This window comes from Caballeronia sordidicola (assembly GCF_002220365.1).
GTDB classification, from domain to species: domain Bacteria; phylum Pseudomonadota; class Gammaproteobacteria; order Burkholderiales; family Burkholderiaceae; genus Caballeronia; species Caballeronia sordidicola_C.
Genome location: NZ_MTHB01000206.1, coordinates 57,672 through 115,342 on the forward strand (window position 1 = coordinate 57,672; position 57,671 = coordinate 115,342).

49 protein-coding genes (2 of these 49 cut by a window edge) are annotated in these 57,671 nt (G+C 61.4%); 10 read left to right on the top strand and 39 right to left on the bottom strand.

Features of this window, described 5'->3' with window-relative positions; translation table 11 throughout:
- The 8 genes from BSU04_RS29195 to BSU04_RS29230 form a co-directional block, all read right to left on the bottom strand.
- Positions 1-1,363 carry the 5' portion of a hybrid sensor histidine kinase/response regulator gene (locus BSU04_RS29195; protein ID WP_089163791.1) on the bottom strand. The gene continues 995 nt to the left of window position 1, outside the view, so only the first 1,363 of its 2,358 coding nucleotides appear in the window; the start codon lies at positions 1,361-1,363; its stop codon lies beyond the left edge, outside the window.
- The gene (locus BSU04_RS29200) at positions 1,360-2,241 is read right to left on the bottom strand and encodes a chemotaxis protein CheW (protein WP_373452886.1); all 882 of its coding nucleotides are present in this window, start codon (positions 2,239-2,241) and stop codon (positions 1,360-1,362) included. Before BSU04_RS29200 ends, BSU04_RS29195 begins: the two co-directional genes overlap by 4 nt.
- Positions 2,234-3,823, bottom strand: coding sequence for a CheR family methyltransferase (locus BSU04_RS29205; protein ID WP_256983383.1), 1,590 nt, complete (start codon positions 3,821-3,823; stop codon positions 2,234-2,236). Before BSU04_RS29205 ends, BSU04_RS29200 begins: the two co-directional genes overlap by 8 nt.
- The gene (locus tag BSU04_RS29210) at positions 3,820-4,287 is read right to left on the bottom strand and encodes a chemotaxis protein CheW (RefSeq protein ID WP_089163792.1); all 468 of its coding nucleotides are present in this window, start codon (positions 4,285-4,287) and stop codon (positions 3,820-3,822) included. The genes BSU04_RS29205 and BSU04_RS29210 overlap by 4 nt, the downstream gene beginning before the upstream one ends.
- 42 nt (positions 4,288-4,329) lie before the next feature.
- Positions 4,330-5,955, bottom strand: coding sequence for a methyl-accepting chemotaxis protein (locus BSU04_RS29215; protein ID WP_089163793.1), 1,626 nt, complete (start codon positions 5,953-5,955; stop codon positions 4,330-4,332).
- Positions 5,956-6,534: 579 nt separating this feature from the next.
- A complete protein-coding gene (locus BSU04_RS29220) occupies positions 6,535-7,812 on the bottom strand; it encodes a type II toxin-antitoxin system HipA family toxin (RefSeq protein ID WP_256983385.1) in 1,278 nt (425 codons plus the stop codon).
- Positions 7,809-8,099: a helix-turn-helix domain-containing protein gene (locus tag BSU04_RS29225; RefSeq protein WP_089163794.1), complete on the bottom strand. Its 291-nt coding sequence runs from the start codon at positions 8,097-8,099 to the stop codon at positions 7,809-7,811. The genes BSU04_RS29220 and BSU04_RS29225 overlap by 4 nt, the downstream gene beginning before the upstream one ends.
- A gap of 213 nt (positions 8,100-8,312) precedes the next feature.
- Positions 8,313-10,718 carry an AsmA family protein gene (locus BSU04_RS29230; RefSeq protein WP_089163795.1) on the bottom strand — a complete coding sequence of 802 codons (2,406 nt, stop codon included), beginning with the start codon at positions 10,716-10,718 and terminating at the stop codon, positions 8,313-8,315.
- Between the two features lie 249 nt (positions 10,719-10,967).
- Between BSU04_RS29230 and BSU04_RS29235 the strand changes: the two genes are divergently transcribed.
- Together BSU04_RS29235 and BSU04_RS29240 are read left to right on the top strand one after the other, a co-directional pair.
- A complete protein-coding gene (locus BSU04_RS29235; RefSeq protein ID WP_089163796.1) occupies positions 10,968-11,648 on the top strand; it encodes an ABC transporter ATP-binding protein in 681 nt (226 codons plus the stop codon).
- Entirely contained in the window at positions 11,645-12,457 is an 813-nt protein-coding gene (locus tag BSU04_RS29240; protein WP_089163797.1) for an ABC transporter permease, read from the top strand. The genes BSU04_RS29235 and BSU04_RS29240 overlap by 4 nt, the downstream gene beginning before the upstream one ends.
- Positions 12,458-12,510: 53 nt before the next feature.
- Here the strand turns inward: BSU04_RS29240 and BSU04_RS29245 are convergent, their stop codons facing one another.
- From BSU04_RS29245 to BSU04_RS29285, 9 genes are all read right to left on the bottom strand, one after another.
- Complete coding sequence (locus BSU04_RS29245) at positions 12,511-14,451, bottom strand: hybrid sensor histidine kinase/response regulator (protein ID WP_089163798.1); 1,941 nt, start codon at positions 14,449-14,451, stop codon at positions 12,511-12,513.
- Positions 14,452-14,587: 136 nt separating this feature from the next.
- Complete coding sequence (locus BSU04_RS29250; RefSeq protein WP_089163799.1) at positions 14,588-15,052, bottom strand: response regulator; 465 nt, start codon at positions 15,050-15,052, stop codon at positions 14,588-14,590.
- 80 nt (positions 15,053-15,132) lie between these two features.
- Positions 15,133-17,616 (bottom strand): ATP-binding protein, encoded by a 2,484-nt coding sequence (locus tag BSU04_RS29255; protein WP_256983388.1) that lies wholly within the window; start codon positions 17,614-17,616, stop codon positions 15,133-15,135.
- Entirely contained in the window at positions 17,613-18,212 is a 600-nt protein-coding gene (locus BSU04_RS29260; protein ID WP_089163800.1) for a biliverdin-producing heme oxygenase, read from the bottom strand. The genes BSU04_RS29255 and BSU04_RS29260 overlap by 4 nt, the downstream gene beginning before the upstream one ends.
- Before the next feature lie 376 nt (positions 18,213-18,588).
- Positions 18,589-18,903 (bottom strand): hypothetical protein, encoded by a 315-nt coding sequence (locus BSU04_RS29265; RefSeq protein ID WP_089163801.1) that lies wholly within the window; start codon positions 18,901-18,903, stop codon positions 18,589-18,591.
- A gap of 44 nt (positions 18,904-18,947) precedes the next feature.
- Entirely contained in the window at positions 18,948-21,875 is a 2,928-nt protein-coding gene (gene ligD, locus BSU04_RS29270) for a DNA ligase D (protein ID WP_089163802.1), read from the bottom strand.
- A gap of 107 nt (positions 21,876-21,982) precedes the next feature.
- Entirely contained in the window at positions 21,983-22,900 is a 918-nt protein-coding gene (gene ku, locus BSU04_RS29275) for a non-homologous end joining protein Ku (protein ID WP_089163803.1), read from the bottom strand.
- 202 nt (positions 22,901-23,102) lie between these two features.
- On the bottom strand, positions 23,103-23,687 hold the full coding sequence (locus BSU04_RS29280; RefSeq protein WP_089163804.1) for a DUF6013 family protein: 585 nt from the start codon (positions 23,685-23,687) through the stop codon (positions 23,103-23,105).
- A 175-nt stretch (positions 23,688-23,862) separates the two neighbouring features.
- Complete coding sequence (locus tag BSU04_RS29285) at positions 23,863-24,879, bottom strand: zinc-binding alcohol dehydrogenase family protein (RefSeq protein ID WP_089163805.1); 1,017 nt, start codon at positions 24,877-24,879, stop codon at positions 23,863-23,865.
- A 121-nt stretch (positions 24,880-25,000) separates the two neighbouring features.
- On the opposite strand from BSU04_RS29285, the gene BSU04_RS29290 reads away from it, so the two are divergent.
- From BSU04_RS29290 to BSU04_RS29300, 3 genes are all read left to right on the top strand, one after another.
- Positions 25,001-25,960 (top strand): LysR family transcriptional regulator, encoded by a 960-nt coding sequence (locus tag BSU04_RS29290; RefSeq protein WP_089163806.1) that lies wholly within the window; start codon positions 25,001-25,003, stop codon positions 25,958-25,960.
- A 228-nt stretch (positions 25,961-26,188) separates the two neighbouring features.
- The gene (locus BSU04_RS29295; protein ID WP_089163867.1) at positions 26,189-26,494 is read left to right on the top strand and encodes a BrnT family toxin; all 306 of its coding nucleotides are present in this window, start codon (positions 26,189-26,191) and stop codon (positions 26,492-26,494) included.
- Complete coding sequence (locus BSU04_RS29300; RefSeq protein ID WP_089163807.1) at positions 26,442-26,735, top strand: BrnA antitoxin family protein; 294 nt, start codon at positions 26,442-26,444, stop codon at positions 26,733-26,735. The genes BSU04_RS29295 and BSU04_RS29300 overlap by 53 nt, the downstream gene beginning before the upstream one ends.
- Before the next feature lie 48 nt (positions 26,736-26,783).
- Here BSU04_RS29300 and BSU04_RS29305 read toward each other — a convergent pair whose 3' ends face one another.
- Complete coding sequence (locus BSU04_RS29305; protein WP_089163868.1) at positions 26,784-28,001, bottom strand: cytochrome P450; 1,218 nt, start codon at positions 27,999-28,001, stop codon at positions 26,784-26,786.
- Positions 28,002-28,142: 141 nt separating this feature from the next.
- On the opposite strand from BSU04_RS29305, the gene serB reads away from it, so the two are divergent.
- On the top strand, positions 28,143-28,985 hold the full coding sequence (gene serB, locus BSU04_RS29310) for a phosphoserine phosphatase SerB (protein ID WP_089163808.1): 843 nt from the start codon (positions 28,143-28,145) through the stop codon (positions 28,983-28,985).
- 88 nt (positions 28,986-29,073) lie between these two features.
- Here serB and BSU04_RS29315 read toward each other — a convergent pair whose 3' ends face one another.
- From BSU04_RS29315 to BSU04_RS29365, 12 genes are all read right to left on the bottom strand, one after another.
- On the bottom strand, positions 29,074-30,270 hold the full coding sequence (locus tag BSU04_RS29315) for a cystathionine beta-lyase (RefSeq protein ID WP_089163809.1): 1,197 nt from the start codon (positions 30,268-30,270) through the stop codon (positions 29,074-29,076).
- Positions 30,271-30,359: 89 nt separating this feature from the next.
- Positions 30,360-31,016 (bottom strand): hypothetical protein, encoded by a 657-nt coding sequence (locus BSU04_RS29320; protein WP_256983394.1) that lies wholly within the window; start codon positions 31,014-31,016, stop codon positions 30,360-30,362.
- Positions 31,017-31,042: 26 nt separating this feature from the next.
- Positions 31,043-32,230 carry a beta-ketothiolase BktB gene (bktB, locus tag BSU04_RS29325; protein ID WP_089163810.1) on the bottom strand — a complete coding sequence of 396 codons (1,188 nt, stop codon included), beginning with the start codon at positions 32,228-32,230 and terminating at the stop codon, positions 31,043-31,045.
- A 74-nt stretch (positions 32,231-32,304) separates the two neighbouring features.
- Positions 32,305-33,696, bottom strand: coding sequence for a 30S ribosomal protein S12 methylthiotransferase RimO (gene rimO / locus BSU04_RS29330; RefSeq protein WP_089163811.1), 1,392 nt, complete (start codon positions 33,694-33,696; stop codon positions 32,305-32,307).
- 117 nt (positions 33,697-33,813) lie between these two features.
- Entirely contained in the window at positions 33,814-34,866 is a 1,053-nt protein-coding gene (locus tag BSU04_RS29335; protein WP_089163812.1) for a tRNA dihydrouridine synthase, read from the bottom strand.
- 425 nt (positions 34,867-35,291) lie between these two features.
- Positions 35,292-35,909 (bottom strand): polyhydroxyalkanoate synthesis repressor PhaR, encoded by a 618-nt coding sequence (gene phaR / locus BSU04_RS29340; RefSeq protein WP_089163813.1) that lies wholly within the window; start codon positions 35,907-35,909, stop codon positions 35,292-35,294.
- A 174-nt stretch (positions 35,910-36,083) separates the two neighbouring features.
- Positions 36,084-36,824 (bottom strand): 3-ketoacyl-ACP reductase, encoded by a 741-nt coding sequence (locus BSU04_RS29345; protein WP_089163814.1) that lies wholly within the window; start codon positions 36,822-36,824, stop codon positions 36,084-36,086.
- Positions 36,825-36,915: 91 nt separating this feature from the next.
- On the bottom strand, positions 36,916-38,097 hold the full coding sequence (locus tag BSU04_RS29350; protein ID WP_089163815.1) for an acetyl-CoA C-acetyltransferase: 1,182 nt from the start codon (positions 38,095-38,097) through the stop codon (positions 36,916-36,918).
- A 305-nt stretch (positions 38,098-38,402) separates the two neighbouring features.
- Positions 38,403-40,400 carry a class I poly(R)-hydroxyalkanoic acid synthase gene (gene phaC / locus BSU04_RS29355; RefSeq protein WP_089163816.1) on the bottom strand — a complete coding sequence of 666 codons (1,998 nt, stop codon included), beginning with the start codon at positions 40,398-40,400 and terminating at the stop codon, positions 38,403-38,405.
- Between the two features lie 121 nt (positions 40,401-40,521).
- The gene (locus tag BSU04_RS46690; protein ID WP_179258476.1) at positions 40,522-40,698 is read right to left on the bottom strand and encodes a hypothetical protein; all 177 of its coding nucleotides are present in this window, start codon (positions 40,696-40,698) and stop codon (positions 40,522-40,524) included.
- 92 nt (positions 40,699-40,790) lie between these two features.
- On the bottom strand, positions 40,791-41,684 hold the full coding sequence (gene pgeF / locus BSU04_RS29360) for a peptidoglycan editing factor PgeF (RefSeq protein ID WP_089163870.1): 894 nt from the start codon (positions 41,682-41,684) through the stop codon (positions 40,791-40,793).
- 5 nt (positions 41,685-41,689) lie between these two features.
- Positions 41,690-42,940 (bottom strand): RluA family pseudouridine synthase, encoded by a 1,251-nt coding sequence (locus BSU04_RS29365; protein ID WP_089163817.1) that lies wholly within the window; start codon positions 42,938-42,940, stop codon positions 41,690-41,692.
- 145 nt (positions 42,941-43,085) lie between these two features.
- Between BSU04_RS29365 and BSU04_RS29370 the strand changes: the two genes are divergently transcribed.
- The gene (locus BSU04_RS29370; protein ID WP_254073761.1) at positions 43,086-43,871 is read left to right on the top strand and encodes an outer membrane protein assembly factor BamD; all 786 of its coding nucleotides are present in this window, start codon (positions 43,086-43,088) and stop codon (positions 43,869-43,871) included.
- A gap of 394 nt (positions 43,872-44,265) precedes the next feature.
- Positions 44,266-44,727 (top strand): hypothetical protein, encoded by a 462-nt coding sequence (locus BSU04_RS29375; protein ID WP_089163872.1) that lies wholly within the window; start codon positions 44,266-44,268, stop codon positions 44,725-44,727.
- A 136-nt stretch (positions 44,728-44,863) separates the two neighbouring features.
- On the opposite strand, the gene BSU04_RS29380 is transcribed toward BSU04_RS29375, so the two are convergent.
- The 3 genes from BSU04_RS29380 to BSU04_RS29390 form a co-directional block, all read right to left on the bottom strand.
- On the bottom strand, positions 44,864-47,086 hold the full coding sequence (locus tag BSU04_RS29380; RefSeq protein ID WP_373452888.1) for an ATP-dependent DNA helicase: 2,223 nt from the start codon (positions 47,084-47,086) through the stop codon (positions 44,864-44,866).
- A gap of 185 nt (positions 47,087-47,271) precedes the next feature.
- Positions 47,272-47,499, bottom strand: coding sequence for a DUF465 domain-containing protein (locus tag BSU04_RS29385; protein ID WP_089163818.1), 228 nt, complete (start codon positions 47,497-47,499; stop codon positions 47,272-47,274).
- A 75-nt stretch (positions 47,500-47,574) separates the two neighbouring features.
- Positions 47,575-48,402, bottom strand: a complete 828-nt coding sequence (locus BSU04_RS29390) for a colicin transporter (protein ID WP_089163819.1) — start codon at positions 48,400-48,402, stop codon at positions 47,575-47,577.
- Here BSU04_RS29390 and BSU04_RS29395 point away from each other — a divergent pair.
- A complete protein-coding gene (locus tag BSU04_RS29395) occupies positions 48,401-48,790 on the top strand; it encodes a hypothetical protein (protein WP_089163820.1) in 390 nt (129 codons plus the stop codon). The genes BSU04_RS29390 and BSU04_RS29395 overlap by 2 nt on opposite strands.
- Before the next feature lie 11 nt (positions 48,791-48,801).
- A complete protein-coding gene (locus BSU04_RS29400; protein WP_089163821.1) occupies positions 48,802-51,162 on the top strand; it encodes a Tex family protein in 2,361 nt (786 codons plus the stop codon).
- 126 nt (positions 51,163-51,288) lie between these two features.
- Here the strand turns inward: BSU04_RS29400 and BSU04_RS29405 are convergent, their stop codons facing one another.
- The 6 genes from BSU04_RS29405 to hflC all read right to left on the bottom strand — a co-directional run.
- Positions 51,289-53,181, bottom strand: coding sequence for a potassium transporter Kup (locus tag BSU04_RS29405; RefSeq protein ID WP_089163822.1), 1,893 nt, complete (start codon positions 53,179-53,181; stop codon positions 51,289-51,291).
- A gap of 313 nt (positions 53,182-53,494) precedes the next feature.
- Positions 53,495-54,055, bottom strand: a complete 561-nt coding sequence (locus BSU04_RS29410) for a phosphoribosyltransferase (RefSeq protein ID WP_089163823.1) — start codon at positions 54,053-54,055, stop codon at positions 53,495-53,497.
- Positions 54,056-54,158: 103 nt separating this feature from the next.
- Positions 54,159-55,505 carry an adenylosuccinate synthase gene (locus tag BSU04_RS29415; protein WP_089163824.1) on the bottom strand — a complete coding sequence of 449 codons (1,347 nt, stop codon included), beginning with the start codon at positions 55,503-55,505 and terminating at the stop codon, positions 54,159-54,161.
- Between the two features lie 174 nt (positions 55,506-55,679).
- A complete protein-coding gene (locus BSU04_RS29420) occupies positions 55,680-56,831 on the bottom strand; it encodes an ATP phosphoribosyltransferase regulatory subunit (protein WP_089163825.1) in 1,152 nt (383 codons plus the stop codon).
- A gap of 139 nt (positions 56,832-56,970) precedes the next feature.
- Complete coding sequence (locus BSU04_RS29425; protein ID WP_031356417.1) at positions 56,971-57,162, bottom strand: DUF2065 domain-containing protein; 192 nt, start codon at positions 57,160-57,162, stop codon at positions 56,971-56,973.
- Between the two features lie 44 nt (positions 57,163-57,206).
- A protein-coding gene (gene hflC, locus BSU04_RS29430; RefSeq protein WP_089163826.1) for a protease modulator HflC crosses the window boundary here: on the bottom strand, positions 57,207-57,671 show its 3' portion. It continues 450 nt past the right edge of the window; the window shows 465 of its 915 coding nt (coding positions 451-915); its start codon lies off the right edge, out of view; the stop codon is at positions 57,207-57,209.

Sequence of the window (57,671 nt, forward strand, 5' to 3'; positions counted from 1 at the left end):
TGGAGAAACCGGGCAGGAACAGGAATTCAAGCAGTTCGGTATCCGAAAGACGTGCGGCCGTTGACTCGTTGGCCAGGCGTTTGTGCACGATGGCGCGGCGCAGCGCGTGGAGGTCCACGCCGCCGCCGTCGTCGCTGACGCTGATGAAAAGCGAACCCGCGCTATGGCGCGCGTCCAGCGTGATGGTGCCTTCCGGTGGTTTGCCAAGAGCCGAGCGCAGCGATGGCGCTTCAATGCCGTGATCGACCGCATTGCGCAACAAATGGCCCAGCGGCGCTTCGAGCAGGTCGAGGATGTCGCGATCCACTTCCGTCGCTTCTCCGGCAATCACGAAGCGCACTTGTTTATCGAGCGATCGCGCGACGTCGCGGACCATGCGCGCAAAACCGCCGGTGGCATCGACGAACGGCCGCATCCGGCATTCGAGTGCTTCGTCGTAGAGCTGCTGCGACAGATGCGTCGAGCGCCGGTCGTAGTTCTCCAGCTCGGCCAGGCGCTCGCCGAGCTGGCGATGCGCTTCCTTGTTCAGACGGCGGACCTCGTCTAGCGCATCGAGCGTACGCGCGTCGAGCGCGGCAGTCGGGGCGGCCGATGAGCTCGATGCCGAGCTAGCCGCCTCAGTCAGCGATTCGTGCAGGAAATCAAGCGCCCGGCTCGCGTCGCGCTGGATCCGCTTCACGCGCAGCATGGATTGCGCGAATGGCTTGAGCCAGCGTGACTCAACCAGCGATTCTCCCGAATGGCTGAGCAAGCGGTCGAGGGTGTCGGCACGAACGCGGAGCATGCGGGCCGGCTCGCGCAGTTCGGCGGAGCGGACCGGCTGATAAGGCGCAGCCTCCACGGTTTCCGCGACTTCTTCCACCGGCGCTGAAAGCGTCAGTTCATTCGATAAATCGAGGTAGGCGTCAGACTGAGGCGCTTCAAAAACAGATGGCGACGGCGCAGCGGTAGCGCCGTTCATCCGTGCATTCAAGGAGTCGACGAATGTGTCCACATCCTTCTGAGACAAGGTTTCGTCGCCTGCCCCCTGGCCGATCCGCAAGATCAGGTCGACACCGCTCAGCAGCGCGTCGATCATGCCGGCATCCACGCTCACGCGCCCTTGTTGTGCGCCGACGAAGCAGTCTTCCATCACATGCGCGAGGCTCACGCCGTCCGGCACGCCGACAATCCGCGCCGCGCCCTTCAGCGAGTGGGCCGCGCGCATGCAGGCTTCGAGCGTCACCGGGTCGCGCGGGGCGCGTTCCAGCGCGAGCAGGCCGTCGCTCAGGATCTGCGCCTGCGTCCGCGCCTCCTCGCGAAACAAGTCGATGAGCGACGGCTGGCCGCGGCTTGGCCCCTGGCCTGTTTCAGCGCCGCTCATGTGAGGCTCCGGTTCAAGGTCTCGAAAAGTTTGGCCGCGTCGAGCAGGCCCACCGTCACGCCCTTCCACGCCGTCACGGCCACCGCGTGGGACGCCGACATGCTGGCGATGGTCGCCGGCACCGCCTGGAAATCTGCGCGCGCAAAACGATGCACACCATCGACGGCATCGACGGGGAACACGATCGGGTTGCCGAGGTTGGCGGCCCCGTCGCGCTCGGCCGCCTCACCGCCCGGCTCGACGACCAGCAAGCGCGCAAGATCCCGGGCATCGACACCCTGCAGGCCGCTCTGCTGCTCCAGCCTGCGCCCGTCCTGACCCACCGCGGATGCGATCCCGAACAAGCGCGCCAGCGACGCGCACACGAGCAACCTTCCACGCACGTTCACCACGCCGAGCACCGCGCGATGACGCCGGTGCGGCAGCGAGTGAATCGGCCGTAACTGGGCAACCTGCTGGAAGATCGTGGTGGGCAAACCCAGCCATTCATCGCCGATACGAAACACGAGCCACGACGTGGCATCCGCCTCGCGGGCCGCGTATTCGCTCAGCGACTGCGCTGTCTGGCGATGCAGGATCTCTTGTCCGATCACGGCATCGGCGGATGATTCACGGTCCAGCACGCGCGCCGCGGCGGCATCGTGGACAGGACAATTGCGGCAATGAATGTACCCGGCCAGGCGCGGACACGAACCGTCGCCGCGAACGCCGATGCGGTTCCAGCAGTCGTCGATCGGGGTATCCATATTGGCAAGCAATGACGACAGCTCGTCCCCGGTTGAAGCAGAAGCAGAAGCAGAAGCCGAAGCCGCTTCGACACGCCCGGCAGTTTCATCTGCGTCAAACCTCCCGTCTCGCTGGTCGCGCGGATCAATCATGGCGGCCTCCCGATGCCCGTTCAGCCCGTTCAGCGCGCGCCAACAACAACTGCGAGCCCGCGCGGTCGCCTTCCAGGCCGAGCACCGCGGCAAGATGTGTCAGCGCCTCACCATGTCTGGGGTCTAGATAAAGCGCACGTTTGTAAAAACCTCTCGCCTCGCTTTGCTCACCTCGCGCATCCGCGATCACGCCGAGCAAGTAGTAAGCGTCGGCGCTGGCCGGATGCGCCTTGAGATAGGTCCGCGCGATGTCGGCGGCTTCGAGCAAGGCGCCGGCATCGGCAAGTGCCTGGGCTTGTTTGAGCGTACCCGGCTTGGCGGCAACCGGTGCGCTGGCCGCCGTGTCGGCCGCCTCGTCGGCCGCCTCGCGCGGCGCGCTGGGAGCAGGCGGGCCGAATGAAAATGAGCGTCGAGGTGCATCGTTCAGATGCGTAGCCGATACAGCCCGATGGCCGAACGTATTCACCGGGCTGGGCCGCGCAACGGGCGCCTTTGGCGTCCCTGCCCGCGCGGCAAATTCCATCGCTCGCTGTGCGCTGGCGATGGCGGCGAACAGCGCGTGCGGCCGGACTCCCGATCCATGCTCGTCCCAGCCCCGCTCACCGGTGAACGTCGGCCGAGCGCCGCCCGCCAATATCTCTCCTGGTCCGCCTTCCGGCCGCCTGAACGCGAACGCCAGCACCAGCTTCGCCGACGCCATGCCTTCGCGCATCATCAGCCCCGTTTCCGCCGGCCCGACAAACAGCGTCCCGCCTGGTGCGAGCAGGCCGTCCAGCACCCGCATGGCCGCGTGCTGCGTCTGCCGGCCAAAATAGATCAGCACGTTGCGGCAGAAAACGAAATCGAAGGGTTCGAACGCCTGCTGATCGAGCGTCAGCAGATTCGCTTGGCGAAACTGCACCCGCTCCGTCACCTCCGGCAAAAGCCGCCATTGATCGCCTGCCTGTGCGAAAAAACGCTCGCGAAATCCGAGCGCGCGGCTGCGAAACGCGTTGCCGCCATAGTGCGCGTGGCGGGCAACGTCGAGCGCGCGGCCGCTGATATCGATCGCATCGATGGAAAAACGCTCGGGCGCAATACCCGCATCGAGCATGGCCATGGCGGCGGTATAGGCCTCCTCGCCCGTCGAGCACGGCATGCTCAGGATCCGCACCGGCTTGAACGGCTGATCGTGAAGCCGCGCGCGCGCCAGCTTGACCAGTGCGTTGAACGCCTCGGCATCGCGGAAAAACCACGTCTCCGGCACGACCACAGCCTCGATCAACGCCTGCAACTGCGCCGGCACGCCGTTCACCTCAAGCCAGAACGCTTCGATACTGGCCCGCGATTCGTCCAGACCATCGGCACCTGCCGCGCGCCATGCGGCGAAGCGCTCCGAGACGGCTCGTTCGATCGCTTTCTCGCCGATAGACGCAGGGTCCAGACCGATCGTCCGTTGCAAAAGCCCGGCGAACTGCACGACCTGCGCATGTGGCAGTGCCTCGCGACGGCTTTCATGCATCTCGTGGATCTTGTGAAACGCCTGCGCCGCGCGACGGGCCTGATCGGAAATAGAGACGTGCTTCATAGAGACGTGCTTCATGCTTCGCTCGGCGTGAAGAGTTGTGCCTGCACGTGCCGGGGCAACAGATGCTCAATGCGCACCCATTGAACAAGGCCTTGAGCGTCGCGTGCAAGCGGCCCGAGATAGCGCGCGTCAGTCGCCTCGACACCGGCGTGCCTGAACGCGGCGGCGTCGAGCGTCAGTGTGCGCGTGGCGCGCTCGAGCAAGATGCCGAGGCGCTTATGCTCGACGCCCGTCGGGCTTTCGTGCGGGTAGTAGACCAGCGCAAGGCGCGTGGACAAACGTTCGTGCGAACGCCGGCCGAGCGCAAGCGCAGCCAGATCGATAACCGGCACCGGCAAATCTTCATAATCCAGCACGCCCGCGACCCAGTCCGGCACGCCGGGCATCGCCTTCAGGGGCACGAGCGACAGCATGCGCTCGACCTGCGAACTGTCGATCACATAGCGGTCGTTATCGAGCGTGAACTGGACGAAGAGCATGGTCTCAGCAGCCGGGTGAATGATCGGAAAGCGTACGGGTCATCACGTCGCCACCTTGAAGCGCGACACGCCGGTGCGCAGGCCATTGGCGGTGTGCGTGAGATCGTCGATAGCTTGCGTCGACTGGCGCAGCGACTCGGCCGTTTGCTGTGCGGCTTCGGACAATTGGGCGAGCGCCTGCGTGATCTGGTCAGCGCCGGTCGCCTGCGTCTGCATGCCTTCATTGACCATCACAAAACGTGGCGCGAGCGTCTGCACCTGCTGGATGATCTGCGACAACTGCCCGCCGACCTGCTGCACGTCCGTCATGCCGCGCCGGACTTCCTCGGAGAACTTGTCCATGCCCATCACGCCCGCCGCGACCGCCGACTGGATCTCCTTCACCATCTGTTCGATATCGAAAGTGGCAACCGCCGTCTGGTCTGCAAGACGACGGATTTCAGTCGCCACGACCGCAAAACCGCGCCCGTATTCGCCGGCCTTTTCCGCCTCGATCGCCGCGTTCAGAGAAAGCAGATTGGTCTGGTCAGCGACCTTCGTAATGGTGGCCACCACCTGATTGATATTGCTCGCGCGCTCGTTGAGGATCGCGAGCTTGCCGTTCACCGATCCCGCAGCCTCCATCACGAGCCGCATGGTGTCTTCCATCCGCGTCAGGCCCACCTGCCCTGTACCCGCCAGCAGCGCCGACTGTTCGGCCACGCCGGACACTTCGTTCATCGTGCGCACGAGGTCACGCGACGTGGCGAAGATCTCCCTCGACGTGGCGCCGATCTCCGTCGTCGTCGCGGCGGTTTCGCTTGCCGTGGCCTGCTGTTCACGGGCAGTCGCGGCAATTTCAGCCACCGATGTCGTGACTTGCACCGCCGACTTCTGCGCTTGACCGACCAAGCCGGTCAATTCATCGGTCATGCGGTTGAATCCCGCTCCCAGCGCGCCGAATTCGTCCCCGCGCTCCAGTTGCAGGCGCTGCGACAGGTCGCCGGTGCGCATCGCATCGACGACCTCTACCAGGCGCTGCATCGGCACGGCGATCGCCCTGAGCAGCAGGAACCCGGCCCATGCCGCCACCAGGAAGGTCACCAGCACTACCACGAACAACGTGATCTCAGCCTTGCTGACGGACTCGCGAATGCTCTTCGACGAGCTCATCTGCTGCTCGTTGTTGTGCTCAACGAGTGCCCGAACCACGGTCCGGCCGGTTTCCCAGACCGGAGTGAGCTGGGTGTTGAAGGCCGCTGCGGCAGCCGCCTTCGACGCCGGCAGATCAGCCAGGATCTGCTCCTGGATCGGCGCGTAGAGGGAACGTTGCTGCTTGAAATCGGTGAAGAGACGGCGGTCGGTGTCTTCAAAGACCGTGGCCGCGTACTGGTCGATCAGCTTGTCGAGTGAGTCGCGAGTTTCCGCAATGCGCTGGGTGTCGCGACGAACCTGGTCCGGCTCGCTATCGATAAAAATAAGCCGCTGGGTCACCGTGTAGTTTTCAAACCACGCCGCACGGATAGTCGTCGCGAGGTAGACACCCGGCGACGAATCTTCTTCCTGGCTGCGTGCATCCCGGTCGATTGTGCCAAGCAGGATGTATGAACAGACGGCCATGACCAACATCAGCGCGAGAATCACGCCAAAACTCACAAGAATCCGATTTCGAATGGTTAACTGCTTCACGCATGAACCTTTTCAGTGGGGTTTGCAGTAGGACGGCTGCTTCAGCGCCGGCAGTGGGCGCACGGCACCCGGATCAAAAAGGGTGCGGCGCAATTTTAAGACGGAAAACGAAACGCTTTGCGGATAAATACAGGCTTTTGTCCGACAGCGACTAGGACGGACACCGTCACCGGCCAAAGTTGTGCACAGAAATTGGGGACCACCCTGTTGACAACCTTCTGACAAACCCCGGAAAGCGTTGAACGAAAACGATTTTCGGGCGCCGCTTCAAAGTGCGCCGGGCGGCAGGATTTGATTGTTTCAGCCAGCGAAGTTGTGCACACAAACTGTTGAAGGACCTGTGGACAAGCGTGAGGTAATCTTTTTAAGTCTTTGATAAATAAGCGCAGTTTCGAATCGATCCGATTTGAACCACGCGTTGCGCGTATTTCGGCGCGTTGCCGAGCCGGCAGCGACTGGCGAGTTATCCCCAGTAATTGTGGGCAGGCTTGTTGATAAGCACGGGGCTCGACGCCTAAGTCACTGATCAGGCACGGTTTAAACTCCGTGACTCGAAAGCGTCTTGTGCGCGCGGACGTTTCAGGGGAGACGGAACGCCGGACGTTTCGCCCGAGCGACAGGAATTGCGCCGGTGCGGCGGATCACGTCTCGAATCCGCGCGAGCAGGTCATCGGCTTTGTAGCGGTCGTCCTGGCTGAGCCGCTCGGCCACGGTCTCGAATGCCTGGTCGATGCACAGCAGGATCGCTTGCGCCTCGGCGCGTTTCAGACCCAGGCGTTCGCCGTAGGCAACGAGTTGCCCGGGCACGGGGAAAACCTTCGATTTATTCAGGTTCAGCGCCATCCGGCCATCGAGCGACGGATAGATGCCCGTGCAGACGACATCGTAGATGGGGGAGAGCCGGCGCGGCCCAGTGGGATCGGCATAGACAATGCCGATGTTCTTCATGTGCGCGTCACCATCGCGAAGAAAACACGACAGCGCGACACGCTCGAACAGCCGCAGCGATTGCGCGCGGAAATCGGCGCCGGTATAGACCTCCACCGCCCGCCCGATCATCTCGTAACTGCCGCGGTATTTGTCGTTGCCGGTCAGCACGCTCATGTCCTCGAAGCCAAGCGGCGTGCCGTCCGGCGCACGATCGAAACGCGCCATGACGAACAGCAGGCCGTCGTTGGAGAGCCAGAAATCAGGCACGTCGAAACCCGCCTCGCGCGCTACCGACATGCACAGGAATTCGTTGCGGGCAATCCCCGCATAGTCGTCGCCTTCAGCCTTCACGATCACCGTGGCCAGTGGCAAGGTCGCGTGTGCGTCGAGTGTCGCCACGCTGGCTGGCACCTCAGGGGCAAGCGGCACCACCGTCTTCGGCTGCACGCCTGAAATGCCTGAGCCGAGCGCATATTTGCTCACCAGCCGCTCGAACAATTGTCCCGATGGCGACGACAGCAGCTCGTCAAGCCGCTCGCCCTCGCCCTCAGGCACCGTCTGGCCGTGCAGCGCGTAGGTGAGCCTGCCGATCTGGTTTCGCCCGGCGAGGAACAGCAGGAACATGTCGCTGGGGGTGCCGAAGCGCGCCAGCCGTTCTTCGATGATGTATCGCAGGTAACCTTCCGGGCGATTCATCGCGAACACGTTCATCAGCGCGCCGCTGCTGTAGCTCTTGCGACGCACAGGCATGGTCAGCGACACGGCCGCGTCCGGCTCGACTTCTCCGTAGTTGAAGACGAAAGTGCTCTCCTTCGCCAGCAGACCGGCCATGCCCTGGGGCGTGTGAACGTCGAGCCGGCGGATTTTGTCGAAGAGGTTTTCCAGGTCAAACGGCGCAGCAGGCATAAGCGACGACGGCGTGCTCATTCGTCCTCCCTGAAGAAGGAGTCCAGATCTTCGAAGACCACAGTGTCTTTCGGACGCAGGGTGAGGTCATAGCCAAGCGCGTTCGCGATCCGGCAAAGCTCATGAAGGCCGACGTTCTGTGCGCCTTCCGCATTCGTGATTGTGCGCCGGGCCACGCCCGCGCGATCGGCCAGCGTCTGTTGACTCAAACGTCGCTCACGCCGTAGCGAGCGGAGTTCCGCTGCCACACGCTCGAAATTGCTGATGGGGTCCGTGTATTTGCGAGGGTCCGTGTATTTGCGCGTCATGATGCGCAATTGTAGGCTTTTTTTATATTTTGCGCACTATGGTGCGCATTTTTATTGGTCGGTCGTTAGCTACTTGATTGCATTGAATTGCGCATTATGATGCGCAATTCATCAAAAATAAGCAAATTTGCGCGTTAAAACGCGCAAATTTGCATTCAGAATCGGGAGACAGGATCATCCATCGGACGAACTGGGCAATCCCGTCGCCAGCTATCAGCTTCCGCGATAAAGCGCCGCGCTGGCCGGTGTGGACACCGCCGGCCGAGCGGGACCGCCGTTTGCGCCCTTCACACTCTTCGCACCGGTGGACGACGAAGACGACGCAGCCGCCGGATTCGCCACCCCCGGTTCCATATACCCGGGTGCACCCTTCGCATTTTGCTTCTGCCCCGGCGGCGGAGCGGATGGGGCGGTGCGCATGTCAGCAAGCATTTGCGTACACGGCAGCGGCTTGTTGTTACTCGGCGCGATCAACGGGATCAGCGCGGCAAACGGGTTAAGCAGACCGAGCCCGACCGCCGCCGCGCCGCGCACCGCCAGCGCACCGGCATCCACGCCTACATGCGGATCCTTGAACGTCCCCTTCACATACAGGGGCGAGCGCAACGAGAACACCCGGAAACCCTTCGTGTGCGGATGAATGTTCAGGTCCATCTCCTCGGTCTTCAGATTGACGGTACCGTCCATGTTGATCACGGCGTCGTCGGTATCGAGGGCGAACACGCGCGACTCCAGCACCCCGTTAGTCGCGACAAAATCCGCCGCGGCGCAGTTGATCTTTACATCGTGTTTGCCGAAGAGTTTTTCATAGACCGCGTTCGCCACGTTCAGCCCCGCCGCTTCCATATACAGCCGGCTGACCGTGCCATCGGTGATCAGCGTCTTCAGTTCACCGTTCATGGTTCCAGCGAGTGCCGCCGGCGAATTGCCCGTCGCCGATAACGCCGCGTCACCGTTCACTTCACCCAGCGCTGACTGCATCGTCTTGACGGTCGGCAGCAACTGCTTGAGTTTCAGATGCCGCGCCGAGGTCGAGAAGCGGCCCTGGAGCGGCTCCTTGCTACCATCGAGGTGAATAGTCGACGATAGCGTGCCGCCCGCCACGCCGAATGACAGCGGTTCGAACGACAGCACGCCGTCCGTCATCACCACGTGCGTATAGAGGTTGCTGATCGGCAGCGCCGGGTCCTTGATGATCTTGCGGCCGGTGAACTTGACGTCGGCATCGATCGCCTTCCATCGATCCGTCTTGAACTCCTCGGTCGGCAGGGCCTTCGACGACGGTTGTTTCTCCGTGTCTCCGCGTTTCGCTTTGCTCGCGTTCGAATCGGCGCCGATGATGGGTGCGAGATCGGAGAACTGCAGCAGGTTCGATACAAGTTCGCCCGACAGCAACGGCCGCGGCTTGCGTCCGACGAACGTCAGCGAGCCGTTCAGGTCGCTGCCGCCCACGCGTCCGGTGAAATTTTCATACCTGAAGACATTGCCGTCAGCCTTGAACTGGCCGACGAGCCGCCCTTCCGTTGCATACGGCGGCGTCGCCGGCAGCGTCACGCCAACGATCGGATACAAATGCTCGAGGCTCACACCCTGCAGCCAAAGCCGCAAGTCGAGCGCAGCGAGATGGGCCGGATCCGTCACGGTCCCGACAAACGCAATATGCGTATCGCCGATACGAACATCAGCCTGCACGGGGAACGGACGCATGGCGTCCTGCAGCGCGAGCACGCCGCCGACCTTGCCGTCGCCGGACACCGCCACGCTGTTGTATTTACCCTTCACCGACCAGCCTATGCCATAAGGCGGCACGGGCGGTTTAGGCCCTTCCTTCGTGGTAATGCTGGTGTTTGCAGAAACGCTTGCCGGGTTCGGCGCGCTCGCGTTTTCGGCAGCAGCGGCCGACGCGGCGGATGCAGCGGCGGCTTCCGATGCTGCGGCCTTATCGACTTGCTGGTTCAGCTTGCTAGCACCGCTCTTGCCGACCATCTGGGCCGACGATTTCTGCGATGCCGCCTCCTGCTGCTTCATCACATCGCCGATGGGAACCATCTGGCCAAGCGTATTCACGACGGCCTGCATGTCCGCTTTCGTGATCTCGTCCGCGTAGGCAATAGTGCCCTTGTCCAGCGCGATGTCATGCAGTTGAAGGTTCCACGCCGACGGTTCGCTCGACTGCTTGAACTTGAACGTCCAGTTATCGCGGTTGTCCTTGAGGCGTTCCAGATCGACCGAGGGATTCACCAGGTTGATCGATGGAATCACGATGTCATGCGCGAGCAGCGGCAGGATCCCGACCTGGAAATCGATCTCGTCCAGGGTCGCGAAAAACTTCTGTTTGGTCCAGTCGGGATTCGCGACCGTGATTTTTTCCGCCGAGAATCGCGGCCACGGGACCCAGCGGCGCCAGCCCGTTTCTCCGGGCGGGCGTTGCCAGCCGACCTTCAGGTCGCCCGTAATCTCGAACTGCCGGCCGATGGCCTGCGAGACTTTATCGTCGACCCAGGGGCGGGCCCGGTTCCAGTCGAAGGTCAGGAAAACGATCACCAGCACAGCGATCAGGACAATCAGAACCGCGATGATCCAGGCGACTGTTTTTCCGATTTTCCGGCCAAGCGCCATAGTGGCTCCCTCTATTTTATTTGAAACACCGAGCAGCACGTCGCGTGCCCGGCGATGATACCGGCAAGCCATGCCGGGCAGGACCTTGCCCGATCAGGGCTCACACACGACGCACCCGCACGACGCACCCGCACGACGCACCCGCACGACGGACCCGCACAACGGACCCGCACAACGGATCTAAGGATCGCCTGAGCAGCGTTGATTTATGATTGCGCTCCGAGATCATTCCCCGAGCCTGTCTTCGCCATGTCCAAGCAAGCCGACACGCCTTTGATTGACGCGACAGCGCTCACCCGCCGCGATCCCGTGCGCGACGTCGTCTTGCTGCACCCCACTACGTTCAGCTTGTCCGCAGGCCAGCGCGCGGTCATCACCGGGCCGTCGGGCTCAGGCAAGAGCGTGTTCCTGCGTGCGCTTGCGCTGCTCGATCCTGTCGATGACGGTGTGATCCAGTGGCGCGGGAAGACCATCGCGCGCACGGATATTCCGGCGTACCGGCGGCGAGTGGCTTACATTGCACAACGCCCGGCCATGCTCGACGGCAGCGTGGAAGACAACCTGCGCTACCCGTTTTCGCTGAAGGTGTATCGCGACGTGCGCTTCGATCGTGAGCGAGTGATCAAGCTGACCCGCCGGGCAGGCCGTGAAGCCGATTTCCTCGATAAACGCGCGAGCGAGCTATCGGGTGGCGAAGCCCAGGTTGCCGCGCTGATACGCGTGTTGCAAGTTGACCCCGACGTGCTGCTGCTCGACGAACCGACGGCGTCACTCGATCCTGCATCCGCGCTGGAAATAGAAGCGCTCGTCGGTGCCTGGTTCGGCGATCGCCGGGGCGAACGCGCCAGCATCTGGGTGTCGCACGATCCGGCACAGGCGAAACGTGTGGGCGAGCGCCAGCTCGTCATGACCGCGGGTACTCTGTCATGAGCGGATATCAGAGCCTGAGCCTGCTCGACATTGCGATCGCTGCGGCGTTGATCGTGGTGAACGGGGCGTTATCGGTTGCGCTGAAGCTCGATCTGGAACGCAAGCTGGCGTGGGCGGCGGTGCGCAGTGTCGTGCAATTGCTGGCAATCGGGTACGTGCTCGGTTGGGTCTTCCAGTTTTCGCGCTGGTACGTCGTATTGCCGCTGATGGCATTGATGACACTGATAGCGGGACTGTCGGCGTCGAACCGCGGAAGGCGCACGTACCTGGGGCAGCGGGTGGATAGCGTCGTGTCGATCTGGGTGAGTTCGTGGCTCGTGGCCGCGGTGGGATTGTTCGTCGTGATCCGGATTCATCCGTGGTATGAGCCGCAATACGCCATACCGATCCTCGGCATGATCCTCGGCAATACGTTGACGGGCGTCTCGCTGGGCATCGAACGGATGACGGAGGAACTGACGGCGGGACGAGGGGCGGTGGAGATGTCGCTCGCGCTCGGTGCAACGCGGTGGGAGGCGGCGCAAGGGCCGGCGCGCCAGGCCGTGCGTGCGGGCATGATCCCGACGTTGAACCAGATGACGGTAGTAGGACTGGTGAGCCTGCCGGGCATGATGACGGGGCAGGTGCTGGCGGGGCAGTCGCCACTGCAGGCGGTTCGTTATCAGATCGTCATCATGTTTTTTATCGCGGCCTCATCGGCGCTGGGAACGGTGGGCGCAGTGTTATTGACCTACCGGCGGCTCTTCTCGCCGGAACACCGGTTCATGGCGTCAAAGCTCGTGGAGAGGGAGAAGCCGAAGCGCGGATGAAAGACGCGGACGAAGCGGACGACTGAGCACCTGCGAAGGCCCGCGAAATATGACTATGTCCCGCCCGGCCGCCTGGCCAAGGCGTGAATCAGCGACTCCAGCCGGGCAAAGTCGACAGGCTTTGTCAGGTGATCCAAAAAACCGGCATCGCGGCATCGGCGGATATCTTCGTCCATGCCATAACCGGTGATGGCTACCGACGGTTTACCAGGTTGCAAGTCGGTCCACGCGCGGGCGACCTCGAGCCCGCTGCCATCGGGCAGGCCGATATCGCTCACCAGCAGATCGAACGTTTCGCCCCGTGCCAAAGCAAGCGCTTCGGCGACCGTAGTGGCAACGCCGACCTGATGTCCGAGCACCTCCAGCACCTGAGCCATGGCGGACGACGTGTATTCGTTGTCCTCGACGAGCAGCACCTTCAACGACCGCACAATCTCATCCGGGTCCTGCGCGGCGCGCGGCGACGTTTCATCTTCCGCCCCGGCCTTCACGAGCGGCAAGGTCAGCGTGAACCGGGCTCCCTTGTCGCGCCCATCGCTCTGGGCCGTCAGCGTTCCGCCATGCTTCAACGCGAGTGTGCTGGCAATGGCCAAGCCCAGCCCCAACCCCCCGAACGCCCGGGTGATGGAGTCATCGGCTTGTTCGAACGCCGAAAAAATCCGCGGCAACGCTTCGGCGCTAATCCCGATACCGCTGTCGGCAACCGAAATCGCGATGGTCGACGCATCCGGATTCCACATCCGAACCGCGATGCGCCCGCCCGCCGGTGTGAACTTCACCGCGTTCTTCATCAGGTTCCAGACGATCTGCTGCAAGCGCGCGGCATCGCCGAAAACCAGCGTGGACGTAGCGCCCAATGTTGTTTCCAGCTTCAGGCCCTTGCCGCGCAGATCGGACTCCGACATATCGAGCGCGCTCGACATCAGCGTCTCCAGCACCACATTCGCAAAGTTCAGCGAAAGCTTGCCGCGCGCGATACTGGTCAAGTCGAGCAGATCGTCGATCAAGCGCGCCTCCAGCTCCACATTGCGCCGGATCAGTTCGAGCGTTGCCTGGGCGTCGGGCGGCAGTGCGTGACGTATCTCAAGTAATCGCACGGCGGCGACGATCGGTGTAAGCGGCGTACGCAATTCGTGCGACAACACCGCAAGAAAATGATCCTTCGCCCGATTCGCGGTCTCGGCCTGTTCCTTCGCCACCCGCAAGGCATCGGCGGCCATGTGCTCTTCGGTGACGTCGCGGATGATCTTCGAATAGCCGATCAGATCGCCGTTATCGGCACGAATCGCTGTCGTCACGCCCGACGCGAAGAACGAGCGCCCGTCCTTGCGCCAAAGCCAGCGGTCGTCGTTCGCACTGCCGTCGACTTGCGCCGTCTCCAGTTCCTGCGCGAATACATTGATGTCGCGATCTTCCTGGCCGTAGAACACTTCGGCGGACTGGCCGATCACATCCTGCGCCGCGAACCCGAGAATTCGCTCCGACGCCGCGTTCCACGTCCGGATCCTGCCCTCCTGATCGAGCGTGATGACCGCGTAATCCTTCAGCGCATCCACCAGCAAGCGGAAGTGCGTTTCCGTCTCCCGCAGCGCGCGTTCGACCGCAATACGCTGCTGGCGCTCGGTGCTTTCCGTCAAGGCGCGCCGCACGACGGCAGGCAGCCGTTGCAGGCGCTGCTTCAGGACATAGTCGGTGGCGCCGCGCTTGAGCATGTCGACGGCATGCTCCTCGCCGAGCACGCCGGAGACGAAGATGAACGGCGTATGCGGGACGCGCTCGCGAGCGATCGCCAACGCTTCGACGCCGGAGAACACCGGCATCACGAAGTCCGCGAGGATCACATCGAAGCTGGACATCTCGAGCGCCGCTATGAAACCCTGCTCCGTGTAGACGATTTGCACGTCGACCTTATAGTCGGCGCGCTCCAACTGGGTCAGGGTCAGTTCCGCGTCGAGCGCGTTGTCTTCTACGAGAAGCAGGTGCAAGGGCTGCATGGTCAGGGCACTCAGGCGAACCGGCACGCGCGATTCTGCCGGGCAGGTCGCATCGGGCAAAACAACGAAAGGATCAGCGGGTCCAGGCCGCTACGCCGGGCACCGTGCAGGAGGAATACGCCAGTGTGCACCAGAATCATTGCGGCGCGGACTGACGGCGAACGCGCATCGACCCGGGCGGCGGCTCGTTGAGCACGGCCCAAAACACGCCGAGATCAGCAATCGCCTGCACAAATTCGTTGAACTCGACCGGCTTCACCACATAAGCGTTCACGCCGAGCGCGTAGCTGCGCACGAGATCCTGCTCCTCGCGCGACGACGTCAGCATGACTACCGGAACCGCCTTCAGCGTTTCATTGGAACGGATGGTTTCAAGCACTTCCAGACCGTCGATTTTCGGCAGCTTCAAGTCGAGCAGGATGACTGCGGGGTTACCTGGAGTGCGTACGCTCCACTCGCCTTCGCAACGCAGGTAATCGATTGCTTCCTGGCCATCGCGCGCCACGATCACTTCGTTGGCAAGCTGGCTTTTGTCGAGCGCCACGAGTGTCAGTTCGAGATCGCTGGGATTATCTTCGACAAGCAAAATGGGTTTCAGCATAGTCCGATATGACGGGTTGAGATAGAAGGTGGCGGGATCAGTCGCTCGTAATAGCCCGGTAATCAGTCAAGCATGCACATTCAGTTCTGCGGTGCCGGCGGTGCCGGCGGTGTCGGCGGTGTCGGATTAAGCAGTTTGCCGGCGCCGGGTTCGGTTTCGGTGGCTTCGGCCCTGAACACCTTCGGCAGCGAAAAATGGAACGCGGCGCCCTCACCTTCTCGGCCCTCGGCCCAGGTTCTGCCGTCGTGCCTCTCGATGATCCGGCGCACGTTCGCGAGGCCAATGCCGGTGCCGTCGAACTCTTCAGCGCGATGCAGGCGCTGGAACACGCCGAACAGTTTGTTCACGTATTTCATATTGAAACCGACGCCATTGTCCCGCACGCTGACAATGTATTCATCGGCTGTCGATTGGGCCGACAACTCGATTCTCGCTGATTCCCGTGTACGCGTATATTTCACCGCGTTCGAGAACAGATTACGCAACGCGATCTGCAGGAACGCCGGATCGCCGGTCACCGTTGGCAGCTCCGGAATAATCCATTCCACCTTTCGGTTCGCTGTCTCGGCGCCAAATTCCTGCGCGACCGATCTCACCAACTGGTTCAGGTCGACGCTCACCGGACGCAGCGCGGCACGGCCCATTTGCGAAAACGTGAGCAGATCGTCGACAAGCACACCGGCGAAACGCGCCGACTCGAGCATGTTGTGGAGGAAGCGCTTGCTGCGCTCGGACAGTTTGTCGCCATCGCTTTCCCGCAGCAAATCCCCATAGCCAGCGATATGCCGCAGCGGTGCGCGCAAGTCGTGCGAAACGGAATACGAAAACGCCTCAAGCTCCTTGTTCGTGCGACGCAGTTCGTTCGCGAGCTCCGCCAGTCCTTCCGCGTGGCGCAGCACGATGTTGAGCATGCCCAGCCGAAATTCACCCGCAATCTCCAACTCCACCGCGTGCCAGCGAATCGAGCGGTTGCGCACAGTCTCGAGCCACGGCGCAAAATCCTTGCGTGGTGCCACGCTGCCGTTCTGGCTCGACACGCGTTTGACCGGCTCACCCGCCCATGTGATCGTGCGCGTGGTTTCGGGACGGAACCAGATGACGTAGTTGCGAAAAATCTGTGAGATTGGCACGGCCAGGATGCCGCTCGCGGTGTCCGTGTGACGCGACGCACGCGGCCACGCTTGCGACAGCGCGTCGGTTGCATAGACGCCCGACGTGCTGGACGACAGCCACTGCGAGAGCGCGAGCACAGTGTCCTGGTCCGGCGTGGAACCTATCAGCGTTGCTTTCCCGTCCACCACGATCGCGGCGCCCGTCGATCCGGCGAAACACAGCAAATCGTCAGGCGCCGATTTCAGAGCGGAAAGATAGTCGTCTTGCTCGGCCAGGGAGCCCATCAGACGCGACATCGTGCGTCGTAACCTTAGCAAATACGCCGTCTCGGCCCGCTCCTCCTTCGCCTCGATCTGCAACGAAACGATCTGCCCAAGATGCTCGATAGCGACGCGCACCTCGAACGGCACGAGACGCGCGTCATGGTCATGGCATGAAATCAGGCCCCACAGCTGTCCGCGCACGACCAGCGACACCGACATCGACGCATACGTGCCCATGTTGCGCATGTACTCGAGATGGATTGGCGAAAAGCTGCGCAGCGCGGCATAAGAGAGGTCGGTGGGGCGGCCGGTCGCGGGGTTCATGGCGGGTACGAGTCGCGCGGCCTTCGCCTGCGCGTTCGCGACCAGCCTCACGCGTTGCTTCACATACAAAGCGCGTGCCTGGCGGGGGATATCGGAAGCGGGGAACAACTGGTTCAGGAACGACGCGTACCCGTCTTCGATATGCTCTGACAGCACTTGGCTGCGGCCCTCGTCGTCGAATTTGTAGAGCAGCACGCGGCCGAAACCCGTCATCGCGCGCACTTCTCGCACAGCGAGGTCACCGAGTTCGGTCAAGGTCTCAACGTCCTGCAGGCTGCGCGTGAATGTGCGCACCAGGGGATACATTGATGCAAACACGTCTGCATTCGAATGCCGTGCAACTTCGAGTTCAACAATCAGGTTGCCGTCGTGCCGATGCATCGTGATGTCGAGTTCAGGACCGTCTACAGCCGCGGCCAAATGGTCCTGCACACCTTCGCGCGGGCTGAAGAACGGGTTCTCCATCACGCCGACATAGAGCGGCGTTTCGTCCAACATGGCCGTGGCCGCGGCATGTGCGACTCGCGCCGCAGCGGCCGCGCCGATCACCACGTCCACCGGCTCGCCCAGCAATTGCTCTACTGGACAGCCCACGAGCGTCCCGACATTTTCGCTGGCCTGGATAATGGTAAGCGTGCTGGAGAGGCACAGCAGATAACCGTGCGGCTGGATACCGCCGGGAATATGGATTGGTTCGGCGTCGCACTGCGCATTCGCCGCGCCCGCCGTAAATGCCCGGTGGGCCGGCTCTGCGCCGGGTGACGCAGGTGTAGTTCCGTCCACATCCGGATTCCACGCATCGCGATCATCCTGCGCGCGCATGGCGGCCGGATCCGGCGACACTGGCTCTGGCCCGCTGCTCATGCCGTTGCCCCCCATCCGGTGCGGACCTCGCCGAGCCAGCCGTGCAAGCCGTCGAACGTGGCGATCGCGGCATGCACCGCCTCGTCGTACTGCTCAGGCGGCACGTTCGCGCTCGCGGTCTCGCGAAACGCTTTCCACATGCTGCCCGTGCGCACTCCATAACCTTCGAAATAAGCGTTGCCGGAGCCGCTTTGCAGACCGAACAATGTCGCGACGTGCGGCGCGATGAAGCGCCCTCCAAGCGTGGAGCCCTCCATCACGTACATGGAACCGAACACGCGGCCGATGCTGTCCATTGCAGGCAGCTGTTCAATTTTTGTCACCCCGTTCGCGCGATTGGTGTCGCCGGTCAAGAGCGCCAGGTCCGACGCAAGCAGCGACGCCTTGCGACGCCCTTCGAAAAAGTCGCGCAGACGCGCAGGCATAAAGGCCGCCGCCGCTTCCTCCCACGGCGCGACGTATCCGTAAAAGCCCTCGAGCAAGGCCACATACTCCTCCCGCGGCCACTCAAGACGCATCAGGTCCAGTGCGTTTTCCAGCCGCGTATGACACTCGGCAGTTTCGTTTTTCAGACGGGACAGGAGGTCGTATTGCATGATCCATTCAATAGGTTTTCCGCGGGTTTGCCGCGTGAATGCCGCAATGTTGACCCGGGCGCCAGATACCGGACGCCGGTAACCATGCGGGGCCGGGTACGGCGTTGCTACTGGCCCCTGGTGGCTGCGGCGTGGTCCGGCACAGCTTTACGGCCGGAGGCATCAAACGCTCCTCGCTCGCCGCCCCAAGCGTCGGCATCGATTACCGATACACAGTCGTACGCACGCAAAAATGGTAGAAACAACTGCAGCCGGTAGGAGTGAACGCCTTTCTCAGCTTGGCTCGCACATGGCCGTGCAAGTTCTCCGATACCGCGCGCCCATTCTACGCAAGAGGCGCTTTGTTGACCACGGGCGACAATCGGCGCCTCCCTTGTCAACGCTTGCGCTTGCTGCCCTGGTCCGTGCGGCCGCCGGTTTGCGTGCGCTCCTGATACTCAGCGCCGCCGCGGCGGTCCGTGTCCTGCAGCCCACGTTCCAGGTCTTCGTGCGCCTGCTCGCCAACCTCACGCGGTTCATCTTCCTGCTGAGAGGAAGGACTTTGATCGGTCTCATGCGGCAGCGGCGCGAGCGCGCCGTCATCGTGTTTTTGCTGCGCCGGATGTTTGCTTTCCAGTTCACGTCCGTCCTGCGCCGGACCTTGGCGCGTGCCGTTGGCGGCGTCGGGTGATTGCTTGCTCTGCTGTGTCATTGCAACCTCGCTGTGATGCTCTATGCGGTGATCTTTACCTTCGCTCACTTGATATCGAGCCGCTTCTTCATGGACGCTGTGATGCGTTGCCGTGTGTTCGCGTACTGGCTCCACGGATCGGTTTTGAGCACGTCCAGGCGCTCATGCAGATTGCCGACATTCCATTGATCGCCGGCGGTGGTGGTATCGAGTTCGTCCCAGCCGATAGGAACCGACGCTCCCATCCCCGGCCGAGCGCGCAGCGAAAACGCGGCGACCGTGCTCGACCCCCGGTTGTTGCGCAAGTAGTCGACGAAGATCTTGTCCCGGCGATTCTGCTTGCCCATCTTCGCGGAGAAATACTTGGGCAGCGTGCTGGCCATATGCTGCGCGACCGCCTGTGAGAACCCTTTCACTTCGTCCCAGCCGGCCTGCGGCGTAAGCGGAACGACCACATGCAGGCCCTTGCCGCCGCTCGTCTTACAGAAGGATTCAAGACCGAGTTCCGTCAGCAACTCACGCGTGAGGCGCGCGGCCTCCTGCATCCGGTCCCAGCCGAGGCCTTCGCCTGGATCAAGATCGAAGACCATGCGGTCGGGCTTCTCGAGTTTGGCCGCAAGCGCATTCCAGGTGTGCATCTCGATCGTGCCCATTTGCGCCGCGCCCACCAGCGCGCCGACGCTTTCTATCGTGATGAGCGCCGGATGACCAGGATCGATGCCCGGATGCTGCTTGACGTTCGGAATGGTCAGCTTCTCGCTGTGCTTCTGGAAGAACAGCTCGCCGCCGATATCCTCCGGCGCACGCACCAGCGACACCGGCCGGTCTTTGAGATGCGGCAGCATCCACGGCGCGACGGACTCGTAGTAAAGGGCGAGATCGAGCTTGCAAGTACCCGTCGAGGGGTCGATCACACGATCGGGATGACTGATCTTCACGCCTGCTACAAGCTCCGTACCAGCGGGATTGCGCGTGGCTTTCTTAGCGACGGTCTTCGCTGCTGTTTTCGTTGCTGTCGTCCCGGGACCCGGCTTGGATTTGCCATTCTGTTTCGCCGTATCGGTGGTCTTTGCCGAGGTTTTTTTCGTCGCCGTTTTCACCGTACGAAGCACTTTCGCCGCACTTTTCACCGCCGTTTTCTTCGCTGGCTTCTTGTTCTTATCGTTGTCATTGTCATTGTCCAACGCAACCTCCTTCGTCGATCTCGGCATTTCCTTGACGATCTCACGCGCCGGTTTGTCGTCCCTCAGGCTGACGAACGAGGCTTGCCGCACGATCCGCTCCGACGTCCATTCAGCGAAATTGCATTCGGCGACAAGTTCCGGCTTGACCCAATGCACGGGTGTTCGGCTACGCTCTTTCGGCGCACTGGCGAACGGCATTGTCTTGACCTCGCGTGCATCGAGTTGCTTTTTGACATCGCGTAGAGTCGATGCATCGAAGCCGCTGCCTACCCGCCCCGCGTATTGCAGCTTGCCGTTCGTGTCATGAACGCCGAGCAATAACGCACCGAACTGCCCACGGCTGCCCGACGGCTCCGAATACCCGCCGATCACAAACTCCTGCCGGCGCCGGCATTTAAGCTTGACCCATGCGTTGCTGCGCCCCGGCGTATAAGTGCTGTCGCGCCGTTTGCCGATAATCCCCTCCAGCGCCATGTCGCAAGCGCTCTTCAGCAGGTCATCGACGTTGAATTCGAAATCCTCGGAGAAGCGCAGCGCGTCGTCATCGACCGGTTCCAGCAGCGCCTTCAGGATCGCTCGCCGCTGCACCAGCGGCACGCCGCGCAGGTCATAACCGTTCAGGTAGGGGATATCGAAGAAATAAACGGCAATATCTTGCGGACGATTGGCGTCGAAGGCGTTCTGCAGTTTCTGGAAGCTGGGGAGGTCGTTGTCGTCGAGCACGACCGCCTCGCCGTCGAGCCACGCGCTATCGACATCGAGCTGACTCAGCGCCTTGACCTGACGGCTGAACTTGCTGGTCCAGTCATGGCCGTTGCGCGTGAAGATCTGCGTGGATTTCGCTTTCGATGCAGCCTGGCGATCGATGCGCACGAGAATCCGATAACCATCGAACTTGATTTCATAGGACCAGTCATCGCTCGATGGCGCGGTGTCCACGAGGGTCGCGAGTTGTGGCTTCATGGTTGCAGGAAGCCTGGCACGTACAGCGTCCTGGATCGCGGGATTGTCTGCAAGGGTTCGCAGCGATTCCCCGCTCCGGTTCGCCACGATATCCGGCCGCGGCCGCTCAGGGCGTGTGCCTTGATCCTTCACGGCAGGCCGCTTCGGCGGTGGCGCGGCCTTCGTGGCACCGCTCGTCGTTTTGCTGGTCTTGGCAGCGGTCTTCCGCTCGGCCCTTTCGCGTACTTCACCGTTCTTCGTGCGTGCTCCGAGCGAATCGCTCATCACGCTGCCGGGCTGCTTGAGCAGCACGTCGTAGTCGGCCTCGTTGCGAGCTTCGTCGTCGCGTTCCTTGATCAGCAACCATTGTTCTTTGTCGCCGTTGCCGCGCATGTTGCTGCGCACGAGCGTCCAGCCACCGTGGAGCTTGTCGCCGTGCAGGACGAACTTCAGCTTGCCCTTCGCATACGTTTCACGGGCTTCGTCGATACTGCCGGCCTGCGGCTCCCAAGTCCCGCGATCCCAAACGATCACGCTGCCCGCGCCATAGTTTCCCTCGGGGATACTGCCTTCGAACGAGCCGTAATCGATAGGATGATCTTCCACGTGCACGGCCAGCCGTTTCACCGAAGGATCGAGACTCGGCCCTTTCGGTACGGCCCAGGACTTGAGCGTGCCGTCGAGTTCGAGACGGAAGTCGTAATGAAGACGCCGGGCATCGTGTTCCTGGATGACGAACGACAGTGCGCTCTCCCGAGCCTTTTTCGCCACGCGCCGGGCCTTGGCCTTTACAGCCGCCTGGCCGGATGGCTCAGGCGTCTGGTTGAAGCGCCGCATGCGCTGGTAGGTTTCAAGTTTATCGGCCATCGGCAGGTCGCTTTTCGTAGTGCGTATAGATGGGTGAACCAACGATGGGGAACCAACGCGCGACGCATCGCATGACGCATCACATGACGCAACGCGCGCCGACGGGTTTAAGCGCGTTTGCGGCGCGTTGTTGTCTTGCGTGCGGGTCTGGCCGCGGGTTGCGCGGCGTCGGCGTCAGCCGTGCCTTCCTCGGTGCTGCCGGTGGTTTTGGCGCCGCGTCTCGTCGGCTTACCCTTCTTCAAGCTGCGCTTGAGGAGTTCGGACAAATCGAGGATCTCCGCCGACGCCTTGCGTGGCGCGCCTTCTTCGACCTCCGACACCTCCTCCGTTTTCCCTTCCTTAACCTTCTTGTTGACGAGCGCCATGATGTCTTCGCGGAACGTGTCGTGATAGTCGTGCGGGTTCCACGTATCGCTCATGTCATCTATTAATCGCTGCGCCATCTCCAGTTCTTTCGGCGATACCCCCGCCTTCTTCGAGTTTTCGTCCGGGAACTTGAAGTCATCGAATTCGCGCACTTCATCGGCCCAGCGCAACGTGTTGAGCGCCAGCGCAGGACCCACCGGAATCAGCGCAGCCAGATGTTGTTTGTTGTGCAGCACCACGTTCGCTATCCCGACTTTCCCCGACGCCTTCAACGCGTCGCGCAGCAACGCATACACTTTCTCGCCCTTGCGATCAGGCGCGAGGTAATAAGGGGTATCGAGGGAGAGAAACGAAATGTCAGGGGCTTCGACAAACGCGAGAATGTCCACGGTCTGCGTCGATTCCGGATTGGCCGAGCGAATCTCGGCGTCGCTCATCACGACGTATTTGCCCTTCTCATACTCGAAGCCACGCACGATGTTGTCACGCGTGACGTCCTTACCCGTGTTCTTGTTGAATTGCTTATAGCCGATGGGGTCCATCGAGCGCTTGTCGAGCAGATTGAAGCCGACCTTCTCCGACTGCGTCGCCGGATAGAGCTGCACGGGGACGTGCACCAGCCCAAAGCTGATCGCGCCTTTCCAGATCATGTGTGGCATCGCGAATGACCTTTCCGATAGCCGCTCTGACGGCGTGACAGGATGAACGATTAACATGCGCCGAGAGACGCATGGCCGTTATCACGTTGCAGAAAACGTGCCAGATGGGATAAGCGCGCGCCGGCTTAGGCTGATGCTTTGCAACCCAAGCAGCGCGGCCTCGAACCCCAGGTGCGAAAAATCAGCCTCGCCGTGGGAGACTCTATTTGCGGCTCGCGCTGATCGTGAGCTTTGTGCCGTCGCTGAGTGTGACGTTCTTGTCGGCGCCGCCGGTGGGCATGGTGAAATGGACTAGCTGGCTGAAGAAGTTATCGGTGGGACATTGAAGCTTCTTGCCTCCCACGGTAACGGCGCTCGCCGGGCGCGGCGCGTGGCCCTGGAAACTCAACTGGACGTCGGCGTCCCCGCTATTGGCGACCACCGCCGCGAAACGGATCTTCACCTGACGCACCGTCGTACCGCTTGCGTTGCGGATGGAGTCCACGTCCGGACATGCATCCGGGACGCTCTGCGAACCGCCGGCAGGCTTGCTTTGCCATGTGAAGTCATCCGTCTGGCCCGAGCGGATCGTGCGCGTTTCCTGCGCGCTGCCCCAATTCTTCGACGCCATCTTCACTGTATATTTGATCGGCCCGTCGTTGGCGACTTCCGACAGCACCTTGATGCTGGGCGTCGCGTGAGCTGCCGGTTCAACCACGCAAGCTAGCAGCGCCATCACAGCGCCCGCAGCAATCCAACGACCTTGCGAAGAACCGCCAACCTGAAAAAAACCCGAACGATCGATCATGCGAAAAACCCCTCCGTTTGCAGCCGTCACGCCGGGCGTACAGCAACGGCGCCGGGGTGGCCGCGCCGCGCGTGTGGCGGGATCAGTCTAGCGCGACGCGCGCCACGGGTTTCTCATGGGAAACCCGTGGCGCGCGCTGCTTGCAATGGATTGGCCGATCGAGACTCCCGGCGAATCAGAAGCCCGTCAGCACCAGTTTGCCGATCGCACGCCCTTCTTCCAGCAGGCGGTGCGCCTCCCGCAGGTTCGTTGCGTTGATCTTGCCGAGGTCGCGGCCAAGCGTGGTCTTGACCGTGCCTGCGTCGATCAGTCGCGCCACTTCAGTCAGCAGCTTGTGTTGTTCGAGCATGTCCGGCGTGCCGAACATCGAGCGTGTGAACATGAACTCCCAATGGAACGCGGCGCTTTTCGCCTTCAGCAATTCGACGGGAATCGGCTTGTTGTTTTCGACGATCGAGCAGATGCCCCCTTGCGGTGCAATGACAGCGGCGGCGGCGGGAAAGTGCTTGTCCGTGTCATTGAAAATCAGCACGTAGTCGACTTGCTCGAAACCTGCGTCCTTCAGTTGCTTGGGCATGTCGCCGAAATGGTCGACGATGTGATCCGCGCCGAGTTGTGTCGCCCACTTCGCCGACTCCGGCCGCGACGCAGTCGCAATCACCTTCAGCTTCGCGACTTTTTTCGCAAGCTGGATGCCGATCGACCCCACGCCGCCCGCGCCGCCCACGATCAACACGGACTTGCCGGCGTCATGCCCTTGCGCCGATACCCCCAGCCGGGCGAACAGGGCTTCCCATGCGGTGATCGTGGTGAGCGGCAAGGCTGCGGCGTGCGAGAAATCGAGCGATTGGGGCTTGACGCCAACAATACGTTCATCGACCAGATGGAACTCGCTGTTCGTACCTGGCCGCGTGATGCTGCCGGCATAAAACACGGGGTCTCCCACGTTGAACAGCGTCACGTCCGGACCGACCGCTTCGACCACGCCCGATGCATCCCAGCCAAGAACACGCGGCGTGTCTTCGACCTTGTCCTTCGGCGCACGCACTTTCGTATCGACGGGGTTCACGCCGATCGCCTCGACCTTCACCAGGAGGTCACGGCCGGTCGGCGTCGGTTTGTCGATCTCGACGTCCATCAACGATTCCGGATTCGAGATGGGCAGGTAACGGGTCAGGGCAATCGCTTTCATGAAAAAGCTCCGTAAGGGGGTTCAGGCGTTGCTTGTGCAATGCATGGACCCGATGTTAAGGGCTTTCAGCTTCGCGCGAAACCGTCATAATTGCTGAAACATTTTATTGATAATCACGAAGATGACGAAAATCGACGTTCAGAGCAACTTACCCTATAAGGCACAGCTCGATTTGCTGGACGTCGCGCTGTTCGTACGGTCGGCGGCTTTATCGAATCTGTCTGCGGCGGGACGGGAATTCGGATTGTCTGCCGCCGTCGCGAGCGCCCGGCTCGCCCAACTTGAACGGCAGCTTGGCGCGCGGCTTTTGCATCGGACAACACGGCGCATCAGTGTCACGCAGGAAGGCGAGATTTTCATCGAGCACGCCCGCGCATTGCTCGACGCCGCCGATGCGGCCCGCGCTTCGGTCGGACGCGCGTTCGAGCAACCGCAGGGACGTTTGCGCGTGACCATGCCGTCCTCGCTCGGGCGTCAGCATGTATCGCCGGCCATTCCTGAATTCCTGCGCCGCTATCCGGGCGTGAGCCTCGACTTGCGCCTGACCGACCAGGTAGTCGATCTCGTCGATAAAGGCATCGATCTGGCAGTGCGTATTGGCGCGTTAAAGGATTCGACGCTCGTCGCGAGAAAACTCGCCAGCAACCGGCGCGTGCTGTGCGCGTCGCCGACGTATCTCGCTGAGCATGGCACGCCGCGCCACCCCGCTGATCTTGCGCAGCACGAGTGTGCGATTCTGTCAGGGCAACGAGACTGGGCGTTCGTCACGCCGACTGGGACTATTGATGTGCGCGTGTGCGGCCGGCTAGATACGGACAACGGCGAAGTCATTCGCGATGCGTTACTTGCCGGGTTTGGTATCGGGTTGAAATCGACGTGGAGCGTGGCGCCGTTCCTGCACAGCGGCGAACTGGTGACCGTCCTCGATAGCTATCCACTCGCGGAAACGGTGGCGATCTGGGCGGTGTACCCGAGCCGCGCATTCGTGCCACCGAAAACGACGGCGTTCATCGATTTCCTGAGCGGGCATTTCGGCGATCCGCCGTACTGGGATGTCGATCCGCGAAGAGTGATGCGGTAGTCGTCATCCCGTAAATGCAAATAGGAATTTACGTATTCTTTAAATTTTGGTGCAACCGGAGTATTGCATTGCAACGACGAATTGCAGCGGGCTCGATCGGCGCGTCTGCGCCCTTTGGCAATTCATCTGCGCTGTCCTCGAGTTTGTGGTTTTTCAGCCAACAACGCTTATAAATTTTGGGTGTACAAATATTACTTGTACTCACCGTTTTTTGGGGGTACATTATTCATGGGCATTTCGTATAACGTCCCAAAGAGTGAAGCAAATATCCAAGAGCGAGGCCTGTCGTTCGAAGCGGTCCGCGATTTTGTCATGTCGAGTGCATTGATCGTCGAAGATTGTCGCAACATTTATGTCGAGCGCAGGTTTCAGGCTCTCGGTTTAATAGCCGATCGCCTGCACATGCTGGTATTCACGCCACGTGGCAACAGGATTCACGTTATTAGTCTACGGAAGGCGAACCTTCGCGAGGTAAAGCGGTATGAGCAAGCAGAACAAGGAAGAAGTGCTGGACGAGAACCCCGAATGGGGTGAGGCGGAATTCGCGCGTGCACGACCGGCGTCGGACGTTTTGCCGGAGCTGTACGGGCACGAGCGAGCCACGGAAATGCTGCGCCCGCGCGGACGACCGAAGCTGGAAAATCCGAAGTTACCCATCAAATTGCGCATCGATCCGGACGTGGTCGACGCTTATAAAGCGCAAGGCGAAGGCTGGCAAACGCGAATGAATGCCGCGTTGCGCGACTACGCGAAATCGCACGGATTGATGCGTTGAACCATGGGTGAGTAATGGCGCGCCATTCAGCGCGCCCTCACACCGTCTTTACCCCACCCTTACCGGCGCCTTCACAAACCCTCGAAACCGCGCCCGGAACGCGCGCACCGGCTCGCCCGCAAGTCCGTAATCCGGGAACCGCACAGTAAATCGCCCGATCGCAATACGCGCCTCCAACCGCGCCAGCGACAACCCCGCGCACTGATGAATCCCGAACCCAAACGCAAGATGCCGATTCGGCTCGCGGCCGATATCGAAACAACCGGCCGCCTCAAACTGCTCCGGATCGCGATTCGCCGCCCCGATGCACAACGTCACCGGCGTCCCACGCACGACCGGTACCCCGGCAATATCCGTATCCGCCGTCGCGATCCGGTTGCCGAGCTGGTTCGAGCTTTCGTAACGCAAACACTCCTCGATCGCACTCTCAATCAACGCCGGGTCGGCCAATAACCGCGCCCGCTGCTCCGGCCATTGCGCCAGTAGCACGATGCCGTTGCCAATCAGATTCGTAGTCGTCTCGTGCCCCGCGTTCAGGATGAAAATGCAGTTATGCAGCAGTTCAGCCTCGTCCAGGCGCTCTCCGTCGGCTTCGCTTTGAATCAGCCGCGTGAGCACGTCATGCTGTGGGTCGCCTGGATGCGCGCGGCGCCGAGCAACCAGCGTCACCAGATAATCGATGAAATCCGCTACCGCGCGATTACCCCGCGCTTCCTGTTCCGGGTTGAGCGCGGGTTCCAGCGCGCCGAGAATCGCTAGCGACCAGTCACGCAATGGCGCGCGTTCATCGTGCGGCACGTCGAGCAGATTGCCGATCACTTCAACCGGAATCGCCGAAGCGAAATCATCGATCAAATCGATCTCACCGCGTGCTGCAGCCTGGTCGAGAAGATCGTCGATCAGACGCACAAGACCCGGCTCCATTGCCGCGATCGCACGCGCCGTCAGCGCTCCCGCGATCAGTTTGCGCACGCGCGTGTGCCGCGGCGGATCGTTGAATACGAGGCTCGTCGTGTGATGCGCGAAAAGCGCAGTATGGACGCCATACTTCGGGCCAAATTCAACGGTCTTGTCCGAACTGAAGGTTTTCGGATCGCGATACACGGCCTGAACGTCCCGATACCGCGTGAGAAACAGCGAGCCATCGGGCATTGTCTTGATCGGCTCCGTGGTGCGCAGCGCGTCGTAGACCGGATACGGGTCAGCGTAAAACGCGACGTCGAGCTTGCGCAGATCAAAGTCGAGCGCGCGTTCGGTCGGGGTCATGCGGGTCTCCGTCGTTTGATCGACAGCCATCATAGCGGCGCGGCGCGCACGTCCGCCATCGGTCGGGACCATTACAATGACAGGTCTCGCACTGCAGCTCTCGATTGTTCCCACCGCTATTTTTCTCGCTCTCCACCCGTCATGAACCTTGTCATCCAAAGCCTCGATCCGATCGCCGAGTCCCATCTGAAACCGCTCATGGCCCTCGCGCGCTCGCAGCAAAGCGAACACGCGGACGGCGGCCGGGTATTGCGGCTGCGCGACGCGGATCCGCTGCAGCGTCCGGATATCGATGCGTATTGCGGCGCGCATCGGCTGGATTACGCGTTTATCGACCCGGCGCTGCGCCTGAATGATTTCGGCCTCGTCGCCATGGACATGGATTCGACGTTGATCACGATCGAGTGTATTGACGAGATCGCCGATTTTTGCGGGTTGAAGTCACAGGTCGCGGCGATTACCGAAGCGTCGATGCGCGGCGAGATCAAGGACTTCAACGAGAGCCTGACGCGGCGGGTTGCGCTGCTGAAGGGTCTGGAAGCAAGCGCGCTGGAACGGGTTTATGACGAACGGCTGCGCTTGTCGCCTGGCGCGGAAATCATGCTCGCGGGGGCAAAGGCGGCGGGACTGAAAACCCTGCTGGTATCCGGCGGTTTCACGTTCTTCACCGAGAAGCTGAAGGCACGCCTCGGGCTTGATTTCACGCACGCGAACACGCTTGAAATAGTCGATGGCAAGCTGACCGGGAAGGTCACCGGCGAGATCGTTAATGCTGAAGTCAAAGCGCGCACACTGCGTGAAACCTGCGCGCAACTGGGTATTGATCCGCAGCGGTCTATCGCGATGGGCGACGGGTCGAATGATCTGAAGATGATGGCGGAAGCAGGGTTGTCGGTGGCGTTCCGGGCGAAGCCGGTGGTGCGTGAAGCGGCAGGACTGGCGTTGAACTTCGTGGGACTGGACGGGTTGCTGCGGTTGTTTTGAGCGGGCTCGGATCTCGAGAAAAGGGCTAAAGAAAAGGGCTAAAGAAGAGGGCCAAGTCTGAGACTCGGCCCCGTTTCGATCAATGGCTTTACCCCTTTAACCCCGCCAACGCCCGTTCCAGATCCGCCTGCAGATCCGCCTGATCTTCCAGCCCGATATAAAACCGCACCAGCACGCCCTCATGCGGCCAGTCGCCGGCGGTGCGCATCGATTTGATGTCGTACGGCATGGCGAGACTATTCGCACCGCCCCAGCTCCAGCCGATCGCGAAATTTTCCAACGCCTCGACGAAGGTATCGATTTGCGCCGGGCTGTAGCGTTTGTCGAAGACCACGGAGAACAGTCCGCCTGCCCCCGTGAAATCGCGTTTGAAGAATCCATGGCCCGGGCAATCCGCCAATGCCGGATGCAACACCGCCGAAATTTCCGGCCGCGTCTTGAGCCAGTGAGCGAGCGCGAGCGCTGTCCGGTCGTGAGCGTCAAAGCGGATTTGCATGGTCGGCAGACTGCGCAGCACGAGCGAACAGTCGTCCGAAGACACGCCTATGCCCATGCGCATGCGCGCGCTCTTCAATTTCATGTGGATGGCTTTGTCGGCGGTAATCGTCGCGCCCATCAGGATGTCGCTCGCACCGGACTGGTACTTCGTCAGCGCCTGCACCGAGATATCCACGCCATGCTCGAAGGGTTTGAACGCGAGACCGGCCGAATAAGTATTGTCGATAGCGCTCAGGATCTTGCGCGCTCGCGCGACCTTCGTGATCGCCGGCACGTCCTGCACTTCCATGGTCACCGAACCCGGCGCTTCGAGCCAGATCAGCTTGGTGTTCGGCCGGATCAGCGCGTCAATGCCCGCGCCGATCAGCGGATCGTAATACGTCACTTCCAGGCCGAAATCCGCCACGAGCCAGTCGGCGTGCTCGCGATTCGGTGAGTACGCGTTGTCGGGAATCATCACGTGATCGCCGGACTTCACCAAGCCGAAGTACACGTTCGATATAGCCGATAAACCCGAAGGCTGCAGCAACGCATGCTTGCCACCCTCGATCACCGCCAACCGTTGCGCCAGCGCAAGCGACGTGGGGGTTGCGTGCAGGCCATAGCGCCACTGACTGTCGTCGCTCCAGACGAGCGCTCGCATGGCAGCGAGATTCGGGAAGACCACGGTCGACGCCCGTGCAACCGGAACCGAGAACGAATCGAAACCGGGGCTGAGCTGATCGTCCGGATGAACGATACGGGTCTGCAAGCTGCGCGCGCTAGACGAATTGCGGGAATCGGTCATGAGTGTCCTGCTTGTTCGAGGCTATAAGAAAAAAGCGTCATCGCGAGAAGCCGATGACGCCGTATTACATCGAACGGCGAGTTTGTGTTTCACTCGCCGATCGTTACGTTGCTGGTTCCGCCCAACGCGCGGCCTGCGGCCGGCGCAGCGGGCGCAGGCGCGGGCTCAAGCGAAGGCGCGGCTGATTGCGGCGCCTTCGGTGCAACCGCTCCAGCGGCAGCAGCAGGCACAGCACCAGACCCGACGGGCTTGAGGTCGAAGGGCAACGGATTGGAATCATCGGCGTTCATGCGTTCGCCCGACACACTGCCGTCGGCTGCAAACTTGCCGACCCAGTTCCCGGTGATATGCGTGCCGTCATTCGACTCTTCGATCTCGAGCGTATCGCCGTCACGGTCACCCGCGACCAAAATCACCGTCGACGCTCCCGCGAGCCGATATTCGCCGTGCACGCCCGTGCGTTCATCGGTTTTTGCGCCAAGCTTCATTTCAATCTGCTTGTCGCCGAGCGTGCCGACATAGGTCGGGAATCGCGCATACGCCGGATTCGGCGTCAGTGGTTTGGCAGGCGGTAGCGCCAGCGTTTCAATTGCTTCAGCCGTACCCGGTGCCTGCAGGCCCAGATCGCCCGGCGTAGCCGCTGCGCGTGCCGCCGACACGGCTCGGGAGCCGTCGGGCGGCATGGTCGAATTGCAGCCGGCGAGCAAGAGCGCTGCCGCCACCGCCGCCACTTTCATTTGCGTCATCGAATAGTTTCCTCTCCTTACCCTGCTCATACGCGTTCGAAAATTGCCGCGATGCCCTGCCCGCCCCCAATGCACATTGTCACCAGCGCATAACGTCCACCCACGCGCTGCAGCTCGTACAACGCCTTCACGGTGATCAGCGCGCCGGTTGCCCCGATCGGGTGGCCGAGCGAAATGCCCGAGCCGTTCGGATTGACCTTCGCGGGGTCCAGCGCCAGCTCTTTGGATACCGCGCAAGCCTGCGCCGCAAACGCTTCGTTGGCTTCGATCACATCGAGGTCCCCGACGCTCAGGCCCGCGCGCTCTAATGCCTTGCGTGTGGCCGGAATCGGGCCAATGCCCATGTATTTCGGATCGACGCCCGCGTGCGCATACGAGACCAATCGCGCAAGCGGCTTCAAGCCACGCGCTTCAGCCGTACCCCGTTCCATCAGCACGACGGCGGCGGCCGCGTCGTTGATGCCCGACGCATTGCCCGCGGTCACCGTTCCGTTTTCCTTCGCAAACACGGGCTTGAGCTTCGTGAAATCCTGGAGCGTGGCGTTCAGACGGACGTGCTCGTCGGTATCGAAGACAATGTCGCCCTTCTTCGATGCCTGCGTGACGGCAAGAATCTGTTCCTTGAAATAACCCGCTTCGATAGCCCGCGCCGCGCGCCGATGGGATTCGAGCGCGAGCTCATCCTGCATCTCGCGCGAGATACCGTATTTGGCGGCGACATTTTCCGCCGTGACGCCCATGTGGATGGCATCGAAGGGATCGTGCAGCGCGCCGAGCATCATGTCGATGAGACGTGCGTCGCCCATGCGCTGTCCGAAGCGTGCCGCCGGCGCGAGATACGGCGCGCGGCTCATGCTTTCCGCGCCGCCGCCGATGGCGATATCGGTGTCACCAAGCAGAATGGATTGAGCGGCCGAGACAATAGCCTGCAGGCCCGAACCGCACAAGCGATTGACGGTCAGCGCGGGCGCGTGGTGCGCCACGCCGCCGTTCACCGCGGCGACGCGTGCCAGATACATGTCCTTGGGTTCGGTCTGGATCACATTGCCGAACACCACATGGCCAACCTCCTCGCCCGACACGTTCGCTCGCGACAAAACCTCCCGCACCACGCGCGCACCGAGATCCGTCGGGCTGAAGTCCTTCAGCGCACCGCCGAAATCGCCAATTGCGGTCCGCACGCCGCTGACCACCATCACTTCACGCTGCGCCATGAAAGCTCCTTCGTCTCAGTTGTTTTGTGCTTTGTGCAAACCGCCGCGCCGAGCGTGACATCACAATCTAATGCTCAGACTTCGCCCCACAGGTCGTGGCCATCGGCGCCGGTGATTTTCACCGACACGAAATCGCCCGCCTTGTAACGCTTCGACGCCTTCTTCGCCGGCTCGATATACACCACGCCGTCAATCTCTGGCGCATCCGCCGCGGTTCGGCCGACACCGCCTTCGTTGCTCAGTTCATCGACGAGCACTTTCAGCGTCTTGCCGATCTTGCGTTTCATGCGTTGCGCCGACAACTCTTCGGCCAGTTCCATGAATCGTGCACGACGGTCCTCGCGTACTTCGTCAGGCAGCGCGCCGTCGAGTTCGTTCGCCGTTGCCCCTTCAACCGGCGAATACGCGAAACAGCCGACCCGATCCAGATCGGCGATACGAAGGAAGTCCAGCAGCGTTTGAAATTGTTCTTCGGTTTCACCCGGGAAGCCCGCGATAAACGTGCTCCGGATAGTCAGGTCCGGGCACATCGCGCGCCACTTCTGCACGCGCTCGAGCACCTTCTCGGCGTTCGCCGGGCGCTTCATGCGCTTGAGCACTTCGGGGTGCGCGTGCTGGAACGGAACGTCCAGATACGGCAGCACGTGGCCCTTCAACGGACCTTCGGCCATCATAGGAATGACTTCGTCCACGCTTGGGTACGGGTACACGTAATGCAGGCGGACCCATGCGCCATATTGCACCGCGAGCTCACCCAACGCGCCGACAAGGTCCGTCATGCGCGTCTTGATCGGCTTGCCGTTCCAGAAACCGGTGCGATATTTGACATCGACGCCATATGCGCTCGTGTCCTGCGAAATCACGAGCAGTTCCTTGACGCCGGATTTGAACAGGTTTTCGGCTTCGAGCATGACGTCGGCCACCGGCCGCGACACCAGGTCGCCGCGCATGGACGGGATGATGCAGAACGTGCACCGGTGATTACAGCCTTCCGATATCTTCAGATACGCGTAATGCCGCGGCGTCAGCTTGATGCCGGCAGGCGGCACGAGATCGATGAACGGGTCGTGAGGTTTGGGCAAATGCAGATGCACGTGGCTCATCACCTCGGCCGTCGCGTGCGGCCCGGTCACGGCCAGCACTTTCGGATGCACTTCCTGGATCAAGCCCGTTCCGCTCGCGCTCTTCTTCGCACCCAGACAACCGGTCACGATCACCTTGCCGTTCTCGTGCAGCGCCTCGCCGATCGCGTCGAGGCTTTCCTGCACGGCTTCGTCGATAAACCCGCAGGTGTTGACCACGACGAGATCGGCGCCGTCGTAAGAGCCGGAAATCTCGTACCCTTCCGCCCGCAGTTGCGTGATGATCTGCTCGGAGTCGACCAAGGCTTTTGGGCAACCGAGCGAAACAAACCCGACTTTAGGGGCCGAAGCGCTCGGCACGGCGGGGGAAATGGTCTGCGACATAGGTGGGTCCGGCGTATAGCGGTGACAATGGCGACAAATGGGGACGGTGCGGCAAGGCCAAGGGGTCCGGTGTCCATAAGGACCAAACCCCGGACAGCGTCTCGCGCACGCAACCGCTTATTGTACCGCGCTGGCGACGGTACAGCCGGTCACGCGGCGAGGCGTTGCCGCATCAAACAGGCCGAGGGCCGCGGGTTGATCTGCCGGGATCAAGTCCTTGACCGCCAGAGCGTCCTCGATCACTTCAAGAATTTCGTGCGAATCATGCAGGCGCCGGATGGCTGCGTGCAGCTCGGCAGCCTCGGGCCAGGTCCGCTTGAGATAGCTGAGCCACATCTTGACGCGTCCGTGCTCGTGACGCACCCCGACACGGATTTGCAGTTTTCTCAGGTAATCGGCGAGTTGGCCCAGCACGGCCGCCCATTCCTCGCCCGAAGGCGCCGGGTCCATCAGTCCGCGGATTCGCAAAGCCAGGAACGGATCAGAGACAGCGCCGCGCCCGATCATCACGTCCGCGCAGCCGCTGACCGCCCGGCATCGCTCCCAGTCGGCCACTGTCCAGACTTCTCCATTGGCCACGACTGGCACGTCCACGGCAGCGTCGATACGCGCGATCCACTCCCAGTGGGCCGGCGGCCGGTAGCCATGGTCACGCGTTCTGGCATGCACGACAAGGGAGGCAGCGCCGCCTTCCGCCAACGCCGTGGCACAGTCGATCGCGAGCGAAGTATCGGACACGCCAAGCCGCATTTTTGCTGTCACGGCGATGCCGGCAGGCACCGCTGCGCGAACTGACGCAACGATCCGGTTCAGCTGTTCCGGGTGCGCCAGAAGCATCGCGCCGCCACCGTGCCGGTTGACTATTTTGGCGGGGCAGCCGAAGTTCAGATCGATTCCATGCGGCGAGAGACTGGCCGCCTGGGCCGCATTCAGCGCCATCCATTCAGGATCGCTGCCGAGCAACTGGATCACCATCGGCGTGCCGCTGGATGTATGGCCTCCGTGGAGGACTTCGGGCGTATCTCTCTCGTAGACACTTCGGGGAAGCACCGAGCCCGTCACCCTGACGAATTCGGACACGCACCCGTCGAATCCGCCTGTGCTGGTCAGCACGTCACGCAGTACGTAGTCCGCAAGCCCTTCCATGGGCGCAAGAAGCAGCCGGCTCATACGAGAACGGCGCCTGAGTTGCTTTTGCGGATTTTACGGTTATCCGAGCGAGGCAAAGCTGACTTTCGAAGCGACGGGCGTAGTGATATGGGACATGTCGTGGTCTGGCGAAGTGAATGCCGAGCGGCGCTTTGAGCACCGGAGAGGCACGAAGCGAACGAGCACAGAGGCGCGCTTTCGGCAGTTGGCGTCGCCCCTCGAAAGCAGGACAAAAGACGCTTGAAAAGGCGAGATACGCCGCAGCATCCGCCACAGAGCGAGATATTCACCTTGGGCGCTGTGCTGCAAGCGGATATTGTACCGTGAGCCACACGTGCTCGAATGCCAGGTGCCCAACCTTGACCCGTGCGTTGACCCGCGCGGCTTTCCCAGCCGTCGCAAGTCCTGCGAACCGCCCGCGGCTCCAGACGCCGCGCCGGCCCAGCTTACTTCTTCTCGGGCGTCCCGGCCGGCGCAGTAGCTGGCGTTGCGGTCGTCGTCGCCGCCCCAGCCGTAGCCGGATTCGGGAACGGGAACGTATTGAACATCGACTTCGCCTGGGTCTGCATCTGCTCCTGCATCTGCACGAACATGTTCTTCGATTGCTCGATATAGCTCGTCATCATCCCCTGCATCATGGGCGCCTGCATGTTCATGAACTGTGACCAGATTTCCGGATTGAGCGGCACCGCATTGCCGTCGATCAGTCCCTTAGACTGGTCCGTGAGCTTGTGCTGGATATCGATGAACGCCTGGATATTCTTCTCCAGATACGTGCCCATCATGCCCTGCATCGCGTTGCCGTAGAAGCGGATGATCTGCGAAAGCATAACCGATGAAAACATCGGCAAGCCGCCGCTCTCTTCTTCCAGAATGATCTGCAGCAGGATGCTGCGCGTCAGGTCCTCGGCGGACTTGGCGTCCATCACCTTGAACTCTTCCTGGTCGAGCACGAGCTGTTTGACGTCGGAAAGCGTGATGTAGGTGCTGGTTTCGGTATCGTAGAGCCGGCGATTCGGATATTTTTTTATGAGTCGTTCGGCGGATTTCTTTGTAGTGGTCATGTAACGCCTTTAAACGCAAAACTCAAACTGTGCCGACGGACTCCGCGTGATAGAAAGCGACGCAAGCCGCCGGTTCGTAGTTGGTGCCGGTAGTCCGGCAACCAGTCCCAACGTCCCGACCCGACGCGGGACGCGCGGCGCGCACAGCTTCATGGCGCGCCGCGTGAATCACCCTCAACCCATGTGCAAACCGCCATTCAGCGAGAAGTCGGCACCCGTCGAAAAGCCCGATTCCTCCGATGCCAGCCACGCCACGATCGAGCCGATCTCCTCCGGCCGCCCAAGCCGGCGAACCGGAATGGTCGCGACGATCTTCTCCAGCACATCCGGGCGGATCGACTTCACCATGTCCGTCCCAATGTAGCCCGGCGAAATGGTGTTAACCGTCACGCCCTTGGTCGCCACTTCCTGCGCCAGCGCCATCGTGAAGCCGTGAATGCCCGCCTTCGCGGTGGAATAGTTGGTCTGGCCGAACTGCCCTTTCTGACCATTCACCGACGAAATATTGATCACGCGTCCAAAACCACGCTCGACCATGCCGTCGATCACCTGCTTCGTCACGTTGAAGAGGCTCGTCAGGTTGGTATCGATCACCGCGGTCCAGTCTTCGTGCGTCATCTTGCGGAACACGACATCGCGCGTGATACCCGCGTTATTCACCAGGATGTCGACTTCGCCGACTTCGGCCTTGACCTTGTCGAAGGCGTTCTTGGTCGACTCCCAGTCGCCCACGTTGCCTTCCGAGGCGATGACGTCATAACCCAGCGCCTTTTGCTCTTCGAGCCATTTGACCCGGCGCGGCGAATTCGGTCCACAGCCCGCGACGACCGTGTAGCCATCCTTATGGAGCCGCTGGCAGATACTCGTACCAATGCCGCCCATGCCGCCCGTCACATACGCTACTCGTTTCGTCATTGCTCGCTCCGTTTATCGTTATGCGCGCTTGGCGAGCCGGTCTTGCTGCTGACCTGTATCGCCGCGCGCTGTGCTCTCGCACACTGTCTCCCTACGGCCGCTCTACTGCGAGCGCCACGCCCATACCGCCGCCGATACACAGCGACGCCAGTCCTTTCTTCGCATCGCGTTTCTGCATTTCATGCAGCAGCGTGACGAGAATCCGGCAGCCGGACGCACCAATCGGATGACCGATCGCGATTGCCCCGCCGTTCACGTTGACCTTCGACGTATCCCAGCCCATCTGCTGATGGACGGCCAGCGCCTGCGCTGCAAATGCTTCGTTGATTTCCATCAGGTCGAGCTCCGACGCGGACCAGCCCGCGCGTTCCAGGCAACGCCTGGATGCCGGCACCGGACCCATGCCCATCACCTTGGGATCGACGCCCGCATTCGCGTACGCCTTGATGCGCGCGATGGGCGTGAGGCCCAACGCATCGGCCTTTTTTGCCGACATCACGATCACTGCCGCCGCGCCATCGTTAAGACCGGAGGCGTTCGCCGCGGTCACGGTGCCTTCCTTCGAGAACGCCGGTTTCAGGCCGGACAGCGATTCGGCTGTCACCCCATGACGCACGAATTCGTCGGTGGCAAATCGCAGCGGCTCGCCTTTGCGTTGAGGAATTTCAACGGGCACGATTTCATCGTTGAAACGGCCCGACTTCTGCGCCGCTTCTGCCTTGTTCTGCGACAGCGCCGCAAACGCATCCTGCGCTTCACGCGTAATGCCGTATTCCTTCGCGACGTTTTCCGCCGTGACGCCCATGTGGATCGAGTTGAACGCGTCCCACAGGCCGTCCACGATCATCGAATCGATCAGCTTCGCGTCGCCCATGCGGAAACCATCGCGCGAGCCCGGCAACACGTGCGGCGCCGCGCTCATGTTTTCCTGGCCGCCTGCGATCACGATGTCGGCATCACCCGCGATAATCGCGTTTGCCGCCAGCATCACGGCCTTCAGGCCCGATCCGCACACCTTGTTGATGGTCATGCCCGGCACCGAGCTGGGCAAGCCTGCCTTGATCAGCGACTGGCGCGCCGGATTCTGGCCGGAGCCCGCCGTGAGAACCTGGCCGAGGATCACTTCGCTGATCTGCTCGGGCTTGAGGTTCGAACGCTCGAGCAATGCGCGAATCACGATTGCGCCCAGATCGGGTGCGGCGATCTTCGCCAGCGACCCGCCGAATTTGCCGACGGCCGTCCGTGCGGCCGATACGATCACTACGTCTGTCATTTCAGTTTCCTTTGAGAATCGAAAGTGGTAGCCCGGCTTTAGCCGGCTGACTGCGTGGCCGGCTGGATGCGTGTTCGCGCTTGCCCCTTGTTTGCCTGCAGGGTTTCCACCTGGTGCGGGCGACGCTCTCAACAGCGCTGGCTTTACGGTTACTTCGGGTTTATTCAGGTTTCAGCAAATGCAATAAAACGCTACGTCGGCTACTGTTGACCGGTCACGCCCGAAATGCAATCGGGTCCGATCCGCATGACCCGCGTTGGCCGTCACTCAAAAGATCATTCAGCCGTGCAGGTCACGCAAAAACTTCATTGATCCCGCTGCAAGACATAACGTCCCGGCGCCGGCTCGATCACCGGGAAATCATCGGATCCCAGGTTTGCTTTCGGCTTCACTTTCTTGCCGGCATGACCATCGAGCCATTGCGTCCATGTCGGCCACCAGCTACCCGGATGCTCGGTCGCGCCTTCAAACCATGCATCGGGATCCTCAGGCAGGGTTTTATCGGCGTTATCGAGAAGCCAGAAACTGCGCTTGTTCTTCGACGGCGGATTGATCACACCCGCAATGTGTCCCGATGCCCCGAGCACAAAGGTCTGCGGCCCGGTCAGCAAAGGTGCGGACGCATATGCCGCCGTCCACGGCACAATGTGATCCTCGCGCGATCCATACAAAAACGTCGGCACGTCGATCTTCGACAAATCCACCCGCTCACCGCACGAAGTCAGATCGCCCGGATTACGCAGGCGATTTTCCAGATACGTGTTACGCAGATACCAGACGAACATCGGGCCTGGCAGATTGGTTGAATCGCTGTTCCAGTAAAGCAGGTCGAACGCCTGCGGCGTACGGCCCTTCAGGTAATTGTCCACCACGTAGTTCCACACCAGATCGTTCGGGCGCAGATACGAGAACGTGTTGGCGAACTCGACACCGCGCATCAGCGCAGGCGGGTTGCCGTTCTTGCCGCCAATGGTCTGCTCGCGCGTCTGCACATGCTGCTCATCGATAAACACGTCGAGCACGCCCGTGTCAGAAAAGTCGAGCATGGCGGTCAGCAGCGTCATGGATGCGACCGGATGTTCCCCACGCGCGGCCAGCACGGCCAGAGCGGTTGCGAGCATCGTGCCGCCCACGCAGAAGCCGAGCGTGTTGATCTGCTCGCGGCCGCTGATCTGCTTGACTACATCGATAGGCGTAAGAACGCCTTCATCAATGTAATTGTCCCAGGTCTTGTGCGCGATCGATGCATCCCCATTACGCCACGAGATCATGAAAACCTGGTGGCCCGCGTCAAGCGCATGGCCGACGAGCGAGCCTTCCGGCTGCAGGTCGAGGATGTAGAATTTGTTGATGCATGGCGGCACGATCAACAGCGGCCGCTCTCTCACGGTCGCGGTGTGCGGCGTGTACTGGATCAGTTGCAGCAGGTCGTTCTCAAACACGACCGAGCCTTTCGTGGTTGCAATGTTCTTGCCGACCACAAAACCCGATTCATCGCTTTGCTGGATCTTGCCGCGCTGCATGTCGGCGAGCAAATTCATCATGCCCTTTTGCAGGCTCTCGCCACGGCTCTCGATCAGCGCCTTCTGCGCATCCGGATTCAACGCAATGTAATTGCTCGGCGATGCCGCTGCCGCCCACTGCTGTACAGCGAACCTGATTCGTTCGCGGGTCTTGTGATCGCCTTCGACAGCTTCCGCAAGCTCCTGCAGATAACGCGCGTTCAGCACATACCATGCAGCGGCGAATGCGAACCCGGGCGCGGATTGCCACGCGGGCGCGCTGAAGCGGCGGTCTTTCAGCGTCGCCAGGTCGATGCTTTGCTCACTGGCCTGCTTGATGAGTTCCCCGGCGTCGCGCGAGAAACTGGACTGCAGTTCCTGCAGGCGCTGCGGCGGGATAGCGGCAGTCGGAATGTTAGGCATTGCGGGCATCGCGAACGGCAATTGTCCGCTTCGGCCACCACCGCTGTTACCGCCATTGACGCCCGGGAAACCAGGAAACCCCGGGAAACCCGGGAAACCACCCAGCGCCGCAAACGGATTAACTGGTGCTGATCCTGCCGATTCCGTATGTCCCGGATTCGCCTGGGCGGCAAGTTTTTGCCACTGGGCCGGGTCGGCTACCGCGCGCCATGTGTTGAGCCATTGCTCGAACATCTTTTGCACTGCGGCTGGATCCGCGGCGGGCATACCCATACCAAGAGACGCACCCGGCGCACCCGGTGCGTCAGATGTTGCCTTGGCAGCGGATGGCCTTGATGAACCCGGTGATGATGAAGATGAAGATCTGGAGGCAGCCATATCCGCGTTTGACCTAAGCGTCCCGAGAGACTGAGTTGCTGATGCAGGCGTGACGTGGAGCCGCGTCGTCGTGATCGTAGTGCCGGGCTGCTAAACGCCCGACCGCGATGATGTGACCTTGCTACGCCGTGCGCTTTTGTGAAACATTCTTGCTCCACGGTGCGAGGCGTGTCAATGCGTCGCCTTGATTTTGACGCAGTGCGATATTTTTTTCATCATCGTTTTCCCGATGTGACGCGATGATGAACGTCAAGAATTGTTGCGCAACATAAATCACGCCCGCAGCGGCCAGTGACACGTTTTACGGGCTCAGCAAAAAGCGTGCGCTTGGCATAGGCAAACATCAGGTCAGGCGGTTCGAGCAGGATCTGCGCTGGTCGTGTTTGTGATCTAGTCTGCGAGCCAGATCATCGCGGCCATGCGCCCCGTTGTCCGGTCCCGTCGATACGAATAGAACCGGTCTGCGTCAGTCATCGTGCAAAACGTCCCGCCGTGGACGTTCTCGGGCGGCACACCGGCCCGTTCCAGGCGCAAACGGGCGAGCGCATGGAGATTGGCGAGATATTTGTGTTTCTCTTCACGCCTGGCGAAAGCGGCAAAGGTTGCATCGCGACAGGCAGGATCGGCCGCAGCGATAAACGCGTCGAGCACATCCTCACCTACTTCGAACGCCACCGGGCCAATCGCCGGACCGAGCCATGCGTGCAACTTACCGGGCTGGGCGCCCGCAAGATGCGCGACCCGCTCCGCCGTCTTTTCCACGATTCCAGCCGCCAGTCCACGCCAGCCTGCGTGCGCTGCGCCAACGGCGCGGCCGGCTGCATCGCAGAAAAGCACCGGCAGGCAGTCCGCGATCATGACAACGCATACGACTCCCGCCCGGTCGGTCACCGCTGCGTCGGCCTTGACCGCCGACGAGGGAGAACCAGCGCAGCGGTCGATCACCGCACCGGCATCCTCGATCTGTACGCCATGCACCTGCTCGAGCCATGCAACCGGGGCGCCAGCGAGTTCCACCACGCGGCGGCGATTTTCCATCACGGCGTCGGGTACGTCGCCCGTATGCAGGCCGAGGTTGAGACCGCCGCGAACATTCGCACCGCCATACGGCGTGGCGCTCACGCCCCCATTGCGTGTGGTCGCGAGCGCCTTCACTCGCGGCGAAACCGCATTGGGACCGCCGGACCAGCCGGGCCAAAGGCAATCATCGTGGCGAAGCGGCGGGTAAGCCGAAAATTTCGCGGTGAAGTCAGCCGCCAAATCGATCTCGGATGGGCTCACCATTGGCGTCATTCCTCGTCATCATCATCGTCATATTCGATTGGCTGCGACTCGTCCCAGCCACCGCGCGCCTGAACGCCGCCATCGTCTTCATCGATGAAATCCGCATCCTCGGGATCGAGATCCGTCGCTTCGTCGCGACCCAGGCCCAATTCTGCCGCCAACGCTTCAATATCCTCCGGCACATCCGCGCGCCAGCTGATCTCGCGACCCGTGGTCGGATGAATCAGCCCAAGCCGCCAGGCATGCAGCGCCTGGCGATTGAACCCGTCCGGCAGCGGCTGCACCGAACGCTTGCCACGCGCGTGGCCGTAGATGGGGTCCCCCAGCAACGGATGGCGGATATGCGCGCAATGCACGCGGATCTGGTGTGTGCGGCCGGTATCGAGATCGCAGTGAACCGCGGACACCGGCTGGTTGTTCCACATCGCGCGGTCGATGGTGCGGTAGTGCGTACGGGCGTATTTCCCCGATGCGCTCTCCACCACCGCCATGCGCGTACGATCGCGCGGATCGCGGCCAATCGGGGCGTCGATAGTGCCTTCGTCCGGCATCGTCCCCCATACCAGCGCGACATAGCGGCGTTTCACCGTGCGTGCCTGCAACTGGCGCGTCAGGATCGTCTGCGCTTCGAGCGTGCGCGCCACCACCATCAGCCCCGACGTCTCCTTGTCCAACCGATGCACGATACCCGCGCGCGGCAAGCCGGCGGCGGCATCGCCGTACCGGTACAGCAAGCCGTTGAGCAGCGTGCCGCTCCAGTTGCCCGCGGCCGGATGCACGACCATGCCCGCGGGCTTGTTGATGACCACAAGCGCATCGTCTTCGTAGACTATCTCAAGCGGCACCGGTTCCGGTGTGAACGCGAGCTGTTCGGGCAGCAAATCGGGAATCAGCGTGATCGTGGCGCCGAGTGGCACGGGCTGCCGGATCTTCGCGGTCGCGCCATCGACCTGCACACGTTGCGCATCAATCCAGGTCTGCAAGCGGCTACGTGAAAACTCGGGAAACAGGCGCGCCATGACCTTGTCGAGACGCTCGCCGGCGTACTCGTCGGGGACGAGGATCGTGCGCGGCGTTTCGGCGTCGGCGCGCCGCTCGTGCAGGTTGGTGGGCACGGGTTTGCCGTGAATCTCGCTTGCCGCGTCCGGCGCAGCGGCCGGTTCGGTCAAATCGTCCGGACGTGCGTCGTCGGCCGATGCGCTTGGGCTATAATCTTTGCTGCGATCTTTGGTACGACTTGTACTTGAGCGGGTCATTTAGACTGAAAAGCTGGGAATTAGCCAGAAAGGCATGAGCTAGAAAATGCAAGCACTGATGCGAGCCGTGAATCAAGCTTTGAGAACCGTTTTGAACCCTGTCCGTCAACTGGTCCGGCTATCGTCGAACTCGTCTGTCAAGGTCATGGCGCTGGCTGCGAGTGCCGTCATTGTTGCGGGCTGCCATGGTTTGCCCGAGAAAACCGACGAAACGGCAACGTGGAATAACGGCAAATTATACTCGGAGGCGCAGGATGCGCTGACCGGCGGTGACTTCGGCAAATGTGCGAAGTATTTCGAGAACCTTGAAGGTCGCGACCCGTTCGGTCATTTCGCGCAACAAGCACAGATCAATGTCGCTTACTGCGACTGGAAGGACAGTGAAACTGCTTCGGCAGATTCGGCTATCGACCGCTTCATCAAGTTGCATCCGGATCACCCTGACATTGCCTACGCGTATTACCTGAAAGGCATGATCCACTTCAACGACGACCTCGGTCTGTTCGGCCGCTTCTCCGGCCAAGACATGAGCGAGCGCGATCCGGTGTCGCTGCGCGAATCGTACGACGCATTCAAGGTCGTGGTCGACAAATATCCGCAGAGCAAATATGCGCCCGATGCTGCTCAGCGCATGCGCTACATTGTGAACGCGCTCGCTTCGCATGAAGTGCACGCTGCAGATTATTACTATCGGCGTGGCGCTTATGTCGCGGCAATCAACCGTGCGCAGCTCGCGATCCGTGAATACCGGAATGCGCCTGCAACGGAAGATGCGTTGCACATCATGATGCTGTCGTATGGCAAGCTCGATCAGCCCCAGTTGGAAGGCGATACGAAGCGCGTTCTGGCCGCTACCTTCCCCGACAGCCCCTATGTCACCGGCAAGTCGCGCCCGGGTAAGGAAAACAAATCGTGGTGGCAGATCTGGTAAGCGTTTTTTTACGCTGAAGGTCAAGGCAACCGCTGCAACGAAAAAAGCCGCGCTCACTTGGAGCGCGGCTTTTTTTTCGAACACCTCACAGATTGAACCGAGTTCCGGACGGTTGATCTCCCGACAGCCTCCTCTTCCAAGAGACGCAAGGTGTGGTTCTCTTTGACGTGGAAAGTGCGCCTGGCGAGCGATTTCCCGCGTTTAGCCCGGACATTACAACGTGTTATCGGATGAGAGCTGTGCCCGTGTCATGGCCCGTTACACAAAGAATGAAAAATGTCCGTGAAGTACATACTATTGTGAATAGTCGGTCCTGATTCGGACAGCCTGCCGTATGCAAGATCTGGCTCGGCGAATCAAATCTGAAATGGCGTGGACAGTTGAGGTGATCATCATGAATGGGCGTAAAGCGTTCCAGCTATTGCTGGTGTTGGCGGCCCTGGGCGCGAGCGGCGCAGCCACGGCCGGCGGTTACTATCACGGCGGCGGCGGCTGGGGCGGCGGCTATCATGGCGGCGGCTATTACCACGGCGGGGGCTACTATCACGGCGGTTGCTGCGCAGGCGGGTCAATCGGAGTCTATTTTGGCCCGGGTTTTGTCGGTGGCTATCCGTATCCGTACCCGTACTACTCCGGCTACTACCCAAGCTACTATGCTTACGGCCCCGGGCCAGTCGTCGAACCCTCATTGCCGACGCAGTATGTCGAGCAAGGGCAACAAGCGGACATGGCGGGCGGTGGCGCACCGCAAGCAGCCTCTTGGTATTACTGCAGGAGGCCCGAGGGCTATTACCCGTACGTGAAGGCCTGCCCCGCAGGTTGGCAGAAGGTGCCGGCCCAACCACCCGGCGGCTGATCGCGCGGCGTGCCGCGTTTCGATGAGCGCAGCATGATCCGGCGCCACATTCGCGGGGCCGAGCATGGAAAAAGCACGCGCCAAGGGCTGCATAGCGACACATGCTCACAGGCTAACGGCGGTAAACACGCCGCGCTCATTCGTCCTCTTGAGCCCCCGCCGCTTGCCTGTCGGAGAAGAAGGCGCGCACCACTTCCAGTTCGCGCGTGCGCTTGAACGGCGGCAGGCTTTGCCAGATGCGCCGGCCGTAGGGTTTATCGACGAGACGGGTATCGCAGATCATCAGCACGCCACGATCCGTTTCCGCGCGTATCAACCGGCCCGCGCCCTGCTTGAGCGTAATCACCGCCTGCGGCAACTGATGCACGGCGAACGGGCTCAGGCCCTTCTTGGTCAACGCATCCAGCCTCGCCGACAACACCGGGTCATCGGGCGGCGCAAACGGCAGCTTGTCGATAACCACCAGCGACAGCGCATCACCACGCACGTCCACACCTTCCCAGAAGCTCTGGCTGCCCACCAGGATGGCGTTGCCATACGAGCGGAAGCGCTCGAGCAGTTCTGTGCGGCTGGCATCGCCCTGCACCAGCAGCGGATAGTCCCAGCCGCGCTGCTCGATCGTGTCACGCAGTCGCATCGCAATCCGATCGACCGCACGCAACGTCGTGCAAAGGAAAAACACGCCGCCCTTCGATGCCTCGATCACGGGCAGCGCGCCATCGAAGACGGCGTCGGTGAAATTCGGCGACGACGGTTGCGGCAAGTTACGCGGAACGTACAACAGGCCTTGCGTCGGGTAATCGAAGGGACTGGGCAGCGTCATTGAACGACGCGCATTCAGGCCCATTTGCGCGGCGTAATGGGTGAAATCCCCCCGCACCGACAACGTCGCCGACGTAAAAATCCACGCCCGCGGCACACCGGCGCGCTGCTTCGAGAAAATAGGCGCGACGGAAAGCGGCGTCTCGTGCAACTGCACCGTATGCGAGAACACTTCTATCCAGCGCACCATTTCGTTTGGATCGGCTTTCGCCGCCGCTTCAGCTTCCTCGGCTACCGCCTTTTCGACAGCAGTCGGCGGCGCGGTCCAGCCACCCAGCAAGCCCTGCAATTCTCGCGCACGGCGCAACAACGCGCCGAGCGACTCGGCCCGCTCAGCGTGCGCGCCAAGCGCCTTGGTAAGTGCGTCCAGATGCTCTTCAAGCGTGTCGAGCGCGTCGAATAGCGGGTGGTCGTCGGCAAGCTGGCCAAGCGACATGCGCACCGAATCTTCTTTAAACGCCAGTCGCACGTCGCGCGCCGCACGTTCCAGCGCAGCGCCGAGTTTCGTCCAGTCGGAGAAATCGCGGGCGTGGCTCAAGCCTTCCGCGACAGCGTCGCGGGCCAGTTCGAGAAACTGCGTGGTGGATACCGTCTCGCCAAAAAACAGCGTCGCGGTTTCGGGCAACTGATGCGCTTCGTCGAAGATGATGGTATTTGCCGTCGGCAGCAACTCGGCCATGCCGGTGTCGCGCAACATGACATCGGCGAAAAAAAGGTGGTGATTCACCACCACGATATCCGCCTGCTGCGCCTCGCGCCGCGCCTGCATCACGAAGCACTCTTTGTACTGCGGGCATTCCTGGCCGAGGCAATTGTCACGCGTAGACGTGACCATCGGCCAGACGGGTGAATTTTCGGGCACGCTCGCCAGTTCAGCTTTGTCGCCGGTGCGCGTAATCTTGGCGAACCGAATGATTTCCTGCAGATGCGACGTGTCCTGGCGCGTGGGCAAACGGCCATTGTCAGCCGTGCGTTGCAGGTAGTAGTGACACAGGTAATTCGCGCGCCCTTTGAGCATGGCGACCGACACGGGCACGGCGAGCGCGTCGCGCACGGTGGGAATGTCGCGCTGGAATAGCTGGTCCTGCAAGTGCTTCGTGCCCGTCGAGACGATCACCTTGCCGCCCCACAGCATGGCCGGCACGAGATACGCGAAGGTCTTGCCCGTACCCGTACCCGCTTCCACAATCAGCGTGTTCTCGCCCCCGTCGATTCCCGTCGATGCCGTCGCCACGCCCAGATCGCCCGCATCTTCTTCATGAACGACAGGCGCATCCGATGGCCCGAGCTTGCGCGCGGGACGGCGTTGCGCGTCGAACATCGCGGGTTCAGGCATGGCGCGCCCGGACGCCTCCATGGCGGCCGCTACGGCGCGCGCCATGTCGACCTGCGAAGCACGCGAGCGATAACCATCAATTTGCCGCGCCAACAAACCCTCGGCGGCAAAAATCGCGTCGAGTTCAGTGCGGCGCTTCGGTGCCAGCGTGAGCGAAAGCGTGGTGTCGGGGACACCTGCCTTCGCGGCCGGCTTCAGCACGGATTCCGCGTTCGCTGTGAGAGCATTGTCGGGTGAATTCAAAGGGACGTTCCTGCTTGTGTTCCGGCTTGGTGACTCGTGTCAGCAAGCCAGGCTTGTTCTACCGTTGCCAGCGAGGCGCCAGGGGCGGCTGGCGTAAAAGTTCTTCCGGTCCGCGCATGCTTCACGTATGCATCGCATGTACGTCATGGATTCAAGCGCACGTCCGGTTCCAACTGCAATTGCAGCAGGATGATGGTGTCCTTCACTTTGAGCTTGCGCTTCTTCAGGCGCTTGATCTCGAGGTCGTTGATGCCGGGAACCTCAGCCATCTTGCCGATAAGACTATCCAGGCCGTGATGCTCCGCTTCCAGCTGCCCGATCCGTTCGCGGATCGTGCCTGTGTCGACTGCTGCTGCAGGATACGCATGCATATTCGCCTCCACTGGTCGCGGCGAGCCGCTTCAGGTCACTGACGGCGTCGCCCGAGGTTGCTGTCCGGCCCCGGCTTACTTGGATTGCTGCTGCTGTTGCTGTTGTTGCTGCTTGAGCTCTTGCTGATGCGCCTGGTCTGCCGCGTCCTGCTGCGCCCGCTGTTGCTGCTTGGCGGCGGCTTCCTTCTGCCGCGACTGGACTTCGGCCTGATGCTCCGCAGCGTCACGTTGCTTGGCTGCAAAGCGCTCCGCCTTGTCCTCGCGGTCCTTTGCGTCCTGCACGCCGCGCGCGGCGGCATCGGCAAGTTTCTTCTGGTAATCCGCCTGCTTACGGTCGTAATCGGCTTGGTTCGCCGCGCGCTGCGGCGCCTCCGCATTTCGCTGCGCCGCCGACAACTCGTTCTGGCGCTGCTTCTCTGCAAACGACTCCGCGCTCGCCTTCTCGTTCGCCGCGCGCTGCGGCGCCTCGGATGCGTACTGCGCCCGTTTGATCGCCGTTTGCTGGTCGCGCTGCTGCGCGTGCTGCAGACGTTGTTCGTCGTCGAGCGCCAATTGTTCCTTGCGAATTTGCTGTGCTACTTCACGCTTCGCGTCGCGCGCTTTGTCCAGGCAGTGATTGACGAAAAAATCGCTGTAGCAATTGTGCTGCTTGACCCCATAGAGATAGTTGTTCTCCGCGCTGCGAACGTCCAACGCCTTCTGGCGCGAGGTGAAACCATTTGGATCGGCAGTGGTTTGCGCTGTGCCGGCATCGATTGCGCCACTTGCTCCAACCTGACCCGCCGCCCGGTTTGCCGGCAAGCCCGATGCAGCTTGCGCGGCAGAGTCTTGCGGGTCGCTTTCATCGAGCGGCGTCTGCGTGACCGACGTACCCGGGTTGATGGGCTTCGGTGTCTGCGCCATGACGGCCGTGCCGAACCCCGCACAGGTTAGCGCGAACAATATTGCCGCAACGGGCCGGGCGAAGGGCAAGACCTGCCGTACGATGGCAACACCGCCACCCGATGCGGCCAGACCGGTCGAGGCGAACAAATCGACTGGAGCAGTCGGCAAAGCGGGCGAAAGGCGGGAAGTCGGCAACGTGATAGCCAGCGTGGTAGACAAGGAGACGGACAAGGTAGTGAAAAGCAGCTTCTACGATCCTGAAATTCTATCACCGCGCGCCGGAGCCCTCCGGCATTTATGGCAAAATGCCCCGCTTCACCAACCCGGCAAACGTGTTCGCGCGGCTTACAGTGAAATGCGAGTGAAATGCGCGGTACGAAAAGCCCTTGATGAGCCAGCAGGCTGACGCAGACCCCCATGACGGAAACCGTAGCACTCAAGATTGTCCAGCGCATCGCCACCGAGTTGAATGTGCAGCCGCGGCAGGTCGCCGCTACCGTGCAGCTTCTCGATGAAGGCGCAACAGTTCCGTTCATCGCCCGTTATAGAAAGGAAGTAACGGACAATCTCGACGACACGCAATTGCGCAATCTCGAGGAACGGCTCATCTATCTTCGCGAGCTGGAAGACCGGCGCGCCACGATTGTCCAGAGCATCGACGAACAGGGCAAGCTCACGCCTGAGTTGCGCGCAGCCGTTGAAGGCGCCGACAGCAAGCAGGTGCTCGAAGATCTGTATCTGCCCTACAAACCGAAGCGCCGCACGCGTGCGCAGATCGCCCGTGAAGCCGGCCTGCAGCCGCTCGCGGATGCGCTCCTCGCCGACCCGGCGCTCGATCCGCAAACAGAAGCTGCGCGTTATGTGGACGCCGAAAAAGGGGTCGCCGATATCAAGGCCGCGCTCGATGGCGCACGCGACATTCTCTCGGAACAGTTCGGCGAAACAGCGGAAATTCTCGGTAAGGTTCGCGATTACCTGTTCAAGCAAGGCAGTGTGATTTCGACTGTGGTGCTGGGCAAGGAAACCGAGGAAGGCGAAAAATTCCGCGACTACTACGACTACTCGGAAACCATCCGTACGGTCCCCTCGCACCGGGCGCTCGCGCTTTTTCGCGGGCGCAATGCCGGCGTATTGATGGTGAAGCTGGGACTGGGCGAGGAGCTCGACGCGCAAGTGCCGCATCCAGGCGAAGCGCTGATCGCACGCCACGTAGGTATCGCGAATCAAGGCCGGCCGGCCGATAAATGGCTGTCCGACGTGTGCCGCTGGTGCTGGCGCGTGAAGGTTCAGCCGAATATCGAAAATGATTTGCTGACGAATTTGCGCGAAGAGGCCGAAGCTGAAGCCATTCGCGTGTTTGCGCGCAACCTGAAGGATCTTTTGCTTGCCGCACCGGCAGGTCCGAAAGCCGTGATCGGCCTCGATCCCGGCATGCGTACGGGCGTAAAAGTGGCTGTGGTCGATCGCACGGGCAAGCTGCTCGCCACCGACGTGATTTACCCGCACGAACCGCGCCGCGACTGGGACGGCTCGCTTGCCAAGCTCGCACGGATCGCCGCGCAGACGCAGGCTGAGCTGATCAGTATCGGCAACGGCACCGCGTCACGCGAGACCGACAAGCTCGCGAGCGAATTGATCGCGAAACATCCTGAACTGAAGCTGCAGAAGATCGTGGTGTCCGAAGCGGGAGCATCAATTTATTCGGCGTCCGAACTGGCATCGAAAGAGTTTCCTGACCTCGACGTCACGCTGCGCGGCGCAGTATCTATCGCGCGGCGTCTGCAGGATCCGCTCGCGGAACTCGTCAAGATTGATCCGAAAGCGATCGGGGTCGGCCAATATCAGCACGACGTCAATCAACGCGACCTCGCCCGCTCGCTCGATGCGGTAGTCGAGGATTGCGTGAACGCGGTCGGCGTGGATGCCAATACAGCATCGGTTGCGCTGCTGGCGCGCGTATCGGGACTGAACGCGACGCTGGCGCGCAATATCGTCGATTTCCGCGATGCCAACGGACCGTTTGCATCGCGTGATCAATTGAAGAAAGTGCCACGTCTCGGCGATAAAACCTTCGAACAAGCCGCCGGATTCCTGCGCATCAACAATGGCGTGAATCCGCTGGACCGCTCGTCGGTACACCCGGAAGCCTATCCGGTGGTCGAACGGATCCTGTCCAAGATCAAGAAGCACGCCGCCGATGTCATGGGCAAGCGTGAAGCCTTGGCAGGCCTGTCGCCGGCAGAATTCGTCGACGAACGATTCGGTCTGCCGACGGTGCGCGACATCCTCGCGGAACTGGAAAAGCCGGGCCGCGATCCGCGTCCGGAGTTCAAGACGGCCACGTTCCGCGACGGCGTCGAGAAACTCTCCGACCTCACGCCGGGCATGATCCTGGAAGGCGTGGTCACGAACGTGGCGGCTTTTGGTGCTTTCGTCGATATCGGCGTGCATCAGGATGGATTGGTGCACGTATCGGCGATGTCGACCAAGTTCATCAAGGACCCGCACGAGGTGGTGAAAGCCGGGCAAGTGGTGAAGGTGAAAGTGCTGGAGACGGACGTGAAGCGCCAGCGGATCGCGCTGACCATGCGTCTGGACGATGACTTCGCGGCCGATGGCACGGCGCCGGCCCAACAACAGCCACGCGGCGCGCAAGACCGTCGTGGTGGCTCAGGGGGTGGTGGCAGTGCCCGCGACGTCCGGGGCAATAACGCCGGCAAGCGCGAACCGGAAGCGGCCAGCGCGATGGCTGCGGCGTTTGCCAAGTTGAAGAAGTAAATGAGCGACACTGCTCGATGAAATGGAAAACGGCAATCGGGCCGTTTTCCATTTGACAATCTTAAAGGCTCAAGCCGGGCAACGCGTACGGCATAGTCTCAAACACAAACCACCGCACGCCTCCCATCAAATCTCGATCTTCGTCCCCAACTCGACCACCCGGTTCGCGGGAATACTGAAGAAATCAGTCGGCTTGGCGGCATTCTGATGCATCCACGCAAACACCCGCTCGCGCCACACCGACATACCCGGCAACTGCGTTGGCACAACCGTTTCCCGTGCCATGAAGAACGACGTATCCATGAGTTCGAACGTCATGTCATGAGTTCGGCCGATCTCGTTCAGCACCGCCTTCACATCGGGCGTTTCGTTAAAACCGTACTGTGCTTTTACGAGAAAGAGGCCCCCGCCCGCGTCCTTCACTTCCACACGCTTGTCGTCATCGACATACGGCACATCGCGCGTGACGAAATTCAGGAAAATGGTCCTCTCATGCAGGACCTTGTTGTGCTTCAGGTTGTGCAACAGGCTAACGGGCACGAGCGTGTCATTGCCGGTCAGATAGATTGCAGTACCCGACACCCGATGCGGCGGATGCGCGAGCAATCCCTGCAGGAACGGCATCAGCGGAATACCGTCGGCGGCGGTCCGGTCCTTGACGATCATGCGACCCTTGAACCACGTCATCAGCAGGAAAAACAGCACGCCGCCAATACCCAGCGGCAGCCAGCCGCCCTGCTCGATCTTGAGCAGGCTGGCACCGAAGAACCCGACATCGACGATAAAAAACACGCCGATGATCGCGCCCACCAGAAACTTGTTCCAGCCCCACAGCTTGGTCATCACGACCGACGCGAGAATGGTCGTGACCAGCATGGTCGCGGTGACGGCAAGCCCGTATGCGGCTGCGAGGTTTTCAGAGCTTTTGAAGCCGATCACAATGCACAGGATGACGAACAACAGCATCCAGTTCACGACCGGAATATAGATCTGCCCAATCGCCAGATCCGACGTATGCAGAATCTTCATGCGCGGCACATAGCCAAGCTGGATTGCCTGGCTAGTCAGCGAATACGCGCCTGAAATGACGGCTTGGGATGCGATCACCGTCGCTACAGTCGACAGGATCACCAGGGGCAAGAGAGCCCATGCCGGCGCCAGCAGAAAGAACGGGCTTTCGGCGGCTTCCGGAGAGTGCATCAGCAAAGCACCCTGGCCGAAATAATTAAGCACCAGCGAGGGCATGACGAGGCCATACCACGCGAAGCGAATGGGCTTGGCGCCGAAGTGCCCCATGTCGGCATACAGCGCTTCTGCGCCGGTCAGCACCAGCACGACTGACCCGAGCACGATATACGCCTGCAGCACGTGGGCAGCCATGAACGAAAACGCGTAATACGGATTCAACGCAATCAGCACGCGCGGCATTTGCACAATGTGATACACGCCAAGCACGGCCAGCGTCAGGAACCACAGCACCATGATCGGGCCGAAGAGCTTGCCGACCACCGACGTACCGCGGCGCTGAATCCAGAAAAGCATCACGAGAATGACGATGGTGATGGGGATCACCCATTCAGACAGCGCCGGTGAGACGATTTCCAGCCCTTCCACCGCCGAGATCACCGACATGGCCGGTGTAATGACAGCGTCGCCGTAAAACATGCATGCCCCGAAAATGCCGAGCATCATCAGCACGCCGGTTGCACGTCCAGACCCCTTCAATGTGCGCAATGCAAGCGTCATCAGCGCGAGCACCCCGCCTTCGCCGTTGTTGTCGGCGCGCATCACGAACAGGACGTACTTGATGGAGACCACGATCATGATCGCCCAGAACAACAGCGAGATGACCCCGAGGATGGAAGCGTCGCTCAGTTCAATACCGTGCGACTTGCTGAAGGCCTCTTTCAACGCGTACAACGGGCTGGTGCCGATATCGCCGAACACTACGCCGATTGCGGCGAGTGCCAGGGCGGGCAGCGGCTGTTTGCGCTCGTGCGCGTGAGTCGTATTGTTCATAAACGCGGGAAGCCGTCCGAAACGGAAAAAACGAACGCCATTCTAACGTTGCGTGCGGCGCCCGACCGGCCTGTTGCGATACCGCTACGACCGGAGCGAGACGGAAGTTTAGCATTGCGGCAAAGCCTCGAAAGTGCATGCGCGGCGCTTTCCGGCTTTACCTGCTTTAACTGCTTTAACTGGCAAAAAGTAAAAAAAACGCCGTTCGATCGCACCGGATAGGCGAATCAAACGGCGTTTCGTTTCAGTTTCGTTCTGCTGCGTATCTACTAATACGCTCGCGCGCACGACTTGAGCACGCTCATGACTTGAATCAGCCGCGCTCGTCCTGAACACCGCGCTTGATCCAGGCACCGAGGTTGTGCGGGCGGACAGTGTCCCACTCTTCGAACGGTTGATGAATCCACGGGTTCGTTTCGAGAAACTGTACATGGTAGTCGGGCTTCACTTTGGAGCAACCCTTGTACCAAAGCACCGCGGAACGCACTGCTGTGACCGCAGGATAACGTTCCTTCAGGTGCTGCTGCACGCGCGAAAGCGTCACGCCGGAGTCGACCAGGTCGTCCACGAGCAGCACGTTGCCTGACAGCTCGCCGCGCGTCATGGTGATGTATTGACCGATATCGAGTGTGCCCTGCTCCGTGCCAGCCGCCTCGCGATACGAACTCGTCGCCAGGATGGCAAGCGGCAGGTCATAGATGCGCGAAAGCTGGTCACCGACCCGCAGGCCGCCGCGTGCGAGGCACAGGATATTGTCGAACTTCCAGCCCGAGTCATGCACGGTGAGCGCGAGCAGTTCGATCAGCCGGTGATATTCGTCCCAGCCTACCCACAGGTTCCGGTCGTCGTTGCGCGGATCTTTCATCGCGATCATGGTGAAACTCTTTTAAATATGTACAGCACTGTACGTCTGTTGATTATGCAAAAGTGGCCGCTGATTCGCGGCCACTCTGGTCGATGCTACACGTCCGGTCTAATTAAACCTTGAACGGATGACGCAGCAGGATGGTTTCGTCGCGATCCGGACCGGTCGACACCATGTCGATAGGCACGCCCGCCACTTCCTGGATACGCGACAGGTACTTGCGCGCATTGCCCGGCAAGCTGTCCCATTGCGTGATGCCGATGGTGCTTTCCTTCCAGCCGCCGAACGTCTCGTACACCGGCTCGCAACGCGCCACTTCCGACGCACCGCGCGGCAGGATGTCGACATCCTTGCCGTCGAGCTTGTAGCCCACGCACAGCTTCACTTCTTCCAGACCGTCGAGCACGTCGAGCTTCGTCATGCACAAGCCCGAGATGCCGTTGATCTGGATCGAGCGGCGCAGCGCGGCGGCGTCAAGCCAGCCGGTACGGCGCGGACGGCCGGTCACCGAGCCGAATTCCTTGCCGACGGTCGCAAGCGTCAGGCCAACCTGCTCCTGACGATTGGCGTTGTCGGCGTCATACAACTCGCTCGGGAACGGGCCTGCGCCCACGCGCGTGCAATACGCTTTCGTGATGCCGAGGATGTAGTTGAGCTTTTGCGGACCTACGCCCGCGCCGGCAGTCGCCGCGCCCGCCACGCAGTTGCTCGACGTAACGTACGGGTAGGTGCCGTGATCGACGTCGAGCAGCGTGCCTTGCGCACCTTCAAACAGCAGGTTGCGGCCGGCGTGGTTTTCGTCATAGAGACGGCGCGAGACGTCGGTCACCATGGGCGCGAGGCGCTCGGCGTAGCCGAACATGGTGTCCAGCGTTTCCTGGTAATCCACCGCAGGGGCGCCCAGATAACCGGTCAGCACGAAATTGTGGAAATCGAGCGTTTCGCGCAGGCGCTCAGCGAATACTTCGCGGTCGTACAGATCCTGCACGCGCAAGCCGCGGCGGCCGACCTTGTCTTCATACGCCGGGCCGATACCGCGTCCGGTCGTGCCGATCTTCGCCGCACCGCGCCGCGCTTCGCGGGCCTGGTCGATAGCGATGTGATACGGAAGAATCAGGTTGGCGGCTTCAGAGATGAAAAGACGCTTCTGGACGTCCACGCCCACCGATTCCAGCTCGCCGATTTCCTTGAAGAGCGCTTCCGGCGACAACACGACACCATTGCCGATGTAGCAGGCGGTGCCGGCGCGCATGATGCCCGATGGGATCAGCCGAAGGATGGTTTTCTTGCCGCCGATAATCAGCGTGTGGCCGGCATTGTGGCCGCCCTGGAAGCGCACGACGCCTTGGGCGTGGTCCGTCAACCAGTCGACGATCTTGCCCTTGCCCTCATCACCCCACTGGGTGCCGACCACGACGACGTTGCGCCCCGGGTTCACATTCACTGCGCTGGCAGACATGTCAATTTGATAGCTGGTTAAAAAAGCATTTTACCTATGTTCGCGGAAGGTTCCGAGTTTTTCCCGGTATTTGCGAACGCGTATCGATTTTTCATCGATCGGATCTGGCAGGAATTTTGTCTGCGGTTTGCCGCCATGTGTCGATAAAAAATCCACCGGCAAACTGCAAAACCGCTAGGAACGGGCCTCTACGACCCACTTTCCATCCCGCTCGACCAGTACACGATCGAACGCGAACTCGTCGAGATCATGGTCGTGGCCGGGCAACGCCTGGATCACCACTTCGCCCGCATCGCGCAATTGCGCGACTGCCGCGAGCAGCGGTTCGTCATGCTTCCACGGAGCGAGTACCGCGCTGCCGCGGGCATCGACGGGGGAGATACGGGCGACTTCGCGCAGGTCGAGCGAAAAACCCGTCGCCGGGCGCGCACGGCCGTAGACCTGGCCGACATCGTCGTAGCGACCACCCCGCGCCACCGCGTTCGGCACGCCGTCAACGTACGCCGAGAACATCACGCCGCTGTGGTACGCGTAGCCGCGCAGATCGGCGAGATCGATCATCAGCTCGGCGCCGTTCGCTTGGGCCGCGAGGAACGCGAGGTCGTCCAGCGCCCGGCTGATCACCGGAAGATTCGGCAGCCGAGCTCGCGCTTCGTCGAGCACGGAAGCGTCGCCATACAGCGAAGGCAACAGGCGCAACGCGTCCCGGGTGACAGCGCCGAGCTTGGCTGTCAGTTCGTTCAGGCGCGGCACGTCCTTTGCACCCAGCGCGTCGAAAAGCGCTTCGCCGAGCGCCGCCGCAGCCGGCTCCAGATCCAGCAACGCTGACAGAACACCCGCGTGGCACAGGTCGAGGCGCACTTTATCGAGGCCGCTCAGACGCAGCGAATCCAGCATCAGTTGCTGGATCTCGAGATCCGCTTCCAGTCCCGCATGGCCGTAGATTTCCGCGCCAATCTGGATCTGCTCGCGGGTCGCGTGCAGACCGCGCGGGCGCGTATGCAGCACATTGCCCGCGTAACAAAGGCGCGTCACGCCCTGCCGATTCAGCAAATGCGCGTCAATACGCGAGACCTGCGGCGTAATGTCGGCACGCAGGCCGAGCGTGCGGCCGGACAACTGATCGACAAGTTTGAACGTGCGCAGGTTCAGGTCGCTGCCGCCGCCGGTGAGCAACGACTCGAGATACTCGAGCATGGGCGGCATGACAAGTTCGTAACCGTACGAACGAAAACGGTCGAGCAGCCGACGGCGCAATTCTTCAATCTTGCGAGCCTCGGACGGCAAGACGTCGGCGATATTCTCGGGAAGTAACCAGGTGGACATCAATGCGTTTCCTACTGAGCGTTTGAGCGCGGCGGTGATGATTGCCACGGGTCTGCACAAGCTTTGAATCTATGGGCGACTGGAGACTGCGAGTCGACCCGCTTTGAATTTTCGGGGTGCACGCGTCACGTTGCAAGCATCACGTAGCAATAATCAGCAGGATAACGCCAAGCACCATGGCGATCAGTCCGCCGATCCGAATCTGGTGCGGCGGCCGTTGCGCGATCCGGCGGAACGTGTCGCGCCAGGAGTTAGGGAAGACGAACGGAAACATCCCCTCAATAATCAGCATCAACGCAATCGCGAGCAGTAACGATGCAGCCATATCCATTCGATTGAAGGCGCCACGGCTCTCGCCGCGACGCTTGGGACAACTCAGCGCTTGCGCGCGAGCGCCGGGGTGGTGGCATCGGCACCGCTCGGCGCAGCACCATTCGGGCTGCGCATGAAGCGGAAGAAATCGCTGCTCGGATCGACGACCATCACGTCGCCGGCATTGAAGGTCTTTTTATACGCTTCGAGGCTTTGATAGAACTGGTAGAACTGCGGATCGACGCCGTATGCATCGGCGGCAATGGACGCAGCTCGGCCATCGCCCTCACCCTTGATGGTCTGCGCTTCCTTGTAGGCATCGGCGAGAATGGCTTCCTGCTGGCGCTCCGCGCTCGCTTTCAGCGCATCGGCGTCGGCCGTCCCCTTCGCACGTTCCTCGGCCGCCGCTTGCTGACGCGCCGCGATCATGCGTTTGTAGACCGAATCGGCCACCGCCGGCGGAAAGTCGATGCGTGTCAGTTGCAGGTCGACGAGCTCCACACCGAACGCCGCTGCCGGCTGCTCGAT

What these genes read in the sequence shown, in the direction of transcription:
- BSU04_RS29200 (WP_373452886.1), bottom strand. Translation starts at nt 2,241, where the DNA reads ATGATTGATCCGCGCGACCAGCGAGACGGGAGGTTTGACGCAGATGAA.
- BSU04_RS29205 (WP_256983383.1), bottom strand. Translation starts at nt 3,823, where the DNA reads ATGAAGCACGTCTCTATGAAGCACGTCTCTATTTCCGATCAGGCCCGT.
- BSU04_RS29210 (WP_089163792.1), bottom strand. Translation starts at nt 4,287, where the DNA reads ATGCTCTTCGTCCAGTTCACGCTCGATAACGACCGCTATGTGATCGAC.
- BSU04_RS29220 (WP_256983385.1), bottom strand. Translation starts at nt 7,812, where the DNA reads ATGAGCACGCCGTCGTCGCTTATGCCTGCTGCGCCGTTTGACCTGGAA.
- BSU04_RS29225 (WP_089163794.1), bottom strand. Translation starts at nt 8,099, where the DNA reads ATGACGCGCAAATACACGGACCCTCGCAAATACACGGACCCCATCAGC.
- BSU04_RS29230 (WP_089163795.1), bottom strand. Translation starts at nt 10,718, where the DNA reads ATGGCGCTTGGCCGGAAAATCGGAAAAACAGTCGCCTGGATCATCGCG.
- BSU04_RS29235 (WP_089163796.1), top strand. Translation starts at nt 10,968, where the DNA reads ATGTCCAAGCAAGCCGACACGCCTTTGATTGACGCGACAGCGCTCACC.
- BSU04_RS29240 (WP_089163797.1), top strand. Translation starts at nt 11,645, where the DNA reads ATGAGCGGATATCAGAGCCTGAGCCTGCTCGACATTGCGATCGCTGCG.
- BSU04_RS29245 (WP_089163798.1), bottom strand. Translation starts at nt 14,451, where the DNA reads ATGCAGCCCTTGCACCTGCTTCTCGTAGAAGACAACGCGCTCGACGCG.
- BSU04_RS29250 (WP_089163799.1), bottom strand. Translation starts at nt 15,052, where the DNA reads ATGCTGAAACCCATTTTGCTTGTCGAAGATAATCCCAGCGATCTCGAA.
- BSU04_RS29255 (WP_256983388.1), bottom strand. Translation starts at nt 17,616, where the DNA reads ATGAGCAGCGGGCCAGAGCCAGTGTCGCCGGATCCGGCCGCCATGCGC.
- BSU04_RS29260 (WP_089163800.1), bottom strand. Translation starts at nt 18,212, where the DNA reads ATGCAATACGACCTCCTGTCCCGTCTGAAAAACGAAACTGCCGAGTGT.
- BSU04_RS29265 (WP_089163801.1), bottom strand. Translation starts at nt 18,903, where the DNA reads ATGACACAGCAGAGCAAGCAATCACCCGACGCCGCCAACGGCACGCGC.
- ligD (WP_089163802.1), bottom strand. Translation starts at nt 21,875, where the DNA reads ATGGCCGATAAACTTGAAACCTACCAGCGCATGCGGCGCTTCAACCAG.
- ku (WP_089163803.1), bottom strand. Translation starts at nt 22,900, where the DNA reads ATGCCACACATGATCTGGAAAGGCGCGATCAGCTTTGGGCTGGTGCAC.
- BSU04_RS29280 (WP_089163804.1), bottom strand. Translation starts at nt 23,687, where the DNA reads ATGATCGATCGTTCGGGTTTTTTTCAGGTTGGCGGTTCTTCGCAAGGT.
- BSU04_RS29285 (WP_089163805.1), bottom strand. Translation starts at nt 24,879, where the DNA reads ATGAAAGCGATTGCCCTGACCCGTTACCTGCCCATCTCGAATCCGGAA.
- BSU04_RS29290 (WP_089163806.1), top strand. Translation starts at nt 25,001, where the DNA reads ATGACGAAAATCGACGTTCAGAGCAACTTACCCTATAAGGCACAGCTC.
- BSU04_RS29295 (WP_089163867.1), top strand. Translation starts at nt 26,189, where the DNA reads ATGGGCATTTCGTATAACGTCCCAAAGAGTGAAGCAAATATCCAAGAG.
- BSU04_RS29300 (WP_089163807.1), top strand. Translation starts at nt 26,442, where the DNA reads ATGAGCAAGCAGAACAAGGAAGAAGTGCTGGACGAGAACCCCGAATGG.
- BSU04_RS29305 (WP_089163868.1), bottom strand. Translation starts at nt 28,001, where the DNA reads ATGACCCCGACCGAACGCGCGCTCGACTTTGATCTGCGCAAGCTCGAC.
- serB (WP_089163808.1), top strand. Translation starts at nt 28,143, where the DNA reads ATGAACCTTGTCATCCAAAGCCTCGATCCGATCGCCGAGTCCCATCTG.
- BSU04_RS29315 (WP_089163809.1), bottom strand. Translation starts at nt 30,270, where the DNA reads ATGACCGATTCCCGCAATTCGTCTAGCGCGCGCAGCTTGCAGACCCGT.
- BSU04_RS29320 (WP_256983394.1), bottom strand. Translation starts at nt 31,016, where the DNA reads ATGACGCAAATGAAAGTGGCGGCGGTGGCGGCAGCGCTCTTGCTCGCC.
- bktB (WP_089163810.1), bottom strand. Translation starts at nt 32,230, where the DNA reads ATGGCGCAGCGTGAAGTGATGGTGGTCAGCGGCGTGCGGACCGCAATT.
- rimO (WP_089163811.1), bottom strand. Translation starts at nt 33,696, where the DNA reads ATGTCGCAGACCATTTCCCCCGCCGTGCCGAGCGCTTCGGCCCCTAAA.
- BSU04_RS29335 (WP_089163812.1), bottom strand. Translation starts at nt 34,866, where the DNA reads ATGAGCCGGCTGCTTCTTGCGCCCATGGAAGGGCTTGCGGACTACGTA.
- phaR (WP_089163813.1), bottom strand. Translation starts at nt 35,909, where the DNA reads ATGACCACTACAAAGAAATCCGCCGAACGACTCATAAAAAAATATCCG.
- BSU04_RS29345 (WP_089163814.1), bottom strand. Translation starts at nt 36,824, where the DNA reads ATGACGAAACGAGTAGCGTATGTGACGGGCGGCATGGGCGGCATTGGT.
- BSU04_RS29350 (WP_089163815.1), bottom strand. Translation starts at nt 38,097, where the DNA reads ATGACAGACGTAGTGATCGTATCGGCCGCACGGACGGCCGTCGGCAAA.
- phaC (WP_089163816.1), bottom strand. Translation starts at nt 40,400, where the DNA reads ATGGCTGCCTCCAGATCTTCATCTTCATCATCACCGGGTTCATCAAGG.
- pgeF (WP_089163870.1), bottom strand. Translation starts at nt 41,684, where the DNA reads ATGGTGAGCCCATCCGAGATCGATTTGGCGGCTGACTTCACCGCGAAA.
- BSU04_RS29365 (WP_089163817.1), bottom strand. Translation starts at nt 42,940, where the DNA reads ATGACCCGCTCAAGTACAAGTCGTACCAAAGATCGCAGCAAAGATTAT.
- BSU04_RS29370 (WP_254073761.1), top strand. Translation starts at nt 43,086, where the DNA reads ATGGCGCTGGCTGCGAGTGCCGTCATTGTTGCGGGCTGCCATGGTTTG.
- BSU04_RS29375 (WP_089163872.1), top strand. Translation starts at nt 44,266, where the DNA reads ATGAATGGGCGTAAAGCGTTCCAGCTATTGCTGGTGTTGGCGGCCCTG.
- BSU04_RS29385 (WP_089163818.1), bottom strand. Translation starts at nt 47,499, where the DNA reads ATGCATGCGTATCCTGCAGCAGCAGTCGACACAGGCACGATCCGCGAA.
- BSU04_RS29395 (WP_089163820.1), top strand. Translation starts at nt 48,401, where the DNA reads ATGACGGCCGTGCCGAACCCCGCACAGGTTAGCGCGAACAATATTGCC.
- BSU04_RS29390 (WP_089163819.1), bottom strand. Translation starts at nt 48,402, where the DNA reads ATGGCGCAGACACCGAAGCCCATCAACCCGGGTACGTCGGTCACGCAG.
- BSU04_RS29400 (WP_089163821.1), top strand. Translation starts at nt 48,802, where the DNA reads ATGACGGAAACCGTAGCACTCAAGATTGTCCAGCGCATCGCCACCGAG.
- BSU04_RS29405 (WP_089163822.1), bottom strand. Translation starts at nt 53,181, where the DNA reads ATGAACAATACGACTCACGCGCACGAGCGCAAACAGCCGCTGCCCGCC.
- BSU04_RS29410 (WP_089163823.1), bottom strand. Translation starts at nt 54,055, where the DNA reads ATGATCGCGATGAAAGATCCGCGCAACGACGACCGGAACCTGTGGGTA.
- BSU04_RS29415 (WP_089163824.1), bottom strand. Translation starts at nt 55,505, where the DNA reads ATGTCTGCCAGCGCAGTGAATGTGAACCCGGGGCGCAACGTCGTCGTG.
- BSU04_RS29420 (WP_089163825.1), bottom strand. Translation starts at nt 56,831, where the DNA reads ATGTCCACCTGGTTACTTCCCGAGAATATCGCCGACGTCTTGCCGTCC.
- BSU04_RS29425 (WP_031356417.1), bottom strand. Translation starts at nt 57,162, where the DNA reads ATGGATATGGCTGCATCGTTACTGCTCGCGATTGCGTTGATGCTGATT.